This window comes from Micromonospora sp. NPDC023644 (assembly GCF_040640115.1).
In the GTDB taxonomy this organism is placed as follows: Bacteria; Actinomycetota; Actinomycetes; order Mycobacteriales; family Micromonosporaceae; genus Micromonospora.
Window position 1 is genome coordinate 112,446 of sequence record NZ_JBFABA010000003.1, and the last position, 40,826, is coordinate 153,271.

The 40,826-nt window shown below is 75.2% G+C and carries 35 protein-coding genes and 1 pseudogene (1 of these 36 only partly in view); 20 read left to right on the plus strand and 16 right to left on the minus strand.

Features of this window, described 5'->3' with window-relative positions; translation table 11 throughout:
• Positions 1–1,067: the 5' portion of an FAD-dependent oxidoreductase gene (locus AB0G08_RS03500; RefSeq protein WP_358082490.1), read on the minus strand. The gene continues 130 nt to the left of window position 1, outside the view; the window shows 1,067 of its 1,197 coding nt (coding positions 1–1,067); its start codon is at positions 1,065–1,067; the stop codon falls past the left edge of the window.
• 92 nt (positions 1,068–1,159) lie between these two features.
• Complete coding sequence (locus tag AB0G08_RS03505) at positions 1,160–2,104, minus strand: RNA polymerase sigma-70 factor (protein WP_358082493.1); 945 nt, start codon at positions 2,102–2,104, stop codon at positions 1,160–1,162.
• Positions 2,105–2,188: 84 nt separating this feature from the next.
• On the opposite strand from AB0G08_RS03505, the gene AB0G08_RS03510 reads away from it, so the two are divergent.
• Entirely contained in the window at positions 2,189–3,175 is a 987-nt protein-coding gene (locus AB0G08_RS03510; protein WP_358082496.1) for an L-threonylcarbamoyladenylate synthase, read from the plus strand.
• Between the two features lie 122 nt (positions 3,176–3,297).
• Positions 3,298–3,717: a CBS domain-containing protein gene (locus tag AB0G08_RS03515; protein ID WP_121397384.1), complete on the plus strand. Its 420-nt coding sequence runs from the start codon at positions 3,298–3,300 to the stop codon at positions 3,715–3,717.
• A 124-nt stretch (positions 3,718–3,841) separates the two neighbouring features.
• On the opposite strand, the gene AB0G08_RS03520 is transcribed toward AB0G08_RS03515, so the two are convergent.
• On the minus strand, positions 3,842–4,645 hold the full coding sequence (locus AB0G08_RS03520; RefSeq protein ID WP_358082499.1) for an MBL fold metallo-hydrolase: 804 nt from the start codon (positions 4,643–4,645) through the stop codon (positions 3,842–3,844).
• 65 nt (positions 4,646–4,710) lie between these two features.
• Entirely contained in the window at positions 4,711–9,129 is a 4,419-nt protein-coding gene (locus AB0G08_RS03525; RefSeq protein ID WP_358082502.1) for an HAD-IC family P-type ATPase, read from the minus strand.
• 368 nt (positions 9,130–9,497) lie between these two features.
• Between AB0G08_RS03525 and AB0G08_RS03530 the strand changes: the two genes are divergently transcribed.
• The 3 genes from AB0G08_RS03530 (at position 9,498) to AB0G08_RS03540 (ending at position 12,198) form a co-directional block, all read left to right on the plus strand.
• Positions 9,498–10,892, plus strand: a complete 1,395-nt coding sequence (locus tag AB0G08_RS03530) for an MFS transporter (protein WP_358082505.1) — start codon at positions 9,498–9,500, stop codon at positions 10,890–10,892.
• A 288-nt stretch (positions 10,893–11,180) separates the two neighbouring features.
• The gene (locus tag AB0G08_RS03535; protein ID WP_358082508.1) at positions 11,181–11,966 is read left to right on the plus strand and encodes an NAD(P)H-binding protein; all 786 of its coding nucleotides are present in this window, start codon (positions 11,181–11,183) and stop codon (positions 11,964–11,966) included.
• Positions 11,967–12,003: 37 nt separating this feature from the next.
• The gene (locus AB0G08_RS03540; protein WP_132235413.1) at positions 12,004–12,198 is read left to right on the plus strand and encodes a hypothetical protein; all 195 of its coding nucleotides are present in this window, start codon (positions 12,004–12,006) and stop codon (positions 12,196–12,198) included.
• Positions 12,199–12,277: 79 nt separating this feature from the next.
• Here the strand turns inward: AB0G08_RS03540 and AB0G08_RS03545 are convergent, their stop codons facing one another.
• Positions 12,278–12,478 carry a hypothetical protein gene (locus AB0G08_RS03545; protein WP_358082512.1) on the minus strand — a complete coding sequence of 67 codons (201 nt, stop codon included), beginning with the start codon at positions 12,476–12,478 and terminating at the stop codon, positions 12,278–12,280.
• 152 nt (positions 12,479–12,630) lie between these two features.
• Here AB0G08_RS03545 and AB0G08_RS03550 point away from each other — a divergent pair, with 152 nt between their 5' ends.
• The gene (locus AB0G08_RS03550; protein WP_358082915.1) at positions 12,631–13,179 is read left to right on the plus strand and encodes a YbaK/EbsC family protein; all 549 of its coding nucleotides are present in this window, start codon (positions 12,631–12,633) and stop codon (positions 13,177–13,179) included.
• Between the two features lie 104 nt (positions 13,180–13,283).
• On the opposite strand, the gene AB0G08_RS03555 is transcribed toward AB0G08_RS03550, so the two are convergent.
• From AB0G08_RS03555 to AB0G08_RS03570, 4 genes are all read right to left on the minus strand, one after another.
• Entirely contained in the window at positions 13,284–13,919 is a 636-nt protein-coding gene (locus tag AB0G08_RS03555) for a DsbA family oxidoreductase (RefSeq protein ID WP_358082515.1), read from the minus strand.
• A 20-nt stretch (positions 13,920–13,939) separates the two neighbouring features.
• Positions 13,940–14,368 (minus strand): SufE family protein, encoded by a 429-nt coding sequence (locus AB0G08_RS03560; protein WP_357866730.1) that lies wholly within the window; start codon positions 14,366–14,368, stop codon positions 13,940–13,942.
• Positions 14,369–14,443: 75 nt separating this feature from the next.
• Positions 14,444–14,869, minus strand: coding sequence for a CBS domain-containing protein (locus AB0G08_RS03565; protein ID WP_089002765.1), 426 nt, complete (start codon positions 14,867–14,869; stop codon positions 14,444–14,446).
• Between the two features lie 55 nt (positions 14,870–14,924).
• Positions 14,925–16,694: a proline--tRNA ligase gene (locus AB0G08_RS03570; protein WP_358082518.1), complete on the minus strand. Its 1,770-nt coding sequence runs from the start codon at positions 16,692–16,694 to the stop codon at positions 14,925–14,927.
• 277 nt (positions 16,695–16,971) lie between these two features.
• Between AB0G08_RS03570 and AB0G08_RS03575 the strand changes: the two genes are divergently transcribed.
• Positions 16,972–18,186 carry an MFS transporter gene (locus AB0G08_RS03575; protein WP_358082521.1) on the plus strand — a complete coding sequence of 405 codons (1,215 nt, stop codon included), beginning with the start codon at positions 16,972–16,974 and terminating at the stop codon, positions 18,184–18,186.
• Between the two features lie 58 nt (positions 18,187–18,244).
• Here the strand turns inward: AB0G08_RS03575 and AB0G08_RS03580 are convergent, their stop codons facing one another.
• Both AB0G08_RS03580 and AB0G08_RS03585 read right to left on the minus strand, forming a co-directional pair.
• Entirely contained in the window at positions 18,245–18,751 is a 507-nt protein-coding gene (locus AB0G08_RS03580) for a roadblock/LC7 domain-containing protein (RefSeq protein WP_358082524.1), read from the minus strand.
• On the minus strand, positions 18,748–19,119 hold the full coding sequence (locus AB0G08_RS03585; protein ID WP_358082527.1) for a hypothetical protein: 372 nt from the start codon (positions 19,117–19,119) through the stop codon (positions 18,748–18,750). The genes AB0G08_RS03580 and AB0G08_RS03585 overlap by 4 nt, the downstream gene beginning before the upstream one ends.
• A gap of 424 nt (positions 19,120–19,543) precedes the next feature.
• Between AB0G08_RS03585 and AB0G08_RS03590 the strand changes: the two genes are divergently transcribed.
• The 3 genes from AB0G08_RS03590 to AB0G08_RS03600 all read left to right on the plus strand — a co-directional run bounded on the left by AB0G08_RS03590 (position 19,544) and on the right by AB0G08_RS03600 (position 21,728).
• A complete protein-coding gene (locus AB0G08_RS03590; RefSeq protein ID WP_121397367.1) occupies positions 19,544–20,311 on the plus strand; it encodes an SGNH/GDSL hydrolase family protein in 768 nt (255 codons plus the stop codon).
• 3 nt (positions 20,312–20,314) lie between these two features.
• On the plus strand, positions 20,315–20,761 hold the full coding sequence (locus AB0G08_RS03595; protein WP_358082531.1) for a hypothetical protein: 447 nt from the start codon (positions 20,315–20,317) through the stop codon (positions 20,759–20,761).
• Between the two features lie 64 nt (positions 20,762–20,825).
• Positions 20,826–21,728 carry a sulfurtransferase gene (locus AB0G08_RS03600; RefSeq protein ID WP_358082534.1) on the plus strand — a complete coding sequence of 301 codons (903 nt, stop codon included), beginning with the start codon at positions 20,826–20,828 and terminating at the stop codon, positions 21,726–21,728.
• Positions 21,729–21,857: 129 nt separating this feature from the next.
• On the opposite strand, the gene AB0G08_RS03605 is transcribed toward AB0G08_RS03600, so the two are convergent.
• Both AB0G08_RS03605 and AB0G08_RS03610 read right to left on the minus strand, forming a co-directional pair.
• Positions 21,858–23,045: a hypothetical protein gene (locus AB0G08_RS03605; RefSeq protein ID WP_358082536.1), complete on the minus strand. Its 1,188-nt coding sequence runs from the start codon at positions 23,043–23,045 to the stop codon at positions 21,858–21,860.
• Entirely contained in the window at positions 23,042–23,587 is a 546-nt protein-coding gene (locus AB0G08_RS03610) for a SigE family RNA polymerase sigma factor (RefSeq protein ID WP_358082539.1), read from the minus strand. Before AB0G08_RS03610 ends, AB0G08_RS03605 begins: the two co-directional genes overlap by 4 nt.
• Before the next feature lie 276 nt (positions 23,588–23,863).
• Here AB0G08_RS03610 and AB0G08_RS03615 point away from each other — a divergent pair, with 276 nt between their 5' ends.
• Positions 23,864–24,430 (plus strand): VanZ family protein, encoded by a 567-nt coding sequence (locus tag AB0G08_RS03615; RefSeq protein WP_358082542.1) that lies wholly within the window; start codon positions 23,864–23,866, stop codon positions 24,428–24,430.
• On the opposite strand, the gene AB0G08_RS03620 is transcribed toward AB0G08_RS03615, so the two are convergent.
• On the minus strand, positions 24,324–25,589 hold the full coding sequence (locus AB0G08_RS03620; protein ID WP_358082545.1) for an MFS transporter: 1,266 nt from the start codon (positions 25,587–25,589) through the stop codon (positions 24,324–24,326). The genes AB0G08_RS03615 and AB0G08_RS03620 overlap by 107 nt on opposite strands.
• 154 nt (positions 25,590–25,743) lie before the next feature.
• On the opposite strand from AB0G08_RS03620, the gene AB0G08_RS03625 reads away from it, so the two are divergent.
• The 6 genes and pseudogenes from AB0G08_RS03625 to AB0G08_RS03650 all read left to right on the plus strand — a co-directional run.
• Positions 25,744–26,367, plus strand: coding sequence for a TetR/AcrR family transcriptional regulator (locus AB0G08_RS03625; RefSeq protein WP_357866699.1), 624 nt, complete (start codon positions 25,744–25,746; stop codon positions 26,365–26,367).
• A gap of 195 nt (positions 26,368–26,562) precedes the next feature.
• Positions 26,563–27,930, plus strand: coding sequence for a biotin carboxylase N-terminal domain-containing protein (locus AB0G08_RS03630; protein ID WP_358082548.1), 1,368 nt, complete (start codon positions 26,563–26,565; stop codon positions 27,928–27,930).
• 163 nt (positions 27,931–28,093) lie between these two features.
• A complete protein-coding gene (locus tag AB0G08_RS03635; RefSeq protein WP_358082551.1) occupies positions 28,094–29,014 on the plus strand; it encodes a hydroxymethylglutaryl-CoA lyase in 921 nt (306 codons plus the stop codon).
• 273 nt (positions 29,015–29,287) lie between these two features.
• A complete protein-coding gene (locus AB0G08_RS03640; RefSeq protein WP_358082554.1) occupies positions 29,288–30,820 on the plus strand; it encodes an acyl-CoA carboxylase subunit beta in 1,533 nt (510 codons plus the stop codon).
• A gap of 104 nt (positions 30,821–30,924) precedes the next feature.
• Positions 30,925–32,079, plus strand: a complete 1,155-nt coding sequence (locus AB0G08_RS03645) for an acyl-CoA dehydrogenase family protein (RefSeq protein WP_357866686.1) — start codon at positions 30,925–30,927, stop codon at positions 32,077–32,079.
• Between the two features lie 192 nt (positions 32,080–32,271).
• Positions 32,272–34,890, plus strand: a pseudogene (locus AB0G08_RS03650) (helix-turn-helix domain-containing protein); the annotation flags it as partial.
• A gap of 275 nt (positions 34,891–35,165) precedes the next feature.
• On the opposite strand, the gene AB0G08_RS03655 reads toward AB0G08_RS03650, so the two are convergent.
• Positions 35,166–35,675: a MarR family transcriptional regulator gene (locus AB0G08_RS03655; RefSeq protein WP_358082557.1), complete on the minus strand. Its 510-nt coding sequence runs from the start codon at positions 35,673–35,675 to the stop codon at positions 35,166–35,168.
• Between the two features lie 104 nt (positions 35,676–35,779).
• Here AB0G08_RS03655 and AB0G08_RS03660 point away from each other — a divergent pair, with 104 nt between their 5' ends.
• Together AB0G08_RS03660 and AB0G08_RS03665 are read left to right on the plus strand one after the other, a co-directional pair.
• Complete coding sequence (locus AB0G08_RS03660; protein ID WP_357866681.1) at positions 35,780–36,361, plus strand: YceI family protein; 582 nt, start codon at positions 35,780–35,782, stop codon at positions 36,359–36,361.
• 307 nt (positions 36,362–36,668) lie between these two features.
• Positions 36,669–38,147, plus strand: coding sequence for a glutamate--cysteine ligase (locus AB0G08_RS03665; protein WP_358082560.1), 1,479 nt, complete (start codon positions 36,669–36,671; stop codon positions 38,145–38,147).
• Positions 38,148–38,358: 211 nt separating this feature from the next.
• Here the strand turns inward: AB0G08_RS03665 and AB0G08_RS03670 are convergent, their stop codons facing one another.
• Positions 38,359–39,753, minus strand: a complete 1,395-nt coding sequence (locus tag AB0G08_RS03670; protein ID WP_358082563.1) for a hypothetical protein — start codon at positions 39,751–39,753, stop codon at positions 38,359–38,361.
• 125 nt (positions 39,754–39,878) lie between these two features.
• Between AB0G08_RS03670 and AB0G08_RS03675 the strand changes: the two genes are divergently transcribed.
• A complete protein-coding gene (locus AB0G08_RS03675) occupies positions 39,879–40,550 on the plus strand; it encodes a PASTA domain-containing protein (protein ID WP_358082565.1) in 672 nt (223 codons plus the stop codon).
• The last annotated feature ends 276 nt before the right edge of the window (positions 40,551–40,826 follow it).

Genomic DNA, 40,826 nt, shown 5'->3' on the forward strand with positions numbered 1-40,826 from the left:
ACGGCCGCGAGGCGTCCGGTCAGGGCCGCCCGCCGGGCGCGGTCGTCGGCGGTGACGTACTGGATCAGGCCCTCGCCACGGCCGAGCGAGATGCACTGGTTGAAGTAGCGGATCCGGCTGGTCGGCAGCTTTCCCCCGGCCAGGCGCGCCGCGATCGCGTCGGCGGCCTGCCAGGCGGTCGGAACTCCCGAGGCGCACGACATCCGCAGCGGCTTGTCCCCGGGGCCCGTCACCATGGCGGCGTCGCCGACGGCGTACACGTCCGGGTGCGACACCGACCGCATGGTTCCGTCGACCACGATCTGGCCGGAGTCGGTGACCTCCAGGGCGGTCGCCCGCGCGATCGGGTGGACCGCGAAGCCGGTGGTCCACACGGTCACCGCCGCCGGGATGGCCCTGCCGTCGGCGGTGGCGACGCGGTCGGCTTCGACGCCGGTGACGGTGGTGTGCTCGTACGCGGTGATGCCGAGCCTGTCGAAGACCTTCCGCAGGTGCTCACGGCCCCTGGGGGAGAGCCAGTCGCCGAGACCGCCCCGGGCGGCGAGGGCGACGTCGAGGTCCGGGCGGGCCTCGGCGATCTCCGTCACGGCCTCCAGGCCGGTGAGGCCGCCCCCGACGACGAGCACGGTCTGCCCGGCGTCGAGGCGGGCCAGGCGCTCGCGTAGCCGGAGTGCTCCGGGGCGGCTGGAGATCTCGTGGGCGTGCTCGGCGGCCCCCGGGACGCCCCGTGGGTCCCAGCCGCTCCCGAGGGCGTAGACGAGCGTGTCGTAGGCGAGCTCTCCGGCGCCGTTCGCGTCGACGACGGCGACGGTCCTGCCCTCGACGTCGACGCCGGTGACCCTCGCCTGCCTCAGCCCGACGCCGGTGCCGGCGAACATCCCACGCAGTGGCCGGGATGTGAGGTCCTGACCGGCCGCCAGCTGGTGCATGCGGACGCGTTCGACGAAGTCGGCCCCTTCGTTGACGACGGTGATGGAGACGTCCTCCCGGTGGAGCCGTCGGGCGATGCGGCCGGCGGCGATGGCTCCGGTGTATCCGGCTCCGAGGACGATGATGCGGTGCGGCATGTCCATGCTCCTGTCTCGCGCGGTTTGCCACTTGAACCGGGTGGCCCGCCGTTTCCTGACAGAGGCAGCGCGTGAAGCACGTCACATGATGGTCAGAAGGCGTGGAACAGGGGCTCGCCGTGGTCGGTGGCAGCCCACTGCGCGGTCGCCCGTTCGAGCTTGTCCGGGTTGGCCTGGTTACGGAACGCGGCGATGCCCTCGGCCGTGACCTCCAGGCACATGACGCCGACGACCCGGCCGTCCACGACGGCCAGGACGGCGGGGCCGCCGTTGACGGTCCAGACGTGGACCTCGGGCGTGCCACCGACCAGGGCGCGCTTGGCCTTGCCGGGCCTGAACAGACCCCACAGGAACTTCGCGACCGCGACCGCGCCCTCGAACGCCTTGGCCCGGGCCGGGACCTTTCCGCCGCCGTCGCCGACCGCGACGACGTCCTCGGTGAGCAGACGCAGGAGCGGCTCCATCCGGCCGCCCGTGGCGGCCGTCAGGAACTCCGCCACGACCCGCCGGGCGGCGGCCTCGTCGACCTCGGCACGGGGCCTGCCGTCCGCGACGTGCTTCTTGGCGCGGTGGAGGATCTGCTGGCTGGCGGCCTCGGTGATGTCGAGGATCGCGGCGATCTCGCGGTGCGGGTAGTCGAAGGCCTCCCGCAGCACGTACACCGCCCGTTCGCCGGGGGAGAGCCGCTCCAGGAGGGTGAGGACCGCGTACGAGACCGATTCGCGCTGCTCGGCCGTCTCGGCCGGGCCGAGCATCGGGTCCCCGGCGAGCAGCGGCTCGGGAAGCCACTGGCCCGGATAGGTCTCCCGGCGTGCCCGGGCGGAGGCGAGCTGGTTGAGGCACAGGTTGGTGAGGACCTTCGTCAGCCAGGCCTCGGGGACCTCGATGCGTTCGACGTCGGCGGCCTGCCAGCGCAGGAACGTCTCCTGCACGGCGTCCTCGGCCTCGGCGGCGGAGCCGAGGAGACGGTAGGCGATGGCTTCCAGGCGGGGCCTGGCGGCCTCGAACCGCTCGACGTCGTCCGCCGTCAAGGACATGGCCCGATCCTAGGCCGCGCGGCACGGATCGGAACCGGGCCACCGCGGCGCCGACGCCGCCGGCGGCACGTTAGCGTCGGGTGCGTGACCACCGGATCCCCACGCGTGCTCCCGGCCGACAGCGGCATCGCGGAGGCCGCCTCCGTCCTGCGTACCGGCGGGTTGGTGGCCTTTCCCACCGAGACCGTCTACGGGCTCGGCGCGAACGCGCTGGACGCCCGGGCCGCCGCCCGGATCTTCGAGGCGAAGGCGCGGCCCAGCTTCGACCCGCTGATCACGCACCTCGCCGACGCGGCCGAACTGGAGAAGCTGGTCGGGGCGGTGCCGGCGGCGGTGGCGGCGTTGGCCGAACGCTTCTGGCCCGGGCCGCTCACGCTGATCGTGGACCGGCCGGCCGCGATCCCGCCGATCGTCACCTCCGGGTTGGCGACGATGGCGGTCCGGGTGCCCGACAACGCGTACGCGCGGGCGCTGATCGCCGAGGCCGGGGTGCCGGTGGCGGCGCCGAGCGCGAACCGGTTCGGCCAGCTCAGCCCGACGCGGGCCGAGCACGTGGTGCGGGGCCTGGGTGCCGCCGTGGACGTGGTGCTCGACGGCGGGCCGACGCGGTGCGGCATCGAGTCGACCATAGTGGACGCCCGGGGCGGGCGGCCGGTGGTGCTGCGCCTCGGCGCGTTGCCGGTGGAGGCGCTGGAGGAGGCCGCTGGCCCGGTGACCGTACGCCCGGGCAGCTCCGGGCAGCCGGTCGCGCCCGGCACGCTGGCGGCGCACTACGCCCCGCGTACGCCGCTGCGGCTGGCCTCGGGCGGCGAGCCGCCGGCGGCCGACGGGGTCCGGCGCGGCTTCCTGGCCTTCCGGGACCGGCCGGCGGGCGACTGGGCCGCCGTGGAGGTGCTCTCCGCAGCCGGTGACCTGACGGAGGCCGCCGCGCGGCTGTTCGACGCGCTGCACGAGCTGGACGCCACCGGGGTCGGCGAGATCCTGGTCGAGCCGGTCCCCGAGGTGGGCGTCGGCCGGGCGATCAACGATCGGCTGCGCCGCGCCGCCGCCACCTGGCATCCGGCGGGGTGAGACGGGCGCGGAACGCGGCCCACCTCGCCACGGTTCGCCGGCGCTTCCACCGCCCGTGCATGGGCGGGGAGGACGGGGGTAGGAGAAACGGCAACAACCCCCTGGAAGTGAGGTGTCAGCCAATGCCGACCGCACGCGAGATCATGACGAACGACGTGACCTGCATCCGTGAGCAGGACGACCTCAAGACGGCCGCGAAGCAGATGGCCCAGCTGGGTGTCGGCTCGCTGCCGATCTGCGGGGACGACAACCGGCTCAAGGGAATGCTGACCGACCGCGACATCGTGGTGAAGGTCCTCGCCGAGGGCCGCGACCCGGGCCGCGTCACCGCCGGCGAGCTCGCCCAGGGCGAGGCGGTGACGATCGGCGCCGACGACGACGCGGCGGAGATCCTGCGGACCATGAGCCAGCACAAGGTACGCCGGCTGCCGGTGATCGACGGGCACGAGCTCGTCGGCATCGTGGCCGTCGCCGACGTGGCCCGTTCCCTGCCCGAACGCCCGGTGGGCGACCTCATCGAGGCCATCTCCGAGCGCGCCTGACCGCCCGTCACGACCGATCGCCGCCCTCCGGCCCCGGCCGGGAGGCGGCGATCGTCGTACGCAGCGACCCCGGCGGGGCCGGACGCGCGGGAGCCCGGCCCGGCCGGCCGGAGCGGCGGGAGGCTCAGTCCGGCGGGGTGAGCGGGACGGTCTCGCCGCGGGCGATGGTGCGGACGCTCCCGGCGAAGCCGCGCCGGCGGGCCTCCGCCACGAAGTGGCCCAGCGGTGAGCGGAACACCGGGTAGTCGTCGTAGTGGATCGGCACGGTGAGCCTCGGCCGGACCAGCTCGACCAGGTCGGCGCCCTGCCGCGCGTCCATGGTGAGCAGGAGGCCCGCGATCCGGGTGCCGCCGAGGTGGATCAGCATCGCGTCGATGTCCGGGTACCGCTCGGGGATGTCGGCCAGCATCGGCCGGTTCAGCGTGTCGCCGGTGACGTAGAGGCGGAACCGGCGGCTGCCGTCGCGTTCCAGGTCGATCATCGTGCCCATCACGTCGGGCAGCAGCAGGTCCAGCGCGCCCGGCCCGTGCTTCCCCGGCATCGAGGTCAGCCGCAGCGTCTCGCCGTCCCGGCGCAGCTCGCGGGAGCTCCAGGTGGGCAGCCCTTCGGCGGCCCGGAAGCCCCAGCGGCGCAGCTTCCGTTCGGCGGCGGGGGTGGTGACGATCGGCAGTTCCCGGTCGAGTTCCCGGCGGGCCACCCGGTCGAAGTGGTCGCCGTGCAGGTGGGAGAGGACGACCGCGTCCAGCGACGGGAGCTGGGCGATCCGCAACGCGGGGTCGGTGCGCCGACGCGACCAGAGCCCCTTGCCCAGGTACGCGCGCTGGCCCCGGTGCAGGAAGTTCGGGTCGGTCAGCAGGGTGAACCCGCCGATCCGCAGCACCGTCGTGGCGGTGCCGATGAACGTGACCTCCGGCTGCGTCGTCGACATGCGCACCTCCACCCGCAGCCGTACCCGTGATCGGCGCGGTCATGCCGATCGGCGGCGGTCTCCGGTCACACCGGCCGGGAACCGGACTGGGGCAGGCGTTCCACCAGGCGGGTGAGCGCGCCGTTCGCGAAGGTGGCGCCGAGCGCGGAGCCCGTCGCGATGGTCCAGCCGACCGGGCCGAGTGGGGTGCAGCCGAAGAAGTGGCTGACCCCCGGCGTCTGGACGACCACCACCAGCACCCCGAGCGACGCGGCGGTGGAGGCCAGCACGGCCGGGCTGGTGCCGCCGGCCAGCACCGTCTGTCCGAGCTGGGTGCCGACCAGCGAGACCAGCGCGACGGTGCCCGCCCGCCTGCGTCGGCCGGTGTAGCGGGCTAGCGTCCAGCCGGCGGTCGCGCCCAGCGTCGTGGCGGCGGCGCGCAGCCCGATCTCCCGGGTCATCGTCTCGCCCAGGGAGGTGTCGGGGCCCTCCCGGAGCAGGCCGTCGGCGTGGCCCGCGGCGGGCGGCCGGACCGCGATCGCCAACGCCGGCGCCAGGTCGGTGAGCAGGTTGACCAGGAGCAGTTGCCGGCCGGTGAGCGCCGAGCGGCCGGTCGCGGCGGCGGTCAGCACGCTGAACGCGATCTCGCCGAGGTTGCCGCCGACCAGGATGCTGAGCGCGTGGCGTACGGAGGACCACATCGCCCGGCCCTCGACCAGGGTCGCGATGATGGTCTCCAGCCGGTCGTCGGTGACCACCAGGTCGGCCGCCGCGCGGGCCGCCGGGGTGCCCCGCCTACCGAGGGCGATGCCCACGTCGGCCAGCCGGATCGCCGCAGCGTCGTTGGCGCCGTCGCCGGTCATCGCCACCGTACGGCCGCACCGCTGCAACGCCTGGATGATCCGGACCTTGTGGGCCGGGGTGCACCGGGCCACCACGTCCGTGGCGGCGAGCCGCGCGGCGAGGGCCTCGTCGTCGAGCTGTTCGAGTTCCGTCGCGGTGACCACCCGCTGCTCCTCGTGGTCGCTGATGGTGGCCGCGATCGCCTCGGCGGTCGCCGGATGGTCGCCGGTGATCATGATGGTGTGCACGCCGGCCTGGCGGATCCGGCGTACGGCGGGGGCGGCGCTCTCGCGGACCCCGTCGGCGAGGGCCAGGAAGCCGACGAAGGTCAGGTCGTGCACCTGCCCGTCGGTGACGCCGGGCGAGGAGACCCGGCACTCGGCCACGGCGAGGATCCGGTGTCCCGCCCCCGCCCGATCGGCGAGCATGGCGTGCAGCCCCTGGCGTCCCTCGTCGTCGAGCGGCTCGTCGCGGCCCCCCGGCGTACGCCAGCCCGAGCACCGCGGCAGCACCGACTCCGGCGCCCCCTTCACGCTGAGCAGCAGCCGGTCCCCGGCGCGGCCGACGGTGGCGTGGTAGCCGCGGGACGGCTCGAACGGCAGCCCACCGACCGGCTCCCACCCCTGGGCGCCGGTCTGCTCGGTCACCCCCGCCGCCTCGGCGCCGGACCGGACCGCGCGGTCGGTCTGCTGGGCCAGGTCGCGGGGGTCGGCGGCGGCCGGGGTGGCCCGCAGCGCGGCCGCGAGGGCGAACCGCAGGCCGTCGTCGAGCCGGTCGACCGGCGCGTACCGGCCGTCGTCGCCGACCCCGGCGAGCATCAGCTGTCCCTCGGTGAGGGTGCCCGTCTTGTCGAAGCAGAGCACGTCCACCCGGCCGAGCGCCTCGATGGTGCGCGGGTTGCGGACCAGCGCGCCGTGTTCCGCCAGCCGCCGCGCGGCGGCCAGCTGCGCGGCGCTGACCAGGAAGGGCAGCCCTTCCGGCACGGACGCGACGGCCAGGTTGGCGGCGGTCGCGGCGGTCGCGGCCAGGGGTACGCCCCGCAGCAGCCCCATGCCGGCCACCGCCACCGCCGAGCCGGCGGCCAGCGGGATCGCCGCCCGCGTCAACCGGCCGAGCCGCGCCTCCACGCCACTCGACGGCGGGGCCTGCCGGGCCATCGCCAGGCTCCGGCCCGCCTCGGTCTGCGCGCCGGTCGCGACCACCACCGCCGTCCCGTGGCCGGCGGCGACGGTGGTGCCCTCGTAGAGCATCGACCGCCGGTCGGCGACGGCGGCGGCGACGACCGGCTGGTCGGTCTTGCCGACCGGCAGCGACTCGCCGGTGAGCGAGGACTCGTCCATCTCCAGGCCGGCCGACTCCAGCACCCGGCAGTCGGCCGGGACGGCGTCGCCCGATTCGAGGAGGACCACGTCCCCGGGCACCAGGTCGTCGGCCGGCAGCATCCGCTCGGCACCGTCCCGGCGTACCCGGGCGGTCACCGCCGAGCGGGACAGCAGCTCGGCCAGCGACCGCTCGGTGTTGTGCTGGTGCACCGCACCGAGCAGCGCCGACCCGCCGACCACGCCGCCGACCAGGGCCGCGTCGACGAGCGAGCCGAAGGTGGCGGAGAGCACCGCCCCGGCGGCGAGGACCGGGGTGAGCGGGTTGGCCAGCTCGTCGACGAAGGCGCGGAGCAGCCCCGTCGGCCCGGAGGGCCGTACGGTCCCGTCGCCCCGGCGGCGCTCGGCCTCGTCGGTGGCGAGCCCGTCCGGGCCGGTGTCGAGCTGGTCGAGCACGGCCGAGGACGGCATCAGGTGCCAGGCGGTGATGGTGGGCGTCGGGCTGTCCGCCCGGTCGGGCAACCGGCGCGCCCGCAGGACGCCGTGCGCGAAGGCCAGCGCCGCCGCGCCGTTCACGGCGGAGAGGGAGCGGCCGGGCAGCTGCGCGGGCGCGGCGGTGAACGCCCCCAGCGCGCCGAGGCCGGTGCCGGCTGCGGCCAGGCCGATGTTCTGCCGGGCCATCCGGCGGGCCACCCCGGTCGCCTCGATCACGAGCGCCACCACCCGCAGGTCGGCGCCGACCAGCAGGTGCGCACCCCAGGGCGGCAGGTCCTCGGGGGCGGAGAGTCCCAGGCCGCAGTCCGCGACGCCGAGCGCGGCGCGGTCGCCGGAGACCACCATCACCACCGCCCCGTCGCGTTGCAGCGCCCGCACCGACTCGGCCAGCCGGTCGGCGCCGGACAGGTGGGCGTCGGCGAAGTCGTACCGCCGGTCGTCGTCGCCGGCCACGACCAGCCGCAGGCCGGCCTGGCGGGCGGCGGTCGGCAGGGCGTCGACGCCCGGCTCCGGCTCCGGCTCGACCCGCAGTACGGCGGCCAGCGTGTCGCCGTCGGCCAGGCCGAGCAGGGGTCCGCCCGCGTCGCGCAGCCGCCGGCTCTCCTCGGTGTCGCCCGCGTGCTCGACGTCCAGCGCGTCCAGCGGCCCGAGCCGCCAGCCGTCGGCGTGCCGCAGCTCCCGGGGCGCGGCGGGGTCGAAGAGGGCGAACGCGCGCGCCGCCACCTGCCCGACGTCCGCCCCGGCCAGCGGCGCCAGGTCCGCGAGCACGCCCCGGTCGGAGCCCAGCACGGCGGCGTCCAGCACCAGGGTGTCGATCCGGTCGAGTTCGCGCAGCACGCTGCGGTCCATCGCGATCACGCCGCGCCGGGCGAGGATCCGGCCGAGCTGCGCGGCGTACCCCTCGCGTCCGCTGCCGGGGGCCTTGGGCAGCGCGGAGAGCCCCAGCGCGGCGGCCCGCTTCCGGCCGACGACCGGCGTCGCGGCGGCCGCGGCGGCGGCGCCGGCGGCGATCATCCGGGTGGCGTACTTCTCGAGAGGGCCGTCCGGCTTCGGGCACGGGCGCTCGACCTTCGGTGCCCGGGCGACGGCCCGTTCCGGGTCCCCGGTCAGCCGGGGTTCGGCCTGCGTCCAGGCGCGGAGCTGGGCGCGCGCCTCGCCCCACTGCACCACCCGCTGCGCCCCGTCGAGCACGATCCCGGTCCAGCCGCCCGTCAGGCCCTGCACCACCGCCTCGGCGAGCGGGAACAGCAGGTCGGCGCGGGGGTCGGCGCGCAGCCCCCGGTCCGCCAGCGCGTGCAGCTTCGGGTGCAGGTCGACCGCGCCGAGCAGCCCGGCCACCTCCCCGGGCACGGGGGTGAAGGGCAGGATCCGGGTGGCGGCGGAGATGGTGAGCCCCAGGGCGTCGGAGGCCAGCGCGCCGAGGGTGCGCGGCGTGCGCGGCCCCTCCTCGGGCGGGTGCGGCGGCGGGATCTCCGGGTCCGGCTCGTGCGGGCAGACGCGTTCGGCGTGGGCGACGGCGGCGACGAGGTCCCGCAGGTTCGGCTCCGGCGTGTCGAGGGCGACGACCACCCGGCCGGACGGGGCGTTGACCCGGGCCCACCGCACTCCGGGCAGCCGCTCCAGTGCCGCCTCGACCTGCCGGGCGAGGGCGTCGCCGCCGTCCTGGCAGACGCCGTGCACCTCGATGTGGTGCCGGCCGGGTCGCGACCAGACGCGGCGCCGGGTCAGCCCGGCCGCGCGGGCCAGCCGGGTCGCGGCGGCACCGACGCTGCGGGACGCCTCGCCGACGACCTGCGGCACGGCCACCGGCGGACGGAGCCGGCCGGCGACGTGGCCCAGCGAGATCATCGAGGCGTACGACCGGACAGGCGCCGGTCAGGCCCCTCGCTGCCGCTGCTCCCGCCGTACGCCATCTCGCCTCCCACGCCTCCGCTCCGGCGGCCTGGCTTCCCGGCGGATCGTCCGTTATGCACTCCGAGCAGCGGAAGTTCCTCCCGCGCGGCGGCGGGAAGCTCGCCGACCGACGCGGGAACGCCGATGCCCGCCGGGCTCCCGACGGGGCGGAGAGAGCCGGGTCACCCTTGACCTCAATCCGGGTTGAGGTCCGAGGCTGATCCCATGCTGATCGAACTGCCCCGCTCCGGGGCGGGTACGTCGAACCGGCGGGCCCATCCCGGTCACCGCCCGCTGTGGCTGCCGCCTCCGGCGGGTCGGCGGTGACCGACACGGCGGCGCCCGCCGCCCCGGTCGCCGCCGAGGCCGGGATCTTCGCGCCCCGGCTGCGGGCGATGACGGTGGGCAGCGTCGCGCTGATCTCACTGCTCGCCTTCGAGGCGCTGGCGGTGGGCACCGCCATGCCGACCGTCGCCCGCAGCCTCGACGGGCTGGCCCTCTACGGGATCGCCTTCGGGGGCCCGTTCGCCGCCAGCGTGCTCGCCATGGTCGCCTCCGGCATCTGGTGCGACTCGCGGGGCCCCCGGGCGCCGATGTGGCACGGGCTCGTCTGGTTCGTGCTGGGGCTGGTGCTCGCCGGCGGGGCCGGCACCATGGGCGTCCTGGTCGCCGGCCGGATCGTGCAGGGCTTCGGGTCCGGCCTGCTCTCGGTGGCGCTCTACGTGATCGTCGGGCAGGCGTACCCGGAGGCGCTGCACCGGCGGATCTTCGCGGCGTTCGCCGCCGCGTGGGTCGTACCGTCGCTGGTCGGGCCGGCGCTGGCCGGCCTGATCGTGGAACACCTCGGCTGGCGCTGGGTCTTCCTGGCGGTACCGGTGGTGGCGGTGCCGGCGGTGCTGCTGATCCATCCCGGCCTGCGCGCGATCGGCGCGACCGCGGCGACGGGGCTGCCGGCCGGCGCGGTGGCCCGGATCGGCTGGGCCTGCGGGGCGGGGGTGAGCGCCGCACTGTTGCACGTCGGGGGGCAGCAGCGCGGCGCCGCCGCCGTCGGGTTGGTGGCCCTGGCGTTGGTCGGGCTGCTGGTCTGCGCGCCCCGGCTGCTGCCGGCCGGGTTCCTGCGCGCCGGCCGGGGCCTGCCCACGGTGATCGGGCTGCGCGGCCTCGCCTCGGCCGCGTTCGTCGGGGCGGAGGTGGTGATCCCGCTGATGCTCTCCCGGGAGCGCGGGCTGTCGCCGACCGCCGCCGGTCTGGTCCTGACCACCGGCGCGCTCGCCTGGTCGGCAGGTTCCTGGTTGCAGGGGCGGATGCCCGCGCCGCGCTCCCGGGCCACCATGCCGAGGGCGGGGCTGACCTGCATCGCCGCCGGCACCGCCGTGGTCACGCTCGCCGTCGCGCCGGCGGTGCCGGTCTGGGTCGGCGTGCTCGGCTGGGCCGTCGCCGGCCTGGGCATGGGGCTGCTCTATCCCTCGCTGTCGGTGCTCACGCTGGAGCTGTCCGCCCCCGGCGAGCAGGGCCGCAACAGTTCCTCCCTGCAACTGGGCGACTCGCTCTTCGCGGCGACCGTGCTGGCGCTCACCGGCGCGGTGCTCGCCGCCGGTGCGGCCCCCGGGCCGGCCAGCTACGCCGGCACGCTCGCGGTGACCTCCGGGTTGGCCCTGCTGGGCGTCGTGCTCGCCGGCCGGGTGGTGCCCGGCGCGTCCGGGATCCGCGCCGGCTGACCGCCCCGCCACCGGCCGTGCCGGCCGGGCCTGCGTGATCCACCTCGACGCCCGCCGTCCTCGGCCGGGCGCCGCTTCCCGGCTGTCGGGGCCGGCGTCCGGACCGCCGGGTCTTCCGAGCCGGCCGGTCGGCGGCGATGTGCCGATTCGATCCGGCGGGGACCGTCGGCCCGGGAGGATGGGCGGGCTCCGGTGAGTCGCCGCACACCCGGTCACACGCGTACGCCGGACGCCGTCGGCACCACTGTCGCGCGGCGGGCGCGCGACGGGGCGGAGAGGGAGGCAACCATGCGGGTGCTGGTCACCGGGGCGGGCGGTCGGCTCGGGCGGGTCGTGCTGCCCCGGCTGCGCGCCGAGGGCTGGGACGTCCGGGCGACGAGCCGGCGGGCGCGTACCGGCTCGTCGGCGCGGTGGGTGGTGGTCGACCTGGCCACCGGGGAGGGGCTGGCCGGGGCGGTGGCCGGCGTGGACGCCGTCCTGCACCTGGCCTCGGCACCGAACCGGGGGCGGCAGACCCACCGGGTCGACGTGCTCGGCACCCGCCGGCTGGTCGTCGCCGCCGGTCAGGCGGGCGTACGGCACCTGGTCTACGTCTCGATCGTCGGGGTGGACCGGGTGCCGATCCCCTACTACCGGCACAAGCTCGCCGCCGAGCAGGTCGTGGCGGCCGGGTCGGTGCCGTGGACCGTGCTGCGGGCGACCCAGTTCCCGGAGTTCCTCGACGGGATGCTGCGCGGGGCGAGCCGGCTCGGCCCGGTGCTCGGCGACCCGGCGGTGCTCGCCCAGCCGGTCGACCCCGGCGAGGTCGCGGACCGCCTCGTCCGGCGGCTCACCGCCGGTCCGTTGGGCGGCATCGAGGAGTACGGCGGCCCGGAGGTGCTCCGCTTCGACGAGGCGGCCCGGGCGTGGACGGCCGCCCGGCGGTCCCGCCGTCCGCTGCTCCCGGTGCGGATACCCGGCAGGCTGGGCCGCGCCCTGCGCTCGGGCGGCCTGGTCACCGGAGCGACCCCGAAGGGCGTCCGGACCTGGGCCGACCACCTCGCCGACACGTACGGGGGAACCGGCGCAAGATGAACGGCCCGCGCGTTCACGTCCGGCCTACCGTGACGCCATGTTCGCCATGGTCGCCACCGTCATCCTGTACGTCGCCGGTTTCGTCTTCCTCTACGGCGTGATCCGGCTCGCCATCCGCCACGCCCTGGAGGAGATGGAGGTGCGTCGGGTCCAGGCCGAGCGGGCGGAGGAACTGGCCTCCGTCCGGGACCGCGCGCTGCTCCGCGAGAACGGGTTCCTCACCGGCAACTGACCGACCGGTGCCGGCCCCGGCTGGCGCGTTCGGGCCCGGCCCGTCCCGGCGGTCCGGGACGGGCCGGTGCTCCGGGTGACTAGAAGTCGGCGGCCACGGCCAGGTTGAACTTGTCGATGGCCGCCTTCTTCTCCTCCGGGAGCGACTCGACGTCGATCCGGTCGGTCTCGCCCCTCCCGTCGTGGGTGTCGACCCCCTTGAGGAGGTGGTCGACGATGGAGTTCGCCTCGTCGGTGGTGAAGCCGGCGTCGGTCAGGATGTGCAGCGGAAGTTCACTCATGCCGGACGCCGGTACCCGGCAGAACCCGCTCCCACACCCCGTCGGACCCCGTCTCGGGATCGATAGGGGTAGCCCCTGCCGCCGGCGGCACCCCGGTCGTCGGCGGTGTGGTGGAACCCCGGGTGCTGGCAGGTGCGAGGATCGCAGGCGTGATGGGGACGCTGAAGACCGAACCCGCCCGCAGCCGGCTCGACCTGCTCGCTCCGCCGGTCGCCGCCGCCGTCGGGCAGTGGCCCGCCGAGGCGCCGGTGGACGTCGAGGACGTGTTGGTGGCGCCGATCGACGCCGGGCTCGCCGACACCGCCGCCTTCTGCGCCGCGTACGAGGTGGGGCTGGACGAGTCGGCCAACTGCGTGGTGGTGGCCGGCAAGCGTGAGGGGGTCGTGCGCTACGCGGCCTGCGTCGTGCTCGCCACCACCCGCGTCGACGTCAACGGGGTGGCCCGCCGCGCGCTCGACGTGCGGAAGGCGAGTTTCGCGCCGATGGCCGACGCGGTGGAACTGACCGGCATGGAGTACGGCGGCATCACCCCGATCGGCCTGCCGGAGCAGTGGCCGATCCTGGTCGACGCGCGGGTGATCGCCGCCCCGCACGTGATCATCGGGTCGGGCGTACGGCACAGCAAGATCGCGCTGCCCGGCCCGGCGCTCGGCGCGTTGCCCGGCGCGCGCGTGGTGGAAGGGCTGGCCAGGCCGGCCTGAGCGATCACGCGCGTCGATACCGTTGCACGTGAAACATCACGCCCGTCGATGCCTGCCGTTGTCCTGGCGGGCGTCGGCGTGGCGCGCGTCGCGGGCCGGCGGCCTCAGTCGGCCTCGGCCTCGCGGCGGTCCACCTCGGCCAGGGCGGCGAGCAGCGTCTCCGGCTCCTGGGCGCCGGTGACCGCGTACCTGCCGGCCAGCACGAAGGTGGGCACGCTGGTCACCCCGATCTGCCGGGCGGTGGCCAGTTCGTCGGAGAGCTCCGCCACCCGCTCGTCGGAGTCGAGGAAGCGGCGGGCCTCGGCCGCGTCCAGGCCCACCTCGGCGGCGAGCGCGGCGAGCGCGTCGCGGGAGCCCACGTCGACGCCGTCGGTGAAATGGGCGCGGTAGAGCGCGTCGGCGATCTCGGCGGCGCGTCCACGGTCGGTGGCCCAAGCGACGAGGCGGTGCGCGTCGAAGGTGTTGGCCGCGACCGCGCGGTCGAAGTCGAGCTTCAGGCCGACCTGGGCCGCGACCTCCGTCACCTGCCCGAACATCTGGCGGACCCGGTCCGGCCCACCGAACTTCGCGGCCATCGCGTCGACCAGCGGGCGCGGCTCCGACACCGGCGACGGATCGAGCTGGAACGGCCGGTAGCGGACGGTCACCTCGCCGTCGTACGACTCCAGGGCCTGCTCCAGCCGACGCTTGCCGATGTAGCACCAGGGGCACACGACGTCGGCGTAGATCTCGATCTCCATGTCGGGTGACAACCCTCCGCTCAGCTGGTCTGTTCCCGGACCTGCCGCTTGAGCCGGGCCAGGATGGCCGTGCCGCCGCGTACCCGCAGCGGGCTGATCGCCTGGGCCAGCCCCATCCGCTGGTAGAGGTCGTCGGGCACGGCGAGCACCTCGTCCGCGCTCGCCCCGGCCAGCCCCTCGGCGAGGATGCCGGCGAACGCGCGCGTGGTGGGGGCCTCCGGCGGGCAGTCGAAGAGGGTCTCCACCGTCTTCTCCGGAGTCACCCGGGCGCGCAGGAAGAACGCCGTCTGGCACTCCGGCACCTGCTCCATGCCCTCCCGGTCGGCGGAGCCGGCGGGCAGCGGCGGGACGACGTCGGCGTACTCCAGCAGCATCTCCAGCACCACGTCGCGGGGCGCGGCGGCGAACTCGTCGACGATCTCGGAAAGCCTGGCCGGCATGGATGACATGCCCCCGAGGCTACCGCCGCCGGGGACGGACCCCTCCGCTGCCACGGACGTCAGGAAGGGGCCCTTCCGTGCACCTCAGACGGTGGGCGCCTGCTCGCTGATCTCGCTCAGCGCCGACTGGGGGTCGAGCTGCATCGCGAGGTCGCCCAGGGAGACGATGCCGACCAGCTTGCGCTCGCTGTCGCAGACCAGCACCCGCCGGATGCCCCGCTCCCGCATGAGGGCGGCCGCCTCGGCCGCGGTCGAGTGCTGCTCGATCATCACCACCTCGCGGGTGATGATCGAGCCGATCGTGGTGGTGGCCGGGTCGCTGCGCTCGGCCACCGCCCGGACGACGATGTCCCGGTCGGTGAGCATGCCGGCGAGGGTGGCGCCGTCGGTGACCACCACGTCGCCGATGTCCGCCTCCTTCATCACCCGGGCCGCCTCGTCCAGGTTGGTCTCGGCGGGCAGGTAGATGACCTGCTTCGTCATCACGTCGCTGACCCGGTAACCGGTCATGAGAGCCTCCAGAACACTTGCGCCGATCGGACTGCGGTACCCCGTGACACGTTCGCTACACCACGCTCCCGCGCTCCCGGTGTACCCGTTCGACGAGTCGGTCAGCCACCTCGTCGACCGGCAGTTCGACGCGCTCGCCGGACGCCCGGTCGCGCAGCTCCACGTACCCCTCGGCGAGGCGGCGGCCGACCACGACGGCGCGCGGGATGCCGATCAGCTCGGCGTCGGTGAACTTCACCCCGGCGGAGACGTGCGTCCGGTCGTCGACGAGCACCCGCAGGCCGGCGGCGGCGAGCCGCCCGCCGAGCTCCAGCGCCGCGTCCAGCTGCGGCCCCTTCCCGGCGGCCACCAGGTGTACGTCGCACGGCGCGACCGCCGCCGGCCAGACCAGTCCCCGCTCGTCGTGGTGCTGTTCGGCGATCGCCGCGACCGCGCGGGACACCCCGATCCCGTAGCAGCCCATGGTCGGCCGGACGGGCTTGCCGGCGGGGCCGAGCACGTCGACGGCGAAGGCGTCGGTGTAGCGGCGACCGAGCTGGAAGATGTGCCCGATCTCGATGCCCCGCCGCATGGTCAGTTCGCCGGTGCCGCAGGCCGGGCAGGGGTCGCCGGGGCGCACCTCGGCCGCCTCGATCGTGCCGTCCGGCACGAAGTCCCGGCCGCAGACCACCCCCGTCGCGTGCCGGCCCGGCTCGTTCGCGCCGGTCAACCACGCGCTGCCCGGCACCACCCGGGGATCGACCAGGTAGCGGATGCCGAGCTTCGCCAGGACCTGCGGGCCGATGTAGCCCCGGACCAGCTCGGGGTGGGCGTCCCAGCCGTCGAAGACGTCCACCGTGGCCGGGGCGACCGCCGCGCCGAGTCGCTTCAGGTCGACCTCGCGGTCGCCGGGCAGCCCGACCACCAGCAGGTCGGTCTCCTCCGCGCCGGGACGGCGCAGGGCGAGCACCACGTTCTTCAGGGTGTCGGCGGCGGTCCAGTCGTCCCGCCCGCCCAGGCGCCGGGCGTTGGCCAGCTCGACCAGGCTGGCGATGGTGGGGGTCTCGGGGGTGTCGTGCACCTGCGCCCCCGGCTGGGCGTCCGGGTCGCCGGCCGGCGGGGCGGGCGTGGTCACCGCCTCGGTGTTGGCCGCGTAGTCGCAGGCGGTGCAGCCGACGAAGGTGTCCTCGCCGACGGGCGTCGCCGCCAGGAACTCCTCCGACGCCGAGCCGCCCATCGCCCCGGACGTCGCGTGCACGATCGTGTGCTCCAGCCCGAGCCGGTCGAAGATCCGCCGGTACGCGCCCCGGTGCCGCTCGTACGCCGCCGCGAGGCCCGCGTCGTCGAGGTCGAACGAGTAGGCGTCCTTCATCAGGAACTCGCGCCCGCGCAGCAGGCCGGCGCGGGGCCGCGCCTCGTCGCGGAACTTCGTCTGCACCTGGAAGAGAGTCACCGGGAAGTCCCGGTACGAGCTGAACAGGTCCTTGACCAGTAGCGCGGCCAGTTCCTCGTGGGTGGGCGCGAGCAGGTGCTCCGCGCCGCGCCGGTCGGCGAAGGTGAAGATGTCGTCGCCGTACTCCGTCCACCGGCCGCTGGTCCGGTAGGGCTCGGCCGGCAGGAGCGCCGGGAAGTGCACCTCCTGGTCGCCGATCGCGGTCATCTCCCGCCGGACCACCTCGGTGACCCGGTCCAGCACCAGCTTGCCCAGCGGCAGCCAGGTGTAGCCGCCCGGCGCGGCGCGTCGGATGTAGCCGGCCCGCAGCAGGAGCCGGTGGCTCGGCACCTCCGCGTCCGCCGGGTCCTCGCGCAGGGTCCGGAGCAGCAGGGTCGACATGCGTAGCAGCATTGGCGCAGCGTACGGCGGCCGGCGGTGGGGCGACGATCCATTTCGGGTACGGCGTCAGGCCGGTTCCGGACCGGTCACGTCGCCGGGACGGGGCCGAGCCGGGTGGAGGGACGGCAGCACCCGCGGACCGTCGCGCAGGCTGCTGGCGCGGTGGGAGGCTCGCCGGGTCGGCCTGCTGACGGCTTGACCTCAACCACGGTCGAGGTTGAAGACTCGGGGTCATGGAACGGGTACGGATCGGAATCGTCGAGGGCGCGACACCTTCCGGTCGGCGGGCGTGACCGGGGTCGCCGCGGCGCCCGCCGCCACCGACCCGGTCGCCGGCCGCCGGGCGGCGCTGGCCGTCCTGCTCGCCGGCTCCCTGCTGACCGTCCTCGCGGGAGCGGTGCTGACCCCGGTGGTCGAGCTGATCCGCAACGAACTCCGGCTCACCGGCACCGCCGCCGGGCTGGTCCTCACCGCGCACGGACTCTCCCTCGCCCTCGCCGGCCCGCTGGTCGGGCGGGCCATCGACCGGTGGGGGGTGCGCACCCCCCTGGCCCTCGGGCTGATCCTGTACGGCCTCGCCGGCGGCGCGGGCCTGGTCACCGACAGCTATCCCCTGCTGATCGCCACCCGCCTGCTGTTCGGCGTCGGCGCGGCGCTGGTCTTCGCGGGGACCACGCTCGGGCTGCTCGACCTCTACGCGGGGGCGGCCCGCGACCGGGCGATGGGCTGGCGGTCCACTGCGATCAGCCTCGGCGGGGTGCTGTTCCCGCTGCTGGGCGGGGTGCTGGGCGGGCTCTCCTGGCACGCCCCGTTCGCCGTCTACCTGATCGGGGTGCCGCTCGGCCTGGTCACGCTCCGGGTGCTCCCGGGGCGCCGCGCCGCCGTCGGCACCGACGGGCCGCCGGGGCGGCCGGGGTCGCTGTGGGGCCTGCTCCGCGACCATCCCGCGCTCGTCGGGATCTACGGCCTCCAGGCGGTGACCAGCCTGCTGCTGTACGGGGTGCTGGTGTTCCTGCCGCTGCGGCTGGCCGAGGTCGGCATCACCGAGACGGCCCTCGTGGCGGTGTTCACGGGCGCCCCGTCGTTGACCATGAGCGTCGTCGGCCTGGGCTACGCGCGGACCCGGGCCCGCCTGGGTCAGGTGCGGCTGCTCGCGGTCACCCTCGCCGTCTTCACGGTCGCGCTGGTCACCCTCGGGCTGACCGGTTCGCCGGTGCTGATGCTGGTCGCGCCGGCCGTCTTCGGGATCGGCATGGGACTGGTCGTGCCGGCGCTGACCGTCCTGGTGGCCGAGCACTCCCCGCCCGCCCGACGTGGCCAGGCCACCGCGCTGCTGGCCAGCGCCACCTTCGCCGGCCTGTTCGTCTCGCCGCTCCTGCTCGGGTCCGTCCAGGCGGCCACCTCGACCCGCGGCACGTTCCTGACCGGGGCGGCGCTGGCCGGTGCCACCCTGGCGCTGCTCGCGGTGCGCCTGCGCGGCGGGCGGGGGCCGTCGACGCGCTGACCGGCCGACCCGGCCGGCGGAACGGCGCCCCTGCCCACGCCCGAGGCAGCCGCCCCTGTCAGGACCTGTCGCCGGCGGCGTCCGTGCACTGATCCAGCAGACCGGCGAGCCGTCCGGCCACCGCCGGGGCGTGCAGGTGCAGCCGGGCCACGTTGATGCTGTCCTCGCCGACCACGGCGAGCAGCGCCTGCGGGCTGACCGCGTAGACGCTCAGGTAGCCGCCGGCGTTGCGGACCGTGGACTGCTGGAAGTCGCCCTGCCCCAGCCGGAGCCCGACCTGCCGACCCAGCCCGTACGTGGTGGCGGCGAGCGCCGCCAGGTCGTTCGGGTCGACGTCGGTCTGCAGGTTGTGGGTGATGAGCAGGCCGTCCACGCCGCCGAGGACGCAGCCGTGCACGCCGGGGATCTGCAGGCGCAGCTCCGCCAGCTCCTGCCCGATCGCCGGGTACGGCAGCGCCATGTTCCCGGCCAGCGACGGCGGCAGCGGGCGCGGTGGCGGCAGGGTGCCCGTGGCGCGTGCGGTACGACGGGGCAGGGGCGTCTCGATGTCGTCGATCCCGCTCACAACTCCAGGTTCTCCTCGATGACGCGCAGCTGGTGACGTGCCATCGCCAGGTTGGCGCGGCTCTTGCTGACCATCAGATAGAGGAAGAGCCCCTTGCCGGTGCGGCTGGTCACCGGCCGGATCAGGTGGTACTGGGTGCCGAGCGTGATGAGGATGTCCTCGATCTCGTCGTTCAGGTTGAGCATCTCGATCGTGCGCAGCTTGGCGCGGACGACATCCGTGTTGCCGGCGGCGGCGACGGTCAGGTCGATCTCGCCGGTGCCTCCGGCCACGCCCAGCGTCATCCCGCTGTGGTAGTCGACGAGCGCGGCGCCGATCGCGCCGTCGATGCTCATCGCGGTCTTGAGTGCCACATCAAGGTTCGGCACGGTGTTTCTCCCAGGACTTACGGGCGGCGTCACCGTCTGCGATGCAGAGGGTAATCCGGCGGTGACAAGGGGTGTGACCTCGTGAAACAGGCTTGGACGAGGCTCGCACATCGGGGGCTGCGGCGCATCCGGTGGCGCCGCCATCCAACTGACCGGACCGGGACGGCCGGCCGGCAGTCTCGCAAATGGAACGCTCCGACGGATGGCCGACGACGCCTCCGTGTTGTTCCGGTCCGGCGGGGCGAGGAGGACCGTCCCGCCGCGATCCCCGCCGGGCACGATGACCTCCACCACGTTTGCCCGTCGGCCGCCCCCGCCGCCGTCCCCGCGGGTGGAAGACTGTCCCGCGTCGGGAAGGGACTCTCCTCCTACCGGAAGCGACAGCGAGGCGCCCTTCCCTACCGCACGGCGGAGGGATGATCAGGTGCGCTGGCGCAGTTTCGTGGCGGTGGGGGACAGCTTCACCGAGGGCATGGACGACGCGTATCCGGACGGCAGCTACCGGGGCTGGGCGGACCTGGTGGCCACCCGACTGGCCGCCGAGGCCGGCCCCGACTTCCGGTACGCGAACCTGGCCATCCGGGGCCGACTGTTCCCCGGCGTGGTGGCCGAGCAGGTGCCCGCCGCGCTCGCCATGAAGCCCGACCTGATCAGCTTCGCGGCGGGCGGCAACGACGTGCTCCGCCGCACCTTCGACCCGGACGCCCTGGTCACCCGCTTCGACGACGTGGTGCGGAGGCTGCGCTCCGGCGGCGCCGACGTGGTCCTCTTCCGGTTCGCCGACGTGATGGCCCGGCTGCCCGGCCAGCGGCTCGTCGCGCCCCGGGTGCAGCTGCTCAACCGGGCCGTCGGCGAGACGGCCGAGCGGCACGGCGCGATCCTGGTCGACCTGTACGCCGACGACGCGTACCTCAACCCGATGCTCTGGAGCACCGACCGGCTGCACCTCTCGGCCGCCGGGCACCGGCGGGTCGCCGCGCAGGTGCTCAACGCGCTGGGCGTCGGCTGCGACGAGGAGTGGCTGATGGTGCCGCCGCACCCGGCGCCGACGCCCTGGCTGGCCGCCCGCGCCGCCGACCTGCGCTGGGCCGGGCGGCACCTGGCGCCGTGGATCAAGCGCCGGCTCACCGGCCGCTCCTCCGGCGACACGGTCACCGCCAAGCGCCCGTTGCTCGGCCCGATCGCCGACTGAGCCGTGCTCACCCTGCACACCGCGCCGCTGCTGCGGACCGCGCCCGACGCCCCGTCCACCGCCGGGGCCGCCGTCGCGGTCCGGGCCGACCGGATCGTCGCGGTGGGTCCGCTGGCCGAGCTGACCGAGGCGTACGCGGGGGCCCGGGTCCGCCGCTGGCCGGGCACGCTCCGGCCGGGACTGGTGCACGACGGGCCGCTGCCGGCCGCCGACACTCCCCGCGAGCGGGTGCACGCGCTGCTGCGCCTCGGGGTGACCGCCGTGCTGGCCGGTCACCTGACCGATCCGGCGCTACGGGCCGCCGTGGAGCGTAGCGACCTGCTGGTGCTGCCCGCCGCCGCACCGCCGGCGCTGGCACCCGGCGGTCGGGCCGACCTGGCCGTCCTCGACGCCGACGGCGCCTGCCTCGTGACCGTGGTGGCCGGCCGGATCGCCCACCGCCGCGCCTGACCGTCGGCCGACGCCGTTCCCGTTGGCCGGCCGCGGGCCCGCGATCCGGCGTACCTTGGGGATCATGTCTGTGCCGAGCGATCCCGATCCCCGACTCCAGTCGTACGCGGACCCGCAGCGGTTGGTCACCACCGAGTGGCTGGCCGAGCATCTGGGCGACGAGGGCCTCGTCGTGGTCGAGTGCGACGAGGACGTGCTGCTCTACGACACCGGCCACATCCCGGGTGCCGTCAAGGTGGACTGGCACACCGAGCTGAACGACCAGGTGACCCGGGACTACCTGGATGCCAAGCGCTTCGCGGAGCTGTGCGCCGCCAAGGGCATCGGCCGGGGCGACACGGTCGTCTTCTACGGCGACAACTTCAACTGGTGGGCCGCGTACGCCCTCTGGGTGTTCAGCCTCTTCGGCCACCCGGACGTGCGGCTGCTCGACGGCGGCCGGCAGAAGTGGGTCGCCGAGGGGCGCGAACTGACCCGGGACAAGCCGGCCCGGCCCCACGCCGACTACCCGGTGCCGCAGCGCAACGACGCGCCGGTCAGGGCGTACCGCGAGCAGGTGCTGGCGCACGTGGCGGCGGGCCGCCCGCTCGTCGACGTCCGGTCGCCGGGCGAGTACACCGGCGAGATGCTGCACATGCCGGACTACCCGCAGGAGGGCGCGCTGCGCGGCGGACACATCCCGGGTGCGGTCAGCAAGCCGTGGAAGTCCGCCGCCAACGACGACGGCACGTTCAAGTCGGCGGACGAGCTGCGCGCGATCTACGCCGACCAGATCGGGCTCAGCCCGGACGACGACATCGTGGCCTACTGCCGCATCGGCGAGCGGTCGAGCCACACCTGGTTCGTGCTGCGGCACCTGCTGGGCTACCCGCAGGTGCGCAACTACGACGGTTCGTGGACCGAGTGGGGCAACCTGGTCCGGGCCCCCGTCGTGAAGGGCGACCAGCCCGGCGGCCTGGCGAGCTGACGCGTCGGCCGGTCCCCTCGCGCCCGCTGCGGTCGCGCGGGGGACCGGCCCCTGCGGCGGTACGCCGGCAGGACGGGCGTCGACCTCCTGGCCCGGCGCTTTCCTACCGCCCGCCTAACCGGCGGCGACTCAACCGGCGGAGAGCGACACCGCCCCGAACAGGTTCCGCGTCACGCCCGTCACCTCGCCGGTCTCCGGTTTCCAGCGCAGCAGCCCGCCCGGGTTGTGGCGCAGCAGCACCGCCCCGTCGGGCTCCCAGCCGAGCACCTCGCAGCAGCCCTTCCAGCGGTCCCGGCCCAGGTTGAGCAGATGGGTCACCACACCGGTGCGCGCGTCCAGCACCGCGACGCCCTCCAGACTGCCCATGCTGCCGGTGGTGATCCAGGCAGCCCGCGCGAGCCGGTGGCCGTTGAGCCAGCCGCGTCCGTAGAACTCGTCGACCTGGTTGCCCGGGGGCAGCGCGCGGAAGTCGACTGGCACCTGGTCCAGTCCTCGTCCCCTCTCGTCGGTGGCGACGCGGTGCAGCCTCAGGTCTCCCGGCGCGCCGCCCAACTCCAGCAGGAGATCCGGCTGACCCGTCGGATCGGGCGCCGCCATGTTCCAGGGCGACACCGGGACCTTCCGGCTGGCGCCCGTGCTCGGGTCCAGCTCGTACGTGGTGTCGTCGTCGCCGACGAGCAGCCGGTCGCCGGACCAGAGGACGTGCTCCAGGTAGCCCTTGAGCGGATGGCGGCGTACGGCGGCGGTGGTCAGGTCGACCACGATCACCTCGTCGGTCTGGGCGAAGGCGGCCGTCCGCCCGTCCGGGGAGAGGCTGCCGCTCTTCAACGGCACCGCCTCGTTGCCCCCGGCGTCGCGGGTCGGGGCGGGGGTGACCACGTCGAGGTCCCGTACGACGCCGTCGTCGCCGAGCACCCGGATCCGGCCCGCGACGCCGGTCGCCGGGTCGACCGGCTGGTGCAGCGCCAGCGCCTTGCGGACCGGGCGGGCCGAGAGCGTCGCGCCGACCGGGTCGCCGAGGCGGCCCAGCGGGTGCCCGGGATAGGCCAGCTCGGCCGGGGGCGTCTGCACGGGTACGGGGTGCGGGGTCGCGCTCTCCTGCGGTGTCGCCGTGGCGGCCGGTGGCGGCGGCGCGGCGGGGCGCAGCGCCAGTGCCGTACCGCCGGTGAGCAGGGCGACCGCGAGCGCGGTGGCGCCGGCGGCGCGGCGGGCGCGACGCACCCGGCGGGCCCGTTCCCAGCCGGTCGTCGCCGGGTGCGCCGGCCGGACGTCCTCTGCGGCGACGGTGAGCAGCCGGTGCAGTTCCTCTTCCCTCACGGGTTCACCTCCATCCCGGTGACCAGGCCGCCGCCGGACCGCCCCTCGTCGCAGCCGAGTTCCGGTGCGACCTCGCGGAGCCGGCGCAGCGCCGCGTGGCACTGGCTCTTGACGGTGCCGACGGTGACGCCGAGCGCCTCGGCGGTGGCGGCCTCGGTGAGGTCCTCGAAGTAGCGCAGCACCAGCACGGCCCGCTGCCGGGGCGGCAGGTGACCGAGCGCGTCGCGCAGCGCGAGCCGCAGTTCCCCGTCGCCCTCGGTCGTGGCCCGCTCCGGCGGGTACGCGCTCAGCCACTCCCGGCGGCGTCGGCGCCACCAGGAGACGGCGTCGCGGTAGAGGATGGCCCGCACGTACGCGGCCGGGTCGCCGTGGCGCACGGCGGGCCAGCGCAGGGCGAGCTTGAGCAGGGCCTCCTGGAGCAGGTCCTCGGCCTGGTGCCGGTTGCCGCAGACCAGGTAGGCCGCGCGCAGCAGCCGGTGCTGGTGGCACTCGACGAAGGCGACGTAACCGTCCCGCCCGTCGTCGGTCGTCGGCGGTCCCATCCGCCCTCCCTCCGGCCGGTCGTCGCGCGTTCGCGTCACCACATAGACGCACCGGGGCCCGGAAAGGTTGGGCGGTGCCGGCTGCTCGCCGCCCCGGTGCCGGGCGCGGCGGGGACGGCCGGCTTCGGTGCGGTCAGGCGTCGGGCGCGCCGCGCAGGTGGAGCTGGACGGTCGGCGGATCGCGATGCGCCTCTCCGGCCTGCCCCACGCGACGGTGCCCGCGGCCGGGCATCCCGGTGGAACAGGCGCGACGAAGCGCGCGGCTAGGCTGCCCCGGTGGGCCAGGTGTGGCGGGACTGGGGTGGCGTGCTGCTCGCCGTGGCGGCCGGGCTGCCCCTGCTGGCCCTGCTCACCGCCGTGCTGGCGCGCCACCGGCGCGACGCCGCGACGGCCGGGGAGTCGTGGCGGCGCAGCGTCGCCGAGGTGGGCGCGGTGGCCGGCACCCTGCCGTGGGTGTGGATGATCCTCACCCCCCGGCCCGCGCCCCGGCAGGTCGACCCGGTGCCGCTGCGCGACCTGGCGGACCTGCTGACCGGGCCGCCGACGACCGCCGTGGTCCAGGTCGTCGGCAACCTGCTGGTCTTCGCCGCGCTGGGCTTCTTCGCCCCGGTACGCCTGGCCGCACTGGCCGGCGTCGGCCGGCTGTTCCTGCTCGGGGCGGCCGGTTCCGTGCTGGTCGAGTCGCTCCAGTACGCGCTCGACCTCGGCCGGGTCTCCTCGGCCGACGACGTGCTGCTCAACGCGACGGGCGCCGCCCTGGCCGGCCTGCTGTCGCGGCGCTGGTGGGCCCGGCGGGCGGTGCCGGCGCGGCCGGTCCCAGCGTCCGCCACGCCGCGAGGGTGACCAGCACGAAGACCCCGGCCACGGCTGCCGCCACCGGCCCCACCCCGTACGCCGCGCCGGCCACGCCCGCGAGGGCCGCCCCGACCGGCGCGGTGAGCAGGCCGACCATCCGCTGGGCGGCACCCACCCGGCCGAGCAGGGCGGCCGGCACGTGCCGCTGCCCGTACGAGGCCCAGAGTCCGTTCCAGACCGTCGTGCCGGCCGCGAAGACGGCCAGCGCCAGCCCGCCGGGCACCGGATGCCGGGCGAGCGCGAGCCCGGTCAGCGCGACGGCCTGGCCGGCGAGTACGGCGCGGAGCGCGGGCACCGTGCCGAGCCGGGCGGCCAACCGACCCGCGCCGAGTCCACCGGCGAGCCCGCCGAGGACCGCCCCCGCGGCGAACAGGCCGTACCCGGCCGGCGGCACCCGCAGGACGTCGAGCGCGTAGAGCACCAGCACCGCCATCAGCCCACTGATCGCCAGGTTGCTCCCGGCGGTCGCCATGGTCAGCCGCCACAGCATCGCGTCCCCGCGTAGCCACCGCACCCCCTCGACGCCCTCCCGCCACACCGACCGCCCTCGCCCGGGGTGCGGGCGGGGGCGCGGCGGGGGCGGGCGGAGGGCGAGGGTCAGGAGGGCGGCGGCGGCGAAGGTGAGGGCGTCCACGGCGAACGGGAGGGGGGCGGCGAGGGCGAAGAGCACGCCGGCGGCGGGGGCGCCGAGGAAGCCACCCGCCACCGCCGAGCCGGCCTGGAGGCGGCCGTTGGCCCGGGCCAGCGCGGCCGGCGGCACCACGGACGGCAGCATCGCGAACGAGGCGGCGTCGAAGAGGGTGCCGAGCGCGGCGAGCAGGAACGCCACCGTCACGAGGGCGGCGACGCCGGCCCGGTCGAGGGCGACCGCGAGGGCGAGCCCACCGACCACGGCGGCGCGCAGCCCGTCCACCACCGCCATCGTCCGGCGGCGGTCCCAGCGGTCCGCGTACACGCCGCCGAGCAGGCCGAACAGCAGCGGCGGGAGCTGCCCGGCCACGGTCACCACCGCGATCACCCGGGGATCGCGGGTCAGCGTCGCGGCCAGCAGCGCCAGTGCCGGCGTACGCAGGGCGTCGCCGAGACGCGAGGAGACGGCGGCGGACCAGAGCAGGCGGTAGTCGCGGCCGAGCGGGGGTGCGGTCATGCCGGCGACCCTCGGGGCTCGACCGGGTCGAGGGTCAAGGGGGCCGGACGCGGCGCTCGCCTTGCTTGGACGTGGCGGTTCCGGGTCCGGACGTGAGCCAACCGACGGGTAACGAAGGCTCCACGGCGGGCTCGTCGCGGTCTACGCTTGCCCGGTGACGGTGGAGCAGCAGGCACGGGGCAGGGCGAACGGTGCCGCGGGGTCGGGCCGGCGCCGGTCCCGCAAGGACGAGATCCTGGAGATCGCGGTCGGCCTCTTCGCCTCCCGGGGCTATCACGGCGTCTCGATGGACGACATCGGCGCGGCCGCCGGGGTCACCGGCCCGGCGCTCTACCACCACTTCGCCGGCAAGGAGGCCATGCTGGTCGCCGCGCTGATCCCGGTCAGCGAGGAGCTGCTGGCCGGCGGCCAGCAGCGGTCCGCCGGCCACCCCGACGACCCGCGCGGCGCGCTGGAGTCGCTGATCGACTTCCACGTCGACTTCGCGCTGGCCAACCCGGCGGTGATCGCCCTGCACCTGCACGAGCTGGACCGTCTCCCCGACGAGCCCCGGCGCCGGATCCGCCGGCTCCAGCGGCTCTACGTCGAACAGTGGGTCACCGTGCTGACCACGCTGCACCCGGGCATGCCCGACGGCGAGGCGCGGGTGCTGGCCCACGCCGCGTTCGGTCTGATGAACTCGACGCCGTTCCTGGGTGGCGAGGTGGACCGGCGCCGCCGGGCCGAGCTGCTCCGCGCCGCCACCCTGGCCGCCCTGCTGGCCCACCCCGCTTCCTGACCCGGCACCCCGACCCGGCCCCGGGCGGCGGACCCGCCCGACGCGCCGGGCGGCGTCCGCGCGGGTGCGGCACCGGCCGGCCACGCCGGTTCCCGCGCCGCCACGCCGGGGAGAGGCGTACCCGTCGATTCGTCAGTAACCTTCCCGCCGTGGTTCTCTAGCACCCGTCCCGACCCCCGGACGCTGGGAGGAAACATGATCGAGTCGCTGCTGGTCGCCAACCGGGGCGAGATCGCCCGCCGGATCATCCGGACCGCCAGGCGGCTCGGCATCCGCGCGATCGCGGTGCACTCGGAGGCCGACGCCGGCCTGCCGTTCGTCACGGAGGCCGACGAGGCGGTGTGCGTGGGTCCGGCCAACCCGGCCCAGAGCTACCGCAACGTCGAGGCCATCCTCGCCGCCGCCAAGTCGACCGGCGCGCAGGCCATCCACCCCGGCTACGGCTTCCTGTCGGAGAACGCCGACTTCGCCCGTACCGTCGAGGCGAGCGGACTGATCTGGATCGGGCCCGGCGCGGACGCGATCACCGCGATGGGCGACAAGATCAACGCCCGGAACCTGATGGCGGCGGCCGGGGTGCCGGTCGCGCCCGGGACCACCGACCCGGCGGCCGACCTCGACGCGGCGGTCGCGGCGGCGGCGGAGATCGGCTACCCGGTGATGGTCAAGGCCGCAGCCGGTGGCGGCGGCATGGGCATGGGCGTGGCGACCGACGAGGCCGCCCTGCGCACCGAGTACGACAAGGTGCGCTCCTTCGCCGAGCGGATGTTCGGCGACGGCTCGGTGCTGATCGAGCGGTACTTCCCCCGGGTGCGCCACGTCGAGGTGCAGATCCTCGGCCTGGCCGACGGCCGGGTGGTCGCCCTCGGCGAGCGGGAGTGCTCGGTGCAGCGGCGCAACCAGAAGCTGGTCGAGGAGTCGCCGTCGCCGGCGGTCTCCCCGGAGCTGCGCGAGCGCTTCCTGGCCGCCGCCGTGCGCGCCGGCGAGGCGGTGAACTACCGCAACGCGGGCACCGTCGAGTGCCTGCTGGTCCCGCGCCAGCGGGACGCCAGGGGTGACGGCGCCGACTCCGAAGAGTTCTTCTTCCTGGAGATGAACACGCGGCTCCAGGTGGAGCACCCGGTCACCGAGCTGGTCTACGGCGTCGACCTGGTGGAGGAGCAGCTGCGGGTGGCCGCCGGTCTGGCGCCGACCTTCGACCCGGACGCGCTCGCCCCGCGCGGGCACGCCATCGAGCTGCGGATCAACGCCGAGGACCCGAAGCGCTTCCTGCCCGGCCCCGGCGTGATCAGGACCTGGGTGGAGCCGACCGGCGAGGGCGTCCGGGTGGACTCCGGCTACGTCGAGGGCAACACCGTCACCCCGTTCTACGACAGCCTGATGGCCAAGCTGATCGTGAGCGGCGCGACCCGGGCCGAGGCGGTCGAGCGGGCACGGGCGGCGGTGGCCGCCTTCGAGCTCGCCGGCCCGAAGAACAACCTGCCCTTCTTCGCCGAGCTCCTGGAGAACCAGGAGTTCCTCTCCGGCGACTACGACACCGGCATCGTCTCCCGCATGCGCTGACCCCTGCCGGTTTCGCTGCGTCGATCATGAGGTTGGCGGTGCGGTTCGTCGCTTCCGCCGCGGTCAACCTCATGATCGGCGCCGCTGGGTGCGGAACCGGTGGCGTGGGTGGGAGGCTGGGGGGACCCAGCACAAGCACTGCGTCACAGTGAGGTGACCCCTTATGGCGGAACTGCCAGGCTCCGTGTCGATCCGCGAGGTCGGGCCGCGCGACGGGCTCCAGAACGAGGACCCCATCCCGACCGAGGCCAAGGTGCGGCTGCTCGACGCCCTCTCCGGCACGGGCGTGAAGCGGATCGAGGCCGTCTCGTTCGTGCACCCGAAGGCGATCCCGCAGATGGCCGACGCCGACGAGGTGTGGCAGCGGGCCGCGAAGGCCGACGGCGTGCGCTACTCGGCGCTGGTGCCGAACACCCGGGGTGCGCAGCGGGCCCTGGCCGCCGGGTTCACCGAGATCGAGGTGGTGGTCTCGGCCAGCGACACGCACAACCGGCGCAACGTCAACCGCTCCACCGAGGAGTCGCTGGACGACATCGCCGAGCTGATCGACCTGCTGCACGGCGCCGGCGCGCAGGCCGAGGTGATCGTGGCGACCAGCTTCGGCTGCCCGTACGAGGGGGACACCGACCCGGCCCGGGTGGCCGCCATCGTGGACCGGGTGGTCCGCGACGGCGCCGACCGGGTGGCCTTCGGCGACACCACCGGCATGGGTACGCCCCGGCGGGTCCGCGAGCTGCTGACCGCGGTCCGCGACCGCAACGCGCACGTCCCCGTGCTGCTGCACTTCCACAACACCCGGGGGACCGCGCTGGCCAACATGCTGACCGCGCTGGAGCTGGGGGTGACCGAGTTCGACGCCAGCGTCGGCGGCCTCGGCGGCTGCCCGTACGCGCCGGGGGCCAGCGGCAACCTGGCGACCGAGGAGGCGGTGCACATGCTGCACGACATGGGCGTCGACACCGGCATCGACCTGGACGCCCTGATCGAGGTGGCCGAGCTGGCCGAGCGGCTGGTCGGCCGGCAGCTCCCCTCCGGCGTGCTGCGCGCCGGCCCCCGCACCCGCCTGACCCCCCTCCCGGCCTGACCGCGATCTCCGGCCGGCCCTGACTTCCGGCCTGGCCGCGATCTCCGTCCCCGGCCCTGACACCCGGCCCGGCCGGGATCTCCGGTTCCCGGCCCTGCCTCCCTGCCCTGCGGGGAGGCAGGGCCGGGGCAGGGGTCGAGGCGCGCCGGGACCGTGTCGGGAAGGGCGCGGGTGGTGGCTCGCCGGAGGGCGGGAAGATGCGCTAGCCTAACGATCGTTCAGGTCAGTCGGTCCGCCCGCGAGGCGACCGGCTCAGGTGGCGAGGGAGTCGGCGTGACGCTCGACGGTGAGGCACTGGAGCAGCTGCGCAAGCGGGCCCGGGCCGGCGGTGCGGACAAGTACCACGCGGCGAACGCCGCCAAGGGCAAGCTCTTCGCCCGGGAGCGGGTCGCGCTCCTGGTGGACGAGGGCTCCTTCGTCGAGGACGGCCTCTACGCCAACGCGATGGCCGAAGGGCTCCCGGCCGACGGCGTGGTCACCGGCACGGCCACCATCGACGGCCGTCCGGTCTGCCTGATGGCGAACGACTCCACGGTCAAGGCCGGCAGCTGGGGCGCCCGCACCGTCGAGAAGATCATCCGGATCATCGAGCGGGCCTACTCGACCAGCGTGCCGATGGTCTACCTGGTCGACTCGGCCGGCGCCCGGATCACCGACCAGGTCGACCTCTTCCCCGGCCGCCGGGGCGCCGGCAAGATCTTCTGGAACCAGGTCCGCGCCTCCGGCTCGATCCCGCAGGTCTGCGCGCTGTTCGGCCCGAGCGCGGCCGGCGGGGCGTACATCCCGGCGTTCTGCGACGTGGTCGCCATGGTGGACGGCAACGCCAGCATGTACCTCGGCTCCGACCGGATGGTCGAGATGGTCACCGGCGAGAAGACCACGCTGGAGGCGATGGGCGGCGCCAAGGTGCACTGCGCCGAGTCGGGCGTCGGGCACTTCCTCTGCAAGACCGAGGCCGACGCGCTCGACGTGGTGCGGCGCTACCTGTCCTACCTGCCGGCGAACTGGACGCAGCAGCCGCCGGCCGCGCCCGCCGTCGAGGCGCCCGAGAAGGCCGACCTGGCCGCGCTGGTGCCAGCGAGCGAGCGCCAGGCGTTCGACATGCGGCGGTACGTCAAGGGCCTGCTCGACGACGGCTCCTTCTTCGAGATCCAGGCGCTCTGGGCCAAGGAGCTGACCATCGGCTTCGGCCGGCTCAACGGCGAGGTCGTCGGCGTGGTCGGCAACAACTCGATGTTCAAGGGCGGCGTGCTCTTCGTCGACTCGGCCGACAAGGCGACCCGCTTCGTGCAGCTCTGCGACGCGTTCAACGTGCCGCTGCTGTTCCTCTCCGACGTACCCGGGTTCATGGTCGGCAGCGCGGTGGAGAAGCAGGGCATCATCCGGCACGGCGCCAAGATGATCACCGCGATCTCCGAGGCGACCGTACCCAAGATCTGCGTGGTGGTCCGCAAGGCGTACGGCGCCGGCCTCTACGCGATGGCCGGCCCGGGCTTCGAGCCGGACGCCACGATCGCGCTGCCCACCGCCAAGATCGCGGTGATGGGCGCCGAGGCGGCGGTCAACGCGGTCTACGCGAACAAGATCGCGGCCATCGAGGACGAGGCCGAGCGGGCCGCGTTCGTCGCCGCGAAGCGCGAGGAGTACGAGCGCGACATCGACGTGGTCCGGCTCGCCAGCGAGCTGGTGGTCGACGCGATCGTCGAGCCGCACGAGCTGCGCGTCGAGCTGGTCCGTCGGTTCGCCGCCGCCCGCACCAAGGAGCGGCACTTCTCCCGGCGCCGGCACGGCGTCACCCCGGTCTGATCCCGCCGCCGGCCCCACCCGGCCGGCACGGGCCCGCACCGCGCACCAGCGACCCGTCCTCCGGCGTCACGAGCGCCCGGCGGCCATCCACACAGGAGGATTCCATGGACTTCCGGCTCACCGAGGAGCAAGAGGCGCTGCGGGAGAGCGTGCGGGAATTCGCGCGCGAGGTGGTCGCCCCGGTCATCGCCGAGCACTACGAGAAGCACACCTTCCCGTACGAGGTGATCCGGCAGATGGGCAAGATGGGCCTGTTCGGCCTGCCCTTCGCCGAGGAGCACGGCGGCATGGGCGGCGACTACTTCGCGCTCTGCCTCGCGCTGGAGGAGCTGGCCCGGGTCGATTCGAGCGTCGCCATCACCCTGGAGGCGGCGGTCTCGCTGGGCGCGATGCCGATCTACCGCTTCGGCACCGAGGAGCAGAAGGCGCAGTGGCTGCCGAAGCTGCTCAGCGGCGAGGCGCTGGCCGGCTTCGGGCTGACGGAGCCGGGCACCGGTTCGGACGCCGGCGGCACCCAGACCCGCGCGGTGCTCGACGAGTCCACGGACGAGTGGGTGATCAACGGTTCCAAGGCGTTCATCACCAACTCGGGCACCGACATCACGGCGCTGGTCACCGTCACCGCGGTCACCGGCACCCGCCCGGACGGCGCCAAGGAGCTGTCCACCATCATCGTCCCCTCGGGCACGCCGGGCTTCACCGTCGCGCCGGGCTACTCCAAGGTCGGCTGGAACGCCTCGGACACCCACGAGCTGACCTTCGACGACTGCCGGGTGCCGGCGGCGAACCTGCTCGGCGAGCGCGGCCGGGGCTTCGCCCAGTTCCTGCGCATCCTCGACGAGGGGCGGATCGCCATCGCCGCCCTGGCCGTCGGCCTCGCCCAGGGCTGCGTCGACGAGTCGATCAGGTACGCGAAGGAGCGCCAGGCGTTCGGCCAGCCGATCGGCAACTACCAGGCGATCCAGTTCAAGATCGCCGACATGGAGATGAAGGCGCACACCGCCCGGCTGGCCTACTACGACGCCGCGGCGCGGATGCTCGCCGGTGAGCCGTTCAAGCGGCAGGCCGCCATCGCCAAGCTGCACGCCAGCACCATCGCGGTGGACAACGCCCGCGAGGCCACCCAGATCCACGGCGGCTACGGCTTCATGAACGAGTACCCGGTGGCCCGGTTCTGGCGCGACTCCAAGATCCTGGAGATCGGCGAGGGCACGTCCGAGGTGCAGCGCATGATCATTGCCCGCGACCTGGGCATGTGACGGCGACGGGCCCGCTGGCGTGGGGGCAGCCGCCTCCCGCGCCGCCGGGCCCGCTCGGTGCCACCGGCCCGCTCGGCGTCTGCCGGGCCGTGCCGCCGTCCGTCCGGTCCGCTGTCGGATATCCGCACCGATGCGTCGGCAGGGCGACGCTCGTCTGCCGACGGTCGTACCCCGGCCGTACCCTTCCTGCCCATGACTCCGAGTCATGATCGTTCGCCGCAACCGGGCGGTCGTACCGGGTTGCCGCAGCTGTTGCGCGGGCACCGCCTCGCCGCCGGCCTGACCCAGGCCGAGCTGGCGGGCCGGGCCGGTGTCGGCGTCCGGACCGTCCGCGACCTGGAACGGGGCCGCTCGTCCCGGCCGCAGCGCACCACCGTCGAGCTGCTCGCCGGCGCGCTGGAGCTGGCCGGGGCCGCCCGGTCGGCGTTCCTGGCCGCCGCCCGGGGGCAGGTCCCGGCCGCCCCGCCGGTCACCGCCGGAAGCGTCCCGCCGGCCCGCGTCGACCCCGACCACCACGCCGGTACGCCGGCAGCGCTCCCGCCCCCGGTCGCGCTGATCGGCCGGGACCGCGACCTGGCCGAGCTGGTCGGGCTGCTCACCGACGGGCGCGGGCCCCGGCTGGTCAGCCTGGTCGGGCTGGCCGGTGTGGGGAAGACCGCGCTGGCCCTGTCGGTGGCCCACGCGGTCGCCGGCGACCATCCGGGCGGGGCGGCCGGCGTGCTCATCGGCGAGGGCTCGGACGCCGCCGACGTGCTCTCCGCCTCGGTCGCCGTCTTCGGCGTCGCCCGGCTGACCGAGCTGACCGTCCGCCTCGACGGCCGGCCGGCGCTGCTGCTCGTGGACGCGGCCGAGCGGGCCCCCGACGCGGTCGCCGAGACGGTGCACCGGCTCGCCGGGGCGGTGCCGTCGCTGCGGGTGCTGGTCACCGGCCGGCACCCGGTCGGCCTGCCCGGGGAGCGGGTGTGGCCGGTCGCCCCGCTCGACGTACCGCCGCCGGGCAGCGAGCGGGCGGGCCCAGTGGCGCTGGCCGGCTACCCCGCCGTGGCCCTCTTCACCGCCCGGCTCGCGCAGGTCCGCCGGGAGCCGCCCGGTCCCACCGAGCTGCCCGCCCTCGCCGCCCTGGTACGCCGCCTGGGCGGGCTCCCGCTCGCCATCGAGCTGATGGCGGCCCGGGGCCGGATCCTCGATCTCAACGAGCTGCTCGACCGGTACGGCGACCGCGTCCTCGACCTCGCCACCTCGGCGGGGGCGGCGGAGCGGCCGGGCTGGGACACGACCGAGCCGGGTCGCCCGGAGAGCCCGCGGGCGGCGGTGGCGGAGACCCTGCGGGACGCGGTGGCCATCAGCTACCGCCTCCTCGCCCCGGACGAGCGGGCCGCGTTGCGTCGGCTCGCCGCGTTCGGCAACCGCTGGTCGGTGGAGCTGGCCGAGGAGATGCTCGCCGATCCCGCCGACCGGGACGGGGCGGTGGCCGTGGACCCGGTGCCGCTGCTCGACCGGCTCGTCGAACTCGGTCTGCTGAGCGTCCGGGGCGCGGGGCCGTTCCGGTTCCGCCTGCTCGACGCCGTGCGGGACTTCGCCACGGAGCAGGCGACCGGGGCCGGGGAGCTGACCGCGATCCGGCGCCGGCACGCGCAGGTCGTCGCCCGGCTGGTGGCGCGGACCGCACCGGAGCTGGTCGGCGCCAACCTGCCGGCGGCGGTGCACCGGCTGGACGAGGTGACCGGCGACATCAGCTCCGCCCTGGCGCACGCCGCCGCCGACGATCCGCTGACCGCGTTGCGGTTGGCGGCGGCGCTGTCGCGGTGGTGGCGGTTCCGGGGGCGGGACGTCCCGGGCCGGCAGTGGCTCCGGCGTCTGCTGGCGGATCCGCGTACCGCTGACGTCGACCCGGTGCTGCGGGCGTGGGCGTCCCTCGGGGTGGCCCGGCTCGCCGCCGAACACGGCGCCGGGGCCGAGGAGCTGCCGGCGGCGCGGGGGGCGCTGGCCGCGTTCCGGGACGCCGGCGACGTCACCGGAGAGTTGGAGGCGCGGACGGTGCTCTGCGCGCTGCTGATCGCCCTCGGCGAGTACGACGAGGCGCGGACGCAGGCCGAGACGGTGCTCGCGCTGGCCGTCCGGCACGGGCGGGTCCGGGACATGGCGGTGGCGCAGAACAACCTCGCCTGGCACCACATCCGGGTCGGCGATCTGGCGGCCGCCCGGCGCCGGCTGGCCGCGGTCGACCGGCTCGCCGCGCAGGGCGGGGAACAGCGGCTGCGGGTGCTCGCGCGGGCCAACCTCGCCGAGGTGTGCCGCCTTGAGGGCCGGTACGCCGACGCCGTCGAGGCGGGCCGGCGGGTGGTGGCGGCGCTGGCGGACCTGGGCGACCCCGGCCACCGTCGCCGGGTGCTCGGCACGGTGGGGCTGGCGCTGGCCCGGGACGGCCGGTCCGCCGAGGCGGCCGGGGTGCTGGCCGAGCTGCGCCCGCCCCCGGGGCTGCCGCCGGCGCCGCGCCTCGGGGAGGTCTGGTCGCCCGGGCGCCTCGCCGGTGCCACGACGCCCGGGGTGCGCCCCGAGGACGGGATCTGCGCGCTGATCGAGGGGAACCTGGCTCTGCACCGGGGCGATCGTGAGCTGGCGGCGGAGTGGTTCGCGGCCGCGGCGGAGGCGGGCGTCGACGGCCAGGACCGGCGTGACGTGGTCGAGGCGCTGGTGGGACTGGCCGCCAGCTCGGGCGACCCCGACGTGGTGGACCACCTCGACCGGGCCTGCCGGCAGAGTGGTGTCCGGTTGTTGCCGCACGAGGAGGAGCTGTTGCGCGCGTCGACCGCGGGCCGGAGCGGGTGGTTCGGGAGAGTCGGCCACGGCGGTGTCGGCCGTGGCGTGGCGGGCGCCCCAGAGCGAACCGGGGGTGACGCGGACGACGAAGCCCCTCTTGCTACCCCTCGCTCGTCGCCCGCGCCGTTACCCCCCGGTGCGTCCCCACTGCCCGAAGACTAGTCACCGCCCGCACGCGGCTCCGTCCGGTTTGGTCGCCTATCGTCCCGTGGGTGCGGCAGTTCTGCCGCTCTTTCTGCCGGTGCCGCGGGGCCCGGTCGACGGGGTCAGGACGGCGTGGCCGTCTCGTCCCAGTCGGCGGCCGATCCGGTGCTTCCTGCGGTGGCGCCGGGGTGCACCGCGTCCCGGACCCGGCGCAGCCCGTCGAGCAGGGCCGTCAGCGCCTCCGGGTCGAGCTGGCCGGTGAACCACTGCTCGATGATCCGCAGATGCCCGGGCAGGGTCTCGTCGAGCCGTTGCAGGCCGGAGGCCGTGACCACGGCGAACGAGCTGCGCCGGTCGGAGGGGCACGCGCGGCGGGCGAGCAGCCCGTCGCGTTCCATGCGGTCCACCACGCGGGTGACACCGCTCGTCGAGAGCGAGGTCTGCGCGGCCAGGTCGGTCATCCGCAACTGGTTGCCGGGTGAGCGGGCGAGTCGGGTCAGCACCTCGAACTCGACCGGTGAGAGGCCGTGCTCCTCGAACTGGGCGGCGAACCGGGCCGAGAGCCCGGCGTGCGCCTCGACGAGCAGGCCGACGGCGGTGATCCGGGGGTCGTCGAACACGTTCTGGTCCACGCGCCCATCGTAGCAGTCCTTGACAGGAGGAATATTGTTGTGCCTATAGTTGCTGCGGCAGACGTTGGGCAACTAAACAAATTTCCCCACGGAGGGCAGTTTCCATGACCAGCAGCACCGCACCGGTCACCCGCGACTGGGACGGCCTCACGATCCCGACCGCCGGCACCTACCTGCTGGACGCGGCACACAAGCGCGTGGGCTTCGTCGCCCGGCACATGATGGTCAGCAAGGTACGCGGTGAGTTCGCCGACGCGAGCGCGACCATCACCGTCGCCGAGGACCCGATGCAGTCCTCGGTCAGCGCCACCATTCAGGCGGCCACCATCAACACCAACCAGGCCGACCGGGACGCGCACCTGCGCAGCCCCGAGTTCCTCGACGTCGAGAGCTTCCCGACCCTGGAGTTCCGCAGCACCGCCGTGAAGTCCCGCGACGGCAACGAGTTCGTCCTCTCCGGCGAGCTGACCATCAAGGGCGTCACCCGCCCGGTCGACCTGGAGGTCGAGTTCGAGGGCGTCGGCCGCAGCCCGTTCGGGCAGGACATCTTCGGCTTCTCCGCCTCCACCGAGATCGACCGCGAGGACTTCGGCCTGACCTGGAACGTCGCCCTGGAGACCGGGGGCGTGCTGGTCGGCAAGAAGATCAAGATCGAGATCGAGGGCGAGGCCGTCCGCCAGGCCTGATCCGCCGCACCGCTTCCGGGCCCGCGCCGCGTCACGGTGCGGGCCCCACGCGTGTACGCAGGGCGAGACCGCGCCGCCCCGGTGCGATTTGTCACGACTTATTCCCGGCCCGGTCCGGTGCCGGGCGACCCGCGCTGGGTAGAGATGCCGCCGGGAGCGCGTTCGTCGGCCGGAGCACGGTCGTCCCGGCCGTGGGATCGCCGGGACCTCCTCTGGTCCCGACGATGCCGACGCTCCTAACGTGGAGGGTTCACCACGCGCTTACCGGGCCGGCACGGTCCGACTGCGCCTCGCGCCGGGAGGAAACATGGGCAGGGACGTCGAGCAGGGCGCCTTCTCCCGGGATGACCGGGTCCGCTACCGACAGAAGGTCCGGCGGTGCCTGGACGTCTTCGCCCTGATGCTGGACGACTTCGGCTTCGACGCCGACCGGCCCATGACCGGGCTGGAGATCGAGCTGAACCTCGTCGACTCGGCGGCCGAGCCGGCGATGCGCAACGACCAGATCCTCGCCGACATCTCCGATCCGCTCTTCCAGACCGAGCTGGGCCAGTTCAACCTGGAGCTGAACGCGCCGCCCCGGCTGATCGAGGGCAACGGGTTCGCCGACTACGAGCAGGACCTGCGCGGCAGCCTCTCCCGCGCCGACGAGCGGGCCGCCAAGTCGGACGCGAAGATCGTCCTGGTCGGCATCCTGCCCACGCTCACCGAGCGCCACCTGGTCGAGGACAACCTCTCCACCAACGAGCGGTACCGGGTGCTCAACGACCAGATCGTCGGCGCCCGGGGCGAGGACATCGAGCTCGACATCCGGGGCGTCGAGCGCCTCCAGACCCACACCGACTCGATCGCCCCCGAGGCCGCCTGCACCAGCCTCCAGTTCCACCTCCAGGTCGCCCCGGACAGCTTCGCCGACTACTGGAACGCCTCCCAGGCCATCGCGGGGGTGCAGGTGGCCGTCGGGGCCAACTCGCCCTTCCTCTACGGGCGGCAGCTCTGGGCGGAGACCCGCATCGCCCTGTTCGAGCAGGCCACCGACACCCGGCCGGACGAGCTGAAGGCGCAGGGCGTACGCCCCCGGGTCTGGTTCGGTGAACGCTGGATCACCTCGATCTTCGACCTCTTCGAGGAGAACGTCCGCTACTTCCCGCCGTTGCTGCCGATTTGCGAGGACGAGGACCCGGTCGAGGTCCTGCACGGCGGCGGCGTGCCGGAGCTGGGCGAGCTGCGCCTGCACAACGGCACCGTCTACCGGTGGAACCGGCCGGTCTACGACATCATGAACGGCCGCCCGCACCTGCGCGTCGAGAACCGGGTGCTGCCGGCCGGCCCGACCGTGGTCGACATGCTGGCCAACGCCGCCTTCTACTTCGGGTTGGCGCGAGGGCTGGCGGAGGCGGAACGGCCCATCTGGAGCCAGCTCACCTTCAGCTCCGCCGAGGAGAACTTCCACGCCGCCGCCCGGCGCGGCATGGACGCCGTCCTGCACTGGCCCCGCCTCGGCGAGGTGCCGGTGACCAAGCTGGTCCTGGACGTCCTGCTGCCCACGGCCGCCGCCGGGCTCGACCGGTTCGGGGTGGCCCCGGCCGAGCGCGACCGGCTGCTCGGCATCATCGAGCAACGCTGCCGCACGGGCCGCAACGGCGCGGTCTGGCAGACCGAGGCGGTCTGGTCGGCCGAGCGGCACCGCGGCATGGACCGGGACGCCGCCCTGCACCACATGGTGCAGCGCTACGCCGAGCTGCAACGCGGCAACGAGCCCGTGCACACCTGGCCCGTCGACTGACCCGGCCCCGGACGCTCCGCCCCGGAGCCGCTGCGGCCGGTCGATGGCGGAGCCGTCCGCCCGGGCGTTTCGTGGCGCCGTCCGCCCGGGCGCTCGGTGGTGGGAGCCGTCCGCACAGGCGCTCCGTCGCGGAGCCGTTGCGGCCCGGTCGACAGCGGAGCCGTCCCGCCCGGACGCTCCGCCTTGGAGCCGTTCCGCACGCGGCCGGCGTTCAGCGTGTGCGGCGGCCGGAGCGGGGGCGCCGGCCGGTGGCCGGCGGCTCCGCCGGACCGTCGACGGCCGGCTCCCCGGTCGTGGCCGGCGCCGGCACGTCCTCGGCCGACGAAGCGGCCGGCTCCCCGGCCGGCGTGCCGGGCGTGGCCGCAGCCCCCGCAGCGACCGGCACCGGTTCGCGGTCGGCGGGAAGCGTCCCGCCGCCCGCCGCCACGGTGTCCCGCCCCGGCGCGGAGCCGACCGGCGGCGCGGGGGCGGTGCTGCCGCCGGGCGGCGTGGCGGCGTCGCTGCCGACCGGCGTCGTGGTGGTGTGGCTGTCGTCGTGCGTCGCCCGGGCGTCGCCGGTGCCGGTGCCGTCGGCCGGGTGGACCTGCCCGCCCGGAGCCGGTGCGCCCGGGTGGTCGACGGGCTCGCCGGTGCGCTGGCGGGGCACCCGCACCGGTCCCCGGGTCGCGGCCCGTCGGGCGGCCCGCTGCGCGAGGGCGGTGACCAGGACGGCGCCGCCGACCCCGATGATCACCGCGTACGGCGCGATCAGGTGCGCCGACACCTGCTCCGGGCTGATCGCGGTCAGCCTCGGCACCGCCAGGAAGTACGCGGTCGCGACGAGCAGCGGCCCGGCCGCACCGGAGGCGGCGGCCCCGACCCGGTGGTCGGGATTCCGGGCGTCCCGGCGGGCGGCGAGGACACCGATCACCAGCGCGGAACCGAGGGACAGCAGTGCCCCCGGCCAGTAGAAGTAGTCGCGGATCCAGTACCGCCCGTCGTCGGGGCCGAGTTGCCAGATGCCGAGCTGCGCACTGGTGAGGCCGCGCCCGGCCAGCACGCCGTCCACGACGGCGATCACGGCGAGCAGCCAGAGCCAGCCGACGGTGGCGATCACGTTGTTCGCGGCGGCCCGCGAGCGCAGCGCCCAGACCGCCGTCAGCACCCCGACCAGCACGCCGGCCGCCGCGTAGGCCGCCGCGACGTTCCGGGGCGAGCCGGTGTCCGCCACCGCCACCGCCTCCCGGGCCGGCACGGCCACCAGCAGCACGGTGATCAGCGCGCCGAACCCGGCGGCCACGGCGAGCGCGACGGAGCCGATAGTGCCGTTGGCCCGTTCGGCCGGCGCCGCGTCTTCGGCCGGAGCCGCGTCCGCGCGGTCGGCGTGTGGTGCCGGGGCGTGGTCGCGCAGCCGCTGGGCGCAGACCGCGCCGAAGACCGTCGAGGTGGCCGCGATCCAGGTGGCCCAGATCAGGCCCGCCACCCAGGCGGTCGCGCCGGCGGTCGCGTCGGCCGGCGCCCAGTTGATGATGCCCAGCCCGTAGCCGAAGCCCAGTTGGGCCGCGCCCGCGCCGGCAGCGACGCCGACCGCGGTCGCGATCGATCCTCCCCAGCCCCGTCTGGCCATGCCGGGGAGCGTAACGTCCCGTGGTCGGCGCGGCGAGTCGTGCGGTCCGCCCGGGGACGACAGGCGATGACGCCGGCGTCGCCGCGAGCGGGTACGGTCGCCGGTGATCGAGGCGGGGTGGGCGTATGACGGACGGGGACACGGGCGCGCGGGACGACGCCGGGCCGGACCGGTCGACGGTGCTGCTCAGGGGCGGGCTGGCCGTCGTGCTGCTCGCCGCCGTCGGCGCGACCGGCGGCTGGATCCTGGCCGGCGAGGACGATCCACCGGCCACACCGCCGGCAGCGGCGGAGGCCCTGCCCTCCACCGGCACCCCGGGTGCGGCCCGGTCGACCCCGGGCCGGTCCGTGCCGCCGGCTCCCCGGACGACCGCGCCGAGCCGCTCCGCCGGGCTGACGGTCCCGGCGCTCGTCGGCGAGGACTTCAAGGACGCCCGCGACGAGCTGCGCGAGAAGCGGCTGGGCTGGCGGCTCGTCTTCGGTAGCGGCACGGGGACGACGGTGGAGCGCACCTCCCCCGAGGTGGGTGCCGAGGTGCAGCCCGGGCGCACCGTGACGCTGTGGGTGAGCGGACCGGCGCCGGCCGCCACCGTGCCGGACGTGGTGGGCGACGACTGCGACGACGCGGCGGACGAGCTCGTCGACGAGGGCTTCTACCCGCAGTACCGGACGGGCAGGACCGGGACGGTCAGCCGTCAGGACCCGGCCGGCGACGGCGCGGGCCGGTGGAACGACCAGGTGTCGCTCTGGTGCGGCGCCGCGCCGGACGACGACGGGTCGGCCTCCCCGACGCCGTGACGGAGCGTCCGGCACGCTGATCCCGGCCGATGGCCCCCGGGACCGCTAGGTTGGCGGTCAGGGGCCCGCGACGCCCGCCCGGGCCGGGAGAGGACGTGCGATGAGCGAGCGTCAGCGAGCGAGTCATCGGCACAGTGCGGTGGTGCCTCAGGTCGGCGCGCAGCGGAGCGGAGTGCCGGCATGAGCGAGCGTCAGCGAGCGAGTCATCGGCACAGTGCGGTGGTGCCTCAGGTCGGCGCGCAGCGGAGCGGAGTGCCGGCATGAGCGAGCGTCAGC

Bases quoted from the DNA above. Each gene is read 5' to 3' on its own strand.
- AB0G08_RS03635 (WP_358082551.1), top strand. From the start codon at position 28,094: ATGGCGGAACTGCCAGGCTCCGTGTCGATCCGCGAGGTCGGGCCGCGC.
- AB0G08_RS03540 (WP_132235413.1), top strand. From the start codon at position 12,004: ATGTTCGCCATGGTCGCCACCGTCATCCTGTACGTCGCCGGTTTCGTC.
- AB0G08_RS03620 (WP_358082545.1), bottom strand. From the start codon at position 25,589: ATGACCGCACCCCCGCTCGGCCGCGACTACCGCCTGCTCTGGTCCGCC.
- AB0G08_RS03555 (WP_358082515.1), bottom strand. From the start codon at position 13,919: ATGGAGATCGAGATCTACGCCGACGTCGTGTGCCCCTGGTGCTACATC.
- AB0G08_RS03675 (WP_358082565.1), top strand. From the start codon at position 39,879: ATGACGGACGGGGACACGGGCGCGCGGGACGACGCCGGGCCGGACCGG.
- AB0G08_RS03630 (WP_358082548.1), top strand. From the start codon at position 26,563: ATGATCGAGTCGCTGCTGGTCGCCAACCGGGGCGAGATCGCCCGCCGG.
- AB0G08_RS03505 (WP_358082493.1), bottom strand. From the start codon at position 2,104: ATGTCCTTGACGGCGGACGACGTCGAGCGGTTCGAGGCCGCCAGGCCC.
- AB0G08_RS03535 (WP_358082508.1), top strand. From the start codon at position 11,181: ATGCGGGTGCTGGTCACCGGGGCGGGCGGTCGGCTCGGGCGGGTCGTG.
- AB0G08_RS03520 (WP_358082499.1), bottom strand. From the start codon at position 4,645: ATGTCGACGACGCAGCCGGAGGTCACGTTCATCGGCACCGCCACGACG.
- AB0G08_RS03550 (WP_358082915.1), top strand. From the start codon at position 12,631: ATGGGGACGCTGAAGACCGAACCCGCCCGCAGCCGGCTCGACCTGCTC.
- AB0G08_RS03565 (WP_089002765.1), bottom strand. From the start codon at position 14,869: ATGACCGGTTACCGGGTCAGCGACGTGATGACGAAGCAGGTCATCTAC.
- AB0G08_RS03560 (WP_357866730.1), bottom strand. From the start codon at position 14,368: ATGTCATCCATGCCGGCCAGGCTTTCCGAGATCGTCGACGAGTTCGCC.
- AB0G08_RS03600 (WP_358082534.1), top strand. From the start codon at position 20,826: ATGTCTGTGCCGAGCGATCCCGATCCCCGACTCCAGTCGTACGCGGAC.
- AB0G08_RS03545 (WP_358082512.1), bottom strand. From the start codon at position 12,478: ATGAGTGAACTTCCGCTGCACATCCTGACCGACGCCGGCTTCACCACC.
- AB0G08_RS03515 (WP_121397384.1), top strand. From the start codon at position 3,298: ATGCCGACCGCACGCGAGATCATGACGAACGACGTGACCTGCATCCGT.
- AB0G08_RS03670 (WP_358082563.1), bottom strand. From the start codon at position 39,753: ATGGCCAGACGGGGCTGGGGAGGATCGATCGCGACCGCGGTCGGCGTC.
- AB0G08_RS03665 (WP_358082560.1), top strand. From the start codon at position 36,669: ATGGGCAGGGACGTCGAGCAGGGCGCCTTCTCCCGGGATGACCGGGTC.
- AB0G08_RS03645 (WP_357866686.1), top strand. From the start codon at position 30,925: ATGGACTTCCGGCTCACCGAGGAGCAAGAGGCGCTGCGGGAGAGCGTG.
- AB0G08_RS03660 (WP_357866681.1), top strand. From the start codon at position 35,780: ATGACCAGCAGCACCGCACCGGTCACCCGCGACTGGGACGGCCTCACG.
- AB0G08_RS03610 (WP_358082539.1), bottom strand. From the start codon at position 23,587: ATGGGACCGCCGACGACCGACGACGGGCGGGACGGTTACGTCGCCTTC.
- AB0G08_RS03525 (WP_358082502.1), bottom strand. From the start codon at position 9,129: ATGATCTCGCTGGGCCACGTCGCCGGCCGGCTCCGTCCGCCGGTGGCC.
- AB0G08_RS03570 (WP_358082518.1), bottom strand. From the start codon at position 16,694: ATGCTGCTACGCATGTCGACCCTGCTGCTCCGGACCCTGCGCGAGGAC.